The organism is Caballeronia sp. LZ001, from assembly GCF_031450875.1.
Classification (GTDB): Bacteria; Pseudomonadota; Gammaproteobacteria; order Burkholderiales; family Burkholderiaceae; genus Caballeronia.
The window spans coordinates 2,441,220-2,498,261 of sequence record NZ_JARTVX010000004.1 but is presented as its reverse complement, the minus strand read 5'-3'; the positions used below and the strand labels follow the sequence as shown (position 1 = coordinate 2,498,261).

The following is a 57,042-nucleotide window of genomic DNA, read 5'->3' as shown; positions in this document are numbered from 1 at the left end:
TTTTCGAGGATCGCGTTCAGGCGGACCTGCGCGTCGTCGATCTTGGCCGAGAGGGAATCACGTTCGGCTTGCAGCGTGTCGCGCTCTTCGCGCATTTGCACGAGCTCTGCCTGCACGTTCGCGTAGTCGCTACGCAGTTGTTCGATTTGTGCTTCAAGCGCGAGACGCGCCTGATTGTGCCGCTCGCTGATCTGGATCAGCCGGCCGATATTTCCTGACAGTAATTCGAGTTCGTTGAGCATGTGCTGCGTCCTCTAAAGACCTCGCATTCTAGCGCGGTTCAACGGAGCTTCCGATAATTGTCTCGTTTCGAGACGTAACAGCACGCGATCATGCGTGCATCGCGATGCATTCGTGTGTGGAAAGCGCGGGCGCTGCCGATGTGTTGCGACGGCGGGTTCTAGTTGGGTTCGTCGTGAGCCGTGTGTCTTGCGATGATCGGCCAGGGTCGTTTCTTGACGGTCCTGAATCGCGCTCCTACACTTGCCGCACTTTTGGTGCTCGCGTCCGCATTCTTTTGCGGGCGCAGTCAAACGGGAAACAGGAAGCGGCGCCGCCAAGGCCACGCCAACCTGTGCTGCCCCCGCAACGGTAAGCGACCGCAACGCAAGTTGCAAGTCGTCCCTTGCGCGTTTTTCGCCGCGCCGTCGTGTGAGTTTGCTTGCGAGTCTGTCTGATTCGCAAGAATCCGCCGCTCGACGCAGGCAAGGCGAAAAACGTGTCGATGCCACTGCGCTTCATGCGTGGGAAGGCGGGACGGTGTGTCGCCAGCCCGGATACCGGCCAACTGTTCAGCGCGTTCGTCTGTTCGCATTCGAGCGCGCTCGTCGCGCATTGGCCTTGCGGGGAGCGAGGTCGCGCCAGCCTACGCATGGGAACATTTCACGCATGGTATCGCCACTTGCCCGACACGCGGGCAGACGCAAAACGATCGAACGCGCCGCGCTCGTCGCCCTCAACACATGGCTGCTCGCTCATGAAGCGCTCGCGGACGAAGCCTCGCAACCGCCGCTCGCGCCCGTCGTCGTGACCGCGACGCGCACCGTGCAACCTCTCGCCGATACGATCGCGCAGACTTCGCTCTTCGACGCCCAGGATATCGCCGATAGCAATGCCTACGACGCGCTCGGCGTCATCGGTCTTGCGCCCGGCGTGCAGGTGACGCGCAACGGCGGCCCGGGAGCGAATGCAAGCGCGTTCATACGCGGCGCGTCCTCGACGCAATCGCTCGTTTTGATCGACGGCGTGCGTGTGGAGTCCGCATCGCTCGGCTCGGCGCAGCTTGCGCAGATCATGCCGGATCAGATCGACCGCATCGAAGTCGTGAACGGCAACGTGTCGGCGCTGTACGGCTCGGGCGCGATCGGCGGCGTCGTGCAGATCTTCACGAAAGACGGCGAGGCGCATCCGCCGCGCTTCTACTTCGAGACGGAATACGGCAGCTATCACACGCAGCGGCAAGCGGCGGGCGTTTCCGGCGCGCTCGATAGCGAAGGCCGCACGACCTTCAGCTTCAACGTATCGCGCGAGAAGACCGATGGTTTCTCGTCGATCGATCCCGCGCTCGCGCCCAACGCCAATCCGAACGCGAACGGTTATCTGAACGAAAGCGTCGCGGCCACGCTGCGCCACAAGTTCGGCGACAAATGGGACGCGGGCGTGCGCTTCTATCAGTCGAACGGCATCGACAGTTTCGACGATGCCTACGGCTTGCCCGGCGATCTCAACGATTCGCACAGTCGCGTGCGGTCGACATCGGTGTTTGCGAACGGCCGTATCACGGACCAGTGGACCACGCATTTCACGGTCGCGCAGGGACAGGACCGCGCGAACATCGAGCAGAACGGCATCTATACGAGCCGCTTCAATTCCGAGGATCGCCAGTATCTGTGGCAGAACGACTTTCGCCTGACGGAGGCGCACAAGCTCCTGTTCGGTTACGAGCATCTCGACCAGACGCTCGATTCGGATCAGTTCAGCGCGCCGGATCGTCACGTGAATTCGGTGTACGCGGGCTATGTGGGACGCTTCGGTCCGAGCGAAGTGCAGGCCAATCTGCGCCACGACCAGTATTCCGATTTCGGCGGCGCGAACAGCTACTATCTGGGCTATGCGTACAACATCGACACGCACTGGCGCGCGAGCGCGAGTTACGCGGCGTCGTTCCGCGCGCCGAGCTTCGACGATCTCTACTATCCGTTCAGCGGCAATCCGTCCATTCAGCCCGAGCGCAGTCATTCGGTGGAAGCGGCGCTGCAGTACGCATCGGACCAAGTGGGCGTGCTGCGCGTGACGGCGTTTCAGACGCGCTATTCGAATCTGATCGATTACGTATCGGACGGCAGCGGCTTCTATATCGCGCAGAACGTCGGACGCGCGAAGGTGCAGGGCGTCGAGGGATCGTGGGCAGGGCATGTCGGCGCCACTGATTTGCGCGCGGGCGTGACGTTCCAGAATCCCGTCGATGAAACCGGCAATCAGGACCTGACGCGCCGTGCGCGGCGTTTCGCGAGTTTCAGCGCGCATCGCTCGATAGGAAGCTGGCGCGTGGGTGGCGAGTGGATCGTGAGCGGTGCGCGCAGCGATTACGATTCGACGCTCGCGGGCTATGGCGTCGTGAATCTGTCGGCGCGTTATGACATCACGAAGTCGTGGTACGTGAGCGCGCGTGTCGACAACCTCTTCGACCGGAACTATGAACTGGCTTATTCGTACAACACGCCGAGGCGCGGCGCTTATGTCACGCTCGGCTGGCGCCCGTCGTGAGCGACACCGTTGACCTGCGCCGCGCGATGAACGCGAAACGCGCGTTAGGCATCTGGGCTGCGCTCGGGCTTGCCGCGTTGCTTGTGTTCGTGGCGTCGCTCGCGCTCGGCAGCGTCGCGTTGCCCTTGCCGCGCGCCATCGCGGCGTTGCTGCACGCGCATGCGGCCGCGCCCGATATCGCCGATGACATCGTGCTCACCTTGCGTTTGCCGCGCGCGCTTGCGGGTTTTGCTTCGGGCGCCTTGCTCGCGCTTTCCGGCGCGCTGCTGCAAGTGCTGTTGCGCAATCCGCTGGCCGAGCCGTACGTGCTCGGCGTATCCGGCGGAGCGGCGACCTTCGCACTCACGGCGATGCTCGCGTCGCTGCCGTGGTGGGGCATCGATCTGGCGGCGTGCGCGGGCGCGTTCGCATCCATCGTGCTGGTGCTTGGACTCGCGCGACGCGACCTGTGGCACGGCGATCGCGATGCCTCGCCGCGTCTTCTGCTGACAGGCGTCGTGATAGCGGCGGGCTGGGGCGCGCTCATCACGTTGATCCTCAGCATTGCGCCGGAAAATCGCTTGCGCGGGATGATCTTCTGGCTGACGGGCGACCTGAACGGCGCAGCGACGCCGTGGCCCGCGCTGATCGCGCTCGTCGTCGCGATGATCGTCGTCGTGCCGCTCGCGCCGCGACTCAACGTGCTGTTGCGTGGCGATACGGCCGCGCGTTCGCTCGGCGTGCCTGTCTCGCGCGTGCGGCTGTCGGTGTATCTCGTCGCATCGCTTGCGGCAGCGGCGGCTGTCACGACGGCGGGCACCATCGGCTTCGTTGGGCTCGTCGTGCCGCATTTATTGCGGCTCGCGTTCGGCAACGATCAGCGCATGCTCGTGCCGGCGTCGGCGCTGGCGGGCGGCCTCGCGGTAATGAGCGCCGATCTCGTCGCGCGCACGGCGATCGCGCCCGCGCAATTGCCGGTGGGCGTGGTGACCGCGCTCGTCGGCGTGCCGATGTTCCTGTGGATGCTGCTGGCGAGACCGCGATGACCCTGCATATCGAACACGTCAGCTTGCGCGCGGGCGCACGCACGCTCGTGGAAGACCTCACGCAAAGTATCGGCGCGGGCGAGATGTGGTGCATAGCCGGGCCGAACGGCGCGGGCAAGACCACGCTGATTGGCGTGCTCGCGGGTTTGACAAAGCCGGCCGAAGGCGCGATATCGCTCGATGGCCGCGCGCTCGCATCCTGGCGCGCGGCGGATCTCGCACGCGCGCGCTCGCTGATGCCGCAAAGCTCGCACGATGCCTTCAGCGCGACCGTACTCGACACCGTGCTGCTGAACCGCTTTCCGTATGTCACGGGCTGGGGCTGGGAGAGCGCCGAAGACCGCGCTGCCGCGCATGCCGCGCTCGATGCGCTCGGTCTTCTATCGTTCGCCTCGCGCGATGTCCTGACATTGTCGGGCGGCGAACGGCAACGCGTGACGCTCGCCGCCGTGCTGTGCCAAAACACACCGCTCTTGCTGCTCGACGAACCGCTCGCGCATCTGGACCTGCATCATCAAATCGATTGTCTGCACGTACTGGCCGACGCCGCGCGCAAGTCGGGCCGCACGGTGATTTTCTCGTGTCACGATCTCAATCTCGCGCGGCGCTTTTCGACGCACGCGCTTTTGCTCGATGGCAGGGGCGGCGCGCACGCCGGTCTCGTCGCGGACGTGCTCACGCCTGAACGCGCGAGCGCCGCGTCCGGCTATCCGCTAGCCTTGATTCGCGATGGCGAGCACGAAGCGCTCGTGCCGTCCATTCCCGTTGCACGCACCTGAAGGATTGCCGATGTCAAACGCCCACGACTTGCCCACGCCCCGCGCGCCAGACCGTTCGCGCGAAGCCGAACTGCAACGCATCATCGATACGAAAACGAAGCCGCCGGGCAGCCTCGGTCGGCTCGAAACGCTCGCGCTGCAAATGGGCGTGATTCAGCGCACGACGAAGCCGCGCATCGAGCGCCCGGCGATGATCGTGTTTGCGGGCGATCACGGTATCGCGGCTGAGGGCGTGAGTCCGTATCCGCAAGAAGTGACCGCGCAGATGGTCGCGAATTTTCTGGCGGGCGGCGCGGCGATCAACGCGCTGTCGCGTTCGGTCGGCATGACGCTCGAAGTGGTCGATGCGGGCGTGGCGACACCGATTCCCATCGATAGCGGCTACGAGCGTCTGTCGCTCGGCCTCGGCACGCGCAACTTCGCGAAGGAAGCGGCGATGTCGCGCGAGACCGCGCTCGAAGGCATCGCGCGCGGCGCGGCGCGTGTGCGGCATCACGCGGCGCTCGGCACGAACGTGATCGGCTTCGGCGAGATGGGGATTGCGAACACGTCGGCGGCGGCGTGCCTGATGAGCCGTCTGTGCGGTGTGCCCATTGGCGAATGCGTCGGACGCGGCACGGGTCTCGACGATCGCGGCCTTGCGCACAAGCGCGACGTGCTTGGCCGAGCGCTCGCGTTGCATGCGGCCGAAGGCGATGCAATCGACACGCTCGCGACGTTCGGCGGCTTCGAGATCGCGATGATCGCGGGTGCGTGTCTCGCTGCGGCGGACGCGGGCATGACGATTCTCGTCGATGGCTTCATCGCGACTTCCGGCCTGCTCGTCGCGGCGAAGATCGCACCCGAGGTGCTCGACTACTGCGTGTTCGCGCATGCGTCGAACGAGGCGGGGCATCGGGGCATGCTCGCGCATCTGCATGCGGAGCCGCTGTTGCAACTCGACATGCGGCTTGGCGAAGGCACGGGCGCGGCGCTCGCGTTGCCGATCCTGCGCGCGGCCGTGGCGTTCGTCGATGAGATGGCGAGCTTCGAGGCGGCGGGTGTCACGGACAAGCGAGAGTGACGGCGATGAGCATCATCCGCAAGCGCTGCGCGAGGTCGGGGCGCGTCACTGCGTTCAGGCGCGCGGGCGTCTCGACCCGCTTGCCACAATGACCCGTCCGCTCGACGAATTGCGCTACTTCTTCACCGCGCTCGGTTACTTCACGCGCGTGCCGGTGCCGCGTTGGGTTGGCTTCGAGCGCGCTTATTTGAACGCGGCGGCGCGATATTTTTCGCTCGTCGGCGTGATGGTCGGCGGTGTTGCCGCGCTCGTCCTGCTTGCGGCGTTGCGCGTGCTTCCGTTGGGCGTTGCCGTGTTGCTGTCGATGGCCGCCACGCTCGTGCTGACCGGCGCGTTCCACGAAGACGGTCTTGCCGATTGCGCCGATGCCTTCGGCGGCGGCTATACGCGCGATGACGTGTTGCGCATCATGCATGACTCGCGCATCGGGGCGTTCGGCGCGATTGCGCTCGTCATTGCACTGGCGCTCAAGTGGCAGACGCTTGCGAGCACGCCGCCGCTTATTGCCGCATGGTTGCTGATCGCCGCGCACGCCGCGAGCCGCGTTTTCGCCATCAGCTATCTCGTCACGCTCGACTATGTGCGCGCCGAGGGCAAAGCGAAGCCAGTCGCACAGCGCATGAGCGCGGGCTCGTTTCTGATTGCGATGACCTTCGGCGTGCCGTGGCTCTTTGTCATCGACTGGAAATTCGCCTGCCTGACGATCGCGTTGCTCACGGTGCTGCGCTGGGCGATGGGACGTTACTTCGTGAAGCGCATCGGCGGCTATACGGGGGATTGTCTCGGCTTCGCGCAACAGGTGTTCGAACTGGCCATTTATCTCATCGGGCTCGCATGGATCTCGTACTGATCCGGCATCCAGCCGTGCGCGTCGATGCAGGCGTGTGCTACGGCCAGAGCGATGTTCCCTTGCTGCGCGATGCGAATGCATCGGCTTGCGCTCTGAAGGCGCGCATGCTGTCGCTGAACGTGCCCGCGTGTGTCGATGGCTGGCATTCGAGCGGACTCGTGCGATGTGCATCGCTGGCCTCGGCGTTGAGCGGTGGCATCGCGCCTCACGTCGATGCGCGCCTCGCCGAGATGAACTTCGGCGCATGGGAAGGGCGCGCGTGGGATGCGATCGATCGCGCGCTGATCGATGCCTGGGCCGCGGATATCGAACACGCGAGGCCGCATGGCGGGGAGAGTCTCGTGCAGTTCGCCGGGCGCGTGGAGGACTGGTTGCGCGATATCGAGCGTGCCGAACGGCCGGTGCATGTGATCGCGCATGCTGGCGTCATGCGCGTGCTGACAGCGCATATGCTCGGGATGGAGCGCGCGAGCGTGTTGCAATGGCCGATCGAATTCGGCGCGATCGTGCAGTTCAGGCGCGTGAGAGGGAAGTGGCTGCTGGTGCGGTGGAATGCCTGAGGGCAGGGCCGCTTCGGTCACTTACCGCGACGCCCGCGCGCTTGCTCCAGATCCTTGCAAAGCTCGGCCGCGCCCAGCGCGATGCGCGGCGTCGGCCGATTGATCAGATCGCCATCGATACCGAAGAGGTTGCCGCGCGCCACCGCGGTGAGCGAACCCCAACGCTTCCATCGATCGAGTGCGGGTAATGCGCGATTCGGCGTCGTCGCGCCGGGCGTCGCGGTGACGATGGCTTCCGGGTTCGCCGCGAGCACGGCTTCGGTCGAGATGGTCGGCACGCGCGTGTCGTTCGCGGCGAAGACGTTGACGCCGCCGCACAACGCGATCACTTCGCTGAACACGTTGTCGCGGTTGAGCGTCATGAGCGGGTCGTCCCACACCTGATAAAACACGCCGACCGGCGGACGTTGCGCATAACGCGTCCGCAGACTGCCGATATCGCGCGTGAATGCAGCCGACGCCGCGCGTGCGTTCGCTTCCGTGCCGAGCAACGCGCCGAGCCGGTCGATGTTGCTCGCGATATCGTCGAGATGGCGCGGTTCGCTGAAGAAGATCGGAATGCCGAGCGCTTGCAGCCGATCCATCTGCCGCGCCGCATTGCCATGCCGCCATACGACGATCAAGTCCGGATGCAATGCGACGATGCGCTCCAGATCGAGCGCCTTGTTGTCGCCGACGCGCGGGATAGCCTGCGCTTCCTTCGGATAATCGCTATACGTCACCGCGCCGACGATACGCGACCCGCCGCCCGCCGCGAACAGCAATTCGGTGACATGCGGCGCGAGACTCACGACGCGCGTGGCGGGTGTCGCGAGCGTGATGCTGGAGCCGCTGTCGTCGGTGACGGTGATGGCGGCGAAAGAGGGCGATGCGCTCAGCGTCATTATCGTTGCGAGAAGGACATGCGGAACGGCGTGTCGAAGCGAATGCGCGGCGAACGCGCGCAGACCTCGGTTGCTTGCGCGCCGGAACAAGCCGATTTGCGCAGCCAAGGTGCGCAAGACGAGTTCTAAGCCCACGCGCAAACCTCCGGGAGCGAGCGTTCAAGCTGCGCCCGATTGACTTCACCGCCAAGCAAGCCGATCCGCGCAGCCAAGGTGCGCCAGAAAGATTTCGACGTCACGCGCAAACCTCCGCCATCGCTCGTTCAAGCCGCGCCCATTCTCCTTCGCTGCCTGGCAAGCCGATGCGCAAACTCGGCGTCATCCCAGCCGGATCGAAGAGCCGCGTCCAGATACCGCGCGTGGCAAGCGCATGCTGCAAGCCGCTCGCATCCAATGTCTGGAACGACGTAAAAAGCGGCGTCGCACGCGCGTCGAACCCATGACGCGCGATAAGAGCCGCGAGCCGTGCGCCATCGCGCTGCAAGCGTTCGCGGGTTTCCCGTTGCCACGCGCGATCCTCGAAAGCCGCCCGCACCGCGTGACGCGCGGGGCCGCTGACGGTCCATGAACCCAGCGCATCGGCGAGCATGGCGATCACTTCGGGTGCGGCAAGCACGAAGCCCGCGCGAATTCCCGCGAGTCCGAAGAACTTGCCGACCGAGCGCAGGACGACAAGCCCCGCATCCGCGCTGCGACCGGCAAGAGACTCGGCGGGATCGACATCGGCGAATGCTTCATCGACGATCAACGTACCGCCGCGCGATGCCAGCCTCGCATGCCAATGCAGCAAGACGTGGCGCGGGAGACGCTCGGCGGTCGGGTTGTTCGGATTGGCGACGATCACGTGATCGACGGCATTCGGCAACGTGTCGGCATTCACATCGAGCGGCACGACCGAATGGCCCGCGCGCACGAACGCCGGCGCGTACTCGCCATACGTCAACGGTGCGATGGCCACCGTGCGTTTCTTCAAGAGCCACGGCAAGGCGCGAATCGCGGCCTGCGAACCCGCGACGGGCAGCGCGAGCGGCGCGCCGTAATGAGTCGCGGCGAGTTCGGCGAGACCATCGGCGTCTTCGGGCAAACGGCGCCAGGCATCGGGCGGAATGGGCGGGACCGGATAGCCTAAAGGGTTGATGCCCGTCGAAAGATCGAGCCAGTCGTCGAGCGCGATGCCGTATCGACGCGCGGCTTCGCGCAGATTGCCGCCGTGACGGATGGGACGCAGTGGATCAGACATGATGGCGTGTGGAAGGCGCGAAGTGATGGACGCGTCGAATCGAAACAGAAGAATCACCCATGTCCGGACGCGCTCATCAAGGCAAAGACGAGCAGGATGGCAAGCCACAGCAAGATCGAACGCTCGACGAGCCGCAACGCCGCGACCACGTGCCTCGGCGTGGCCTCATGCCCCGCGCCGAGCGTCGGACGCGCTTCGAGCACGCCGTGATAAACCGCCGCGCCGCCAATCAGCACATTGAGGCTGCCCGCGCCCGAGGCCATCACCGGCCCTGCGTTCGGACTGTCCCACGCACGCGCCTGCGTGCGCCAGCAATGCCAGGCCATGCGCGTGTCGCCCGCGAGCGCGTAGCTCGCCGCCGTGAGGCGCGCGGGAATGAAGTTGAGCACATCGTCGATGCGCGCCGCCGCCCAGCCGAAGCGCAAGTAACGCGGCGTGCGATAACCCCACATCGCGTCGAGCGTATTGGCGAGGCGAAACGCGAGCGCGCCCGGCCCGCCCGCGATCACGAACCAGAAGAGCGCCCCGAAGATTGCATCGTTGCCATTTTCGAGCGCGGATTCGACGGCCGCGCGCGAAAGGGCGTTCTCGTCGGCTTGCGAGGTATCGCGCGACACGATCCGCGAGGTGAGCTTGCGCGCGCTTTCGAGGTCGCCGAGCGAGAGGGCGCGGGCAATCGGCGCAATGTGCTGACGCAAGCTCTTGGCGCCGAGCGCGAACCACAGCAAGATCACATGCACGGCCGCGGCATACGCGGGCGGCAGCACGCTCACGAGCGCCCATGCGACCAACACCGGCGGCACGACGGCCGCAAGCCACGCAAGCATGCCCGCCGGCCGCGCCCGATGCCCCGTGTTCATGCGCGCTTCGAGCTTCGTCGCATATCGCCCGAAGGCGACGAGCGGATGCCGCGTGCGCGGCTCGCCGAACATGCGATCGACGATCACGCCGAGCACCGCGAGCAAGGACATCGAGTAAAAGGAAAGCAGGAGCATCGCCGGTCAGCCTTTCAGCGCGATCGGCAGACCCGCGACCATCAGCGTCGTGCGCGTGCTTGCGGCGGCGACGCGTTGATTCAATCGGCCGAGTTCATCGACATAAAGGCGCGTGACGGAACCGAGCGGCACCACGCCCAAGCCGATTTCGTTCGATACCACGATGACCGTGCCGCGCACGGCGGCGAGCGCGCGGTCGAAGGCATCGAAGGCATCGGTGGCCTCGCGCGGCAGTGACGCGTTCCGCGCGTCGGCGTTATCGGTTGTGAAGAGCAGATTGGCGAGCCAGAGCGTCAGGCAGTCGATGAGCACGCACGCGCCCGGCCTGTCCGCGTCGCGCACGGCATCGGCAAGACTGAGCGGCGCTTCGACGAGCGTCCAGTGCGCGGGCCGTCTTTCGCGATGATGCCGCACGCGCTCGGCGAACTCGGCGTCGCTGCCGACGCGCGCAGTCGCGATGTATGTCACGGGCAAACCGCTCTCGTTGGCAAGGCGTTCGGCGTGCGCGCTCTTGCCCGAACGAGCGCCGCCGAGAACGAAGATGAGGTTGCGTGGAGAGTGGGTCGTGGTCATCGCAATATTGTACCGGCGGGCTAAGATGCAGGCTTTCACCCGAGGACCGCATTCCATGTCTTTCACGCCGCGCGGCACGCTGATGATTCAGGGCACGACTTCCGATGCCGGCAAGAGCACGCTCGTCGCGGGCCTGTGCCGGCTCGCGCGGCGCGGCGGCGTGAAGGTCGCGCCGTTCAAGCCGCAGAACATGGCGCTCAACAGCGCGGTCACGGTGGATGGCGGCGAGATTGGCCGGGCGCAGGCGCTGCAGGCAATCGCGGCGGGCGTGCCCGCGCGCATCGACTTCAATCCGGTGCTGCTCAAGCCGACGAGCGATCGAGGCGCGCAAGTGATCATCCACGGTCACGCGCATGCGAATCTGGACGCGCGGGCGTATCACGAATACAAACGCACCGCGTTCGATGCCGTGCTCGCGTCCTACGCGCGGCTCACGGCCGAATTCGACGCGGTGATCGTCGAAGGCGCGGGCAGTCCCGCCGAAATCAATCTGCGCGATCGCGACATCGCCAACATGGGGTTCGCGGAACGAGTCGATTGTCCGGTCGTGCTGGTGGCGGACATCGATCGCGGCGGCGTGTTCGCGCATCTCGTCGGCACGCTCGCGTGTCTTTCGGAAAGTGAGCGGGCACGAGTGCGCGGCTTCGTCATCAACCGGTTTCGCGGCGATCTCGGCTTGCTGACACCGGGGCTCGAATGGCTCGAAACGCAGACCGGCAAGCCGGTTCTCGGCGTCTTGCCGTATCTGCATGGCCTCACGCTCGATGCCGAGGACATGCTGCCGTCGCAGGCGCGGTCGCGCGGCGCGGAATCGACGCTGAAGGTGATCGTGCCGGCGTTGCCGCGCATCAGCAATCACACGGACTTCGATGCGCTGCGGGCGCATCCGCAAGTCGATTTCGAGTACGTTCGGCCGGGCATGGCGCCGCCGCCCGCCGACTTGATCGTGTTGCCTGGGTCGAAAAGCGTGCAGCGCGATCTGGCGTGGCTGCGTTCGAACGGCTGGGAGCGGGCGATCGAGCGGCATCTGCGCTACGGCGGCAAGGTGCTGGGCATCTGCGGCGGCATGCAGATGCTGGGGCGCACGGTCGACGATCCTTCGGGCGTCGAAGGCGCGGCGGGTTGTGTCGATGGCCTGGGGCTGCTCGATCTCGCCACCGTGCTCACGCCCGACAAGCAGCTCGCAAACGTGACGGGGCGGCTTGTCATCGACGGCAAGGAGGCGCCCGTGCGCGGCTACGAGATTCATATGGGACGCACGAGCGGCGCGGCGCTCGCGCGGCCGGCGGTGGCGCTCGACGACGGCCGCTTCGACGGCGCGGTGTCGCAAGACGGGCAGATCGCGGCGACGTATCTGCATGGCATCTTCGATACACCCGAAGCCTGTGCCGCGTTGCTCGCGTGGGCCGGCGTGAACGATGCCGCGCCGCTCGACTATCCGGCGTTGCGGGAGGCGTCGCTCGACCGGCTCGCGGATTCGTTCGAGCAGGCGCTGGATCTGAAGGCGGTGCTGGCGGCGTTCGCTTAAGGACGAGCTGCCGCGGGGCGTGCTTTTCCGCATTCAAGTTTTGCGGCAGCGGTCCGTTATCTGATTGTCGGCACGCCGTGACGAGCGGCGGCCTGTGCTCAATCCGATACCAAGAACACGTTCTCATGAACCTTCGCTCCAAGCTTATGCTGCTCGTATTGCCCGTCCTCGCTGCTTGCGGCGGCGGCGGCGACAAGACCTGCACGACCGACCTCGGTAATCTGCAGAAATCGTGCGTAACGAATCCGTCGCATACGCTTCCTGAAGGCTTCTGGTACGGCTCGGTGAATTCCGGGCAGTCGTTCGCGGCGCAGACCATCGTCCTCGAATCGGGTCAGTACTTCAGCATCTATTCGCGAGATGGCTCGTTCGTCTGGCTGATCGAAGGCATCATGACGGCGACCGATGGCGCGTTCAGCGACGCGTCGACGGTAGGTTTCCACGAAGCAGGCGCGATCCGTGCCGGCTCGCTCAGCGGCAACTTCACGCAGAAGAGCACGCTCACCGCGACCACCTCGCTCTATGTTTCGCCCGATACCGCCGCCACCGCGTACAACGGCAACTACAACGCGACGTACGACACGCCGATCACCATCAACGACGTGGCGCGCACCTGGACGAGCGCATCGGGCGTCTCGCCGATCTCTTCGATCACCTTCGCGGCGGACGGCACGGCCAAGGGCACGCAGAACGCCTGCACGTTCACGGGCAGCTTCAAGCCGCGCTCGACCGGCAAGCATCTGCTCGATGGCACCTTGAACTTCGCGGGCGGCGCGTCTTGCACGCTCAATAACGTGTCGATGCCCGTGGAGGCCACGGTCGTCAACGGACAGCTCACCGTCGTCGGCGTCACGACGCAGCGGGATCAGGCGTTCTATCTGTCGGGACAGTGAGCCTGTTGCTGGTTTCCTAAAATCCCGGTTCTTCTTAGGATTTCAGCCGGCCGCGCGCGGGCTTTTTCTCGTCCAGTGTGCCGTGACGCCTCGTACACGTCGCAGCACGACAACAGTTTCTGATACGACAAATACAATTTTTGTACCGTCCGTTTAATAGACACTTTACAATTGTTAACGATTCGCATTTACGCGCTCAGACGGCTCAATTCACCTTTTTTCGAATATCCACGCCTTATGTCACGATCGGTCACCCAGCAAGAAGTCAGTCGCCGCACTGCGGTATCGAAGGCGGTAGAACGTCTTTTCGTGGGACTGGTCGCCGCCGCAATGCAGGCGAGCGCTTACGCGCAAGGCGCGCCGGCGGCGGACGGCACCTCGGCCGATAGCGCCGGTGCTGCTCAATCGACGACCTTGCCAGCCGTGATGGTCAAGGGATCGGCGGCGCCCGGCGATCTGCCCGCGCCCTATGCAGGCGGACAAGTGGCGCGCGGCGGCAGCATCGGTGTGCTTGGAACGGCGAACGTGATGGACCAGCCTTTCAGCACGACGAATTACACCGAGCAGATGATCCAGGACACGCAGGCGCGGACCATCGGCGACCTCGTCGTCAACAACGCGTCGGTGCGCACGGAGCAAAGCGGCGGCGGATTCGGCGACGTGTTCCAGATTCGCGGCTTCGACGTCCAGCCAACCGATGTCGCGCTCAACGGCCTCTACGGCATGGTCTCGGCGGCGCGCGTGCCGGTCAACCTGCTCGAACGCGTCGAAGTGCTGCAAGGCCCGGGATCGCTCATGTACGGCATGGGACCGGGCGGCAGCGTCGGCGGCGCGATCAACATCGTCACCAAGCGCGCCGACGATACCCCGCTCACGCGTCTCACCGCGCTGTATCAATCGAAGAGCCAGTTCGGATTTGCCGCCGATATCGGCCGCCGCTTCGGCGATGAAGGCCAGTGGGGCGTGCGCTTCAACGGCCAGATCAAGGACGGGCAGACCGGCATTGCGCACGGCAACCAATTGCAGGGCGACAGCGCGATCGGCCTCGACTATCGCGGCAAACAGTTGCGTTGGTCGTTCGACGCCTACAACGTCTCCGAGAACACCGACGAGTACCGCTCGCAGATCGGTTTCGGCACCGCGACCGCCGTGCCCGCCGTGCCTTCGGCATACAACAATCTCTATCCCGGCTCGAAGCTCAAGCTGCGCGATTCGGCCGTCATGACGCGCGCCGAGTACGACATCAACCAGTACGTGACCGTGTACGGCGCGGCGGGAGAGCATTACGGCACGTCGCAGCAGAACTTCCCGTATGCGGCGGGCATGACGGCGGCGGGCGAGTTCAGCGCCTATAACGGCTATTACGACCAGTACACGCGCACCAAGACCGTCGATGCGGGCCTGCGCTTTCACTTCGATACCTTCGGCGTCAAGCACACGCTGGTCACGGGCGTGACGAGCCTGAATCAGGAGATCGGCTACTTCTACGCGCTGGGATCGACCGCGGTGGCGTCCAATCTCTATTCGCCGTCGCCCCTCGCACCCGTCGATACCCCGCGCGGCGACATGCAGCGCAGCAGCCAGACGCGCCTGAACAGTCAGCAGGTCATCGATACGATGTCGTTCTTCAACGACCGCGTGCTGCTGACGGGCGGTTTCCGTCGTCAGACGATCGGCCAGGACAATTACGATCCGACCACGGGCGCGCAGCAAAGCTCGCTCGACCAGCAGGCGATCTCGCCGCTCGCGGGCATCGTGATCAAGCCGCTTTCGAATGTTTCCGTGTACGGAAACTTCACGTCGGGTCTTTCGAATGGCGGCACGGCGCCGGCGGGCACCGCGAACGCGGGCCAGGCGTTTGCGCCGTACAAGTCGAACCAATACGAAGCGGGCGTGAAGGCGGATTGGGGCCGCGTGCTGACATCGGTTTCGGTGTTTCAGATCTCGCAGCCCAACGCCGTCACCGATCCCACCACGAATTTCTACGGCTACAACGGCAAGACGCGCGTACGCGGTCTCGAACTGGCTGCTTACGGCGAAGTGTTCCGCAGTCTGCGCCTGATGGCGAGCGCGACGTTCTACGATCCGAAGGTTTCGGGCACGGCGGGCGGCACGCAGGACGGCAACGATCCGGGCGGCGTGCCCAAGTTCGCCTTCAACCTCGGCGCGGATTACGACTTGCCGTGGGTGCCGGGCCTGAGCGTCAACGGGCGGATCATCCATACGGGTGCGCAGTACTACGATTCCAGCGATACCTTGCGCTTGCCGTCGTGGACGCGTTACGACGTCGGCGTGCGTTACGGAATGCGCATCGCGAAGAAGGACGTCGTGTTTCGCGCCAACGTCGAGAATCTCTTCGGCAGCCGGTACTGGATGCAGCAGGGCACCTACGTGACCAACGCCGCGCCGCGGACCTTGCTGATTTCCGCGCAAGTCGATTTCTGATCGCGACTTGAAAAGCCGGGACAGTCGCGCCGCTGTCCGGCTTTTCCTCAATAAAGAATCATCTGCGTACACCGGAACATGGCGATCAGCTTTCCTTCGCCATTGGTGACGCTTGCATCCCACACCTGCGTGCTTCGCCCGGCATGCACGGCCGTCGCCCGCGCGATGATCTTCCCTTCACGCGCCGTCGACACGTGATTGCTCTTCAATTCGAGCGTCGTGAAATTCTGCGCGTTCTCCGGTAAATGAGCGATGCACGCGTATCCGCAACAGGTATCCGCCAGGCCGACGACCGTTGCCGCATGCAGAAAGCCATTGGGCGCGAGTAACTCCGGCCGGATGACGAGTTCGCCCGTCAACGCGCCTTCTTCGAGTGAAATCAGTTGCACGCCGAGCAACTCGGGCAGACGGCCCTTCTGACGGTTGCGAAGAAAGTCGAGCGTCACATCGGAACGAAGGGGCATGGCGGTCATTTAGAAGAGATGGGAAGAAAAGGAAAGGGTAGTCCGTTCGGCCAGCGCTTCGCGTGAGCGCCGTTTTGCCGATAATATCAACGGCTCGAAATCATGTATCGGTTCCTAAAACGAAACCGCGCGCAGGCGTATCCCGGCGAAGGGCGTCGAAATCAAGCGCGTCGAACAATCTTCTGGACAATTCATGACCGTGATCGTGGTGGCAAATCCGAAGGGCGGCGTCGGGAAAAGCACGCTCGCAACCAATCTGGCCGGGTGTTTCGCGGCAAACGGCGAGTGGGTCGCGCTCGCCGATCTGGACAAGCAGCGCTCCTCGCACGCGTGGCTTTCGCTGCGCCCGGACACGCTGCCAAGAATCGAAGAATGGAATCTCGATGTCGACGCGCCCGCCAAGCCGCCCAAGGGCCTGGAAAAAGCCGTCGTCGATACGCCCGCCGGAGTCCACGGCAACCGGCTCGCGCTCGCGCTGGATATTGCCGACAAGGTGATCGTGCCGCTGCAACCGTCGATGTTCGACATCCTCGCCACGCAAGACTTTCTGTCGAAACTCGCGAAGGAAAAGGCGGTGCGAAAGGGCGCGATTCAGGTCGGCGTCGTCGGCATGCGAGTGGACGCGCGTACGCGCTCGGCGGAACAACTGCATCGTTTCGTGGAAAGTCTCGACTTGCCCGTGCTCGGCTTTTTACGCGACACGCAAAACTACGTGCAACTCGCCGCGCACGGACTCACGATCTGGGACGTCGCCAAAAGCCGCGTGGAGAAGGACCTGGAGCAGTGGCAACCCATTATCGAATGGGTGAGCAAAAAATAAGGCCGGCGGTCCTTGCGGAGCGCCGGCCAAGTCGCGGATGAACCCGGACGATCAGGTCCAGTTCTGCGTCGGCACGTGATCGCGGTTGCCCTTGATGCGGTTCGCTTCATCGACGAAGACGAGGTCCGGCTTCCAGCCCGCCGCGATCTCTTTTTCGTCGACGGCCGCGAAAGCCGCAATGATCACGAGGTCGCCCAACTGCGCGCGCCGCGCCGCCGAGCCGTTCAGCGAGATCATGCCGCTGCCGCGCTCGCCCTTGATGGCATAAGTGGTCAGGCGCTCGCCGTTGTTCACGTTCCAGATGTCGATCTGCTCGTTCTCCAGCAGATTCGCCGCTTCGAGCAGATCTTCGTCGATTGCGCACGAGCCTTCGTAGTGAAGCTCGCAATGCGTGACCGTCGCGCGGTGAATCTTCGATTTGAGCATGGTGCGCTGCATGATGCGTGTGGTTCCTTTACTTCAGATTTCCAGATTGTCGATGAGACGGGTGTTGCCGAGCTTCGCCGCCGCCAGCACGACGAGCGGCGCGCTCGCATCCGCTTCGCCCGGCGCGAGCAGGTCGACGCGCTTGCGCACGCTGATGTAGTCGGGCTTCCAGCCGCGTTCGGCGAGCGCGTTCATGGCCGTGCGTTCGAGCGCGGCCAGATCTTTCTCGCCCGAGAGCACGGCTTCGCGCACGCGATTCAACTGCAGCGCGAGTTGCGGCGCTTCCGCGTGCTCGGCGGCCGACAGAAAGCGATTGCGCGATGACAGCGCGAGACCGTTTTCCTCGCGCACCGTTTCGGCGGCGATGATCTCGGTAGGCAGCGCGAACTGGTGGCACATCTGCCGCACGATCATCAGTTGCTGATAATCCTTCTTGCCGAACACCGCGACGCGCGGCTGCACGCACGACATCAGCTTCATCACGACCGTGCACACGCCGGTGAAGAAGCCGGGGCGGAATTCGCCTTCGAGAATGTCGCCGAGGTTATGCGGCGGATGCACGCGATACTGCTGCGGCTCCGGATACATATCCACTTCGGTCGGCGCGAACAGCACGTAGACGTTCTCCGACTGCAGCTTTTCGATGTCGTCCAGCAGCGTGCGCGGATATTTGTCGAAGTCTTCGTTCGGCCCGAATTGCAGCCGGTTCACGAAGATGCTCGCGACCACCGGATCGCCATGCTGGCGCGCAAGCCGCATGAGCGAAAGATGGCCTTCGTGGAGGTTGCCCATCGTCGGGACGAAGGCGGTGCGGTTCTGACCGCGCAACTGATCGCGCAGTTCGTGAATTGAGCTGATGACTTTCATCGAGCGGGTGTCTCCTGGCGGGCGGCAGCAACAGGCCGCACCGAGGCAAGGGTAGAGAAAATGCTTTTAAGCGGGAGAGTACGCGAGTCTCACGTAAATGGGCGCAAAAGGCTCGGCCTGAGTGATTTCGATCAGCGATTCGCGCGACAACTCCAGCATGGCGATGAAGTTCACCACGACCACCGGTACGCCGCGCGTGGGATCGAATAGCTCGGAGAACTCCATGAAGCGCGCATGCTGCAGGCGCCGCAGGATTACGCTCATATGCTCGCGCACCGAGAGTTCTTCCCGCGAAATCCGGTGATGCTGAACGAGCTTCGCGCGCTTGATGACATCGGCCCAGGCGGAGCGCAGGTCGTTCATGTCGACGTCGGGGAAGCGTTGCGTCGACGCCTGCTCGATATAGACGTCCGCGCGCAGGAAGTCGCGGCCGAGTTGCGGCAACTGGTCGATACGTTGCGCGGCGAGCTTCATCTGCTCGTATTCCAGCAAGCGGCGCACGAGTTCGGCGCGCGGGTCTTCGGCGTCCTCGCCGGTGTCGGCCTTCTTGACCGGCAGCAGCATGCGCGACTTGATCTCGATGAGCATGGCCGCCATCAGCAGATATTCCGACGCGAGTTCGAGATTCGACTCGCGAATCTGATCGACATAGCCGAGATATTGCGCGGTGACATCCGCCATCGGAATGTCGAGCACGTTGAAATTTTGCTTGCGGATGAGGTAGAGCAGCAGGTCGAGCGGGCCTTCGAACGCTTCGAGAAAGATTTCGAGCGCGTCCGGCGGAATGTATAGATCCGTCGGCAGCTTCCAGAGCGGCTCGCCGTAGAGATGCGCGAAAGCGACGCCGTCGATGGTGTCGGGCGTCGAGTCGGTCGCAGGCTTGGCGAGCGCGGCGGCCCGTTCATCTCGCGAGTCGTCCGGGGCCTGACGGCGGGGCGACTGCGGCTCGCGGCCGGCTGTGCTCACGTTCAGAAGTTCTGGTAGTAGACGTATGGCGTCTGGTTCACGCGCGCCTTTTGCTGGCGTTCGCGTTCGTCGAGGTCGACCGGCTGCTTGTCCCACAGGAGCGCGCGGCCGCGACGCTGTTCGTCTTCGAGCGTCGGCTTCTGGCTTTTCAACTGATTGATGAACTGGGTGATGTCCGACTGGTACATGATCGGTTTTCCGTTGGCTCGATGCGGTGAGTAGGGACGACGCGCCCGGCAGCCTTTGCTGGCGCCGATGCCGCGCGGCACTGGGTTCGATCTCCGGGATTTTACAGCAAGCGTGAAGCGGTAACGCATGGGACTTGGGCTGTCACGGAAGCGATTATTGGAACCCGCGGAACCCCGCGAGCGTCTGACCGTCCAAAGCCGCACGACAGCGCGCCCGGCAGCGGTCCGCGGACGGCGCGCGGCAAACCACACCGCCGCAAGCCGCCGTTGCACATCCGTGCTCGGTTCCCATGCGAAGCTGTGGTGAAATAGCGCCTGCGCGCCGTGACCGGCTCATCGCATTGCAGCCGCGCGTTCGAGGTTCATCTTTCAGTCTCATTCATCCAGATGCCGGAGGTCACGTTTGGCGGGGCGTTCGTTTGATCCGCTGCGCGCGTTGCGCGCCTGTCCGCCGAAACGGCCGCACATGGCGATGTCCACGTCGCCCGGAATGAAGCGCTTGCCGGCTGCCCTGCGCAGCTTCGTGGCATGTGCGCTCCTGGCGGCCGCTTGGCCTGCGTTCGCCAAGTACGACATCGACATTGACGCGCCGCGCAGCGTCAAGAAGCTGTTGAAGGACCATCTCGATCTGTCGCGCTTCGCCAAGCGCGACGACGTCAGCGACGACCAGTTCCAGTTCCTCGTCACCGCCGCGCCGAAGGACGTGCGCGACCTCGTCGCGACCGAAGGCTATTTCACGCCGGTCGTGCGCACCGACGTGACGACCGATGGCGACAAGCGCAAGGTGACCGTCAGCGTCGATCCAGGTCCGCAAACGAAGATCGCCTCCGTGCAACTGCATTTCACGGGCGCGGTGACGACCGAAGACCGCAATCAGGAGAACGCCGCGCGTTTCGCGTTTTCAGTGAACGAAGGCGATCCGTTCTCGCAAGGCGCGTGGGACGACGCCAAGAACGCCGCGTTGCGAGCGCTCCAGTCGCGGCGCTATCTCGGCGCGAAAATCGTGCGCTCGCAGGCGCGCATCAATCCGCGCGCGCACCTCGCCGATCTCTCCGTGACCTTCGACAGCGGTCCGACCTTCACATTCGGCAAGCTCGATATCAGCGGCACGAAGCGCTATCCGGAAAAGATCATCGACAACGTGAACCCGATTCATCCGGGCGAGATCTACGACGTCTCGCGCGTGAACGAACTGCAACGCCAGGTGCAGAACACGCCGTATTACGCGAGCGTGGCCATCGACGCGGACAACGACGTCAACAAGCCGCTCGAAACGCCGGTGCATCTGAAGGTGAGCGAGTATCCGTACAACAGCATCCGCTACGGCGTGGGTTATGCGACCGATACCGGCTTTCACGTGCAGGGCGCCTACAGTTATCTGAATACGTTCAACGCGGCCTATCCGTTCACCATTTCCGGCCGGCTCGATCAGACGCAGCAGTACGGCCGCGTGCAACTCGCGATGCCGCCCGATTCGCGCGGCTGGGTGAACGCGGTGTTCGGCTCCTACACCATCACCGACGTATCGAGCACGAAGATTTATAGCGGACGCGTGGGCGTGCAGCGCTCGCGTTCGACGCAGAACATCGACACGACGTATTCGCTCGCTTTCTACGACGACCGCATCACGCAGAACGAGCCGAATCCGTCGACGGCGCGCGCGCTCGTGCCCGCGTGGACGTGGGTGCGCCGCGATGTCGACGATCCGCTGTTCCCGCGTCGCGGCAACATCATTCGCGCGGAAGCAAGCTTCGCGGTGAAAGGCTTGATGACCGATCAGACCTTTGCGCGTCTCTACACCAACGCGCTGCAGTATCTGCCGATCACGAAGAACGATCTCTTCGTGTTTCGCGCGGAATTCGGCGGCGTGTTCACGAGCGGGCCGTCGAGCGGCGTGCCGGCGTCCCTGCTGTTTCGCGCGGGCGGCGCGAATTCGGTGCGCGGGTATAGCTATCTGAGTATCGGCAACAATGTGGCGGGATCGATCTTGCCGACCAAGTACATGGTGACGGGCAGCAGCGAGTATCAGCACTGGTTCACGCACGATTGGGGCGGCGCGGTGTTCTTCGACATCGGCACGGCGACGGATACCTGGAGCGAGCGCGTCTTCCAGCCGGGCGTGGGCGTCGGCGCGCGCTGGCGCAGTCCGGTCGGGCCGGTCAACGTGGACGTGGCCTACGGGCTCAAGAACAAGAGCATCAAGCCGTATCTGACGCTCGGCATTGCGTTCTGAACGGGCGCACGAGCGATGGTGGATATCAAGGGCATGACGGAATCGAGCGCACAAGGAAGCAAGGACGAGCCGCGTTGGGATGAAGCGGGCGGCGTCGTTGCGTCCGATGCTGACGCGGGCGGCGGCAATAACGACGGCAGCGGCGGTTCCGGCGACGATAAAAAGCCGCGCCGCGGCGGCTTCAGGCGTTTCATGCGCTGGTTGGGCGTGCTCGCGCTGGTCATCGTTCTGATCGTCGTGCTTGCCATCGGCACCGTGTTGTTCGCGCTCAACACCGAGCGCGGCACGCGTTACGCGTGGCAGGCGGCGACATCGCTGCTCAAGGGTCAGCTGACCGGCAAGCTCGATGGCGGTGCTATCGCCACCGGCGTGAGTCTGCGCGATGTCCACTGGAAGAGTCCCGACGGCAAGGGCACGGACATAGCGGTCGACAGCGTTTCGGGACGCTGGGCGCTCACGCGCGAGCCGCTGCGCTTTACCATCGATTATCTGCATGTCGGCACCATCGACGCGCGCATCGCGCCTTCGCAAGAAAAGTCGACGAAAACGGAACTGCCGAAGGATTTGCGCCTGCCGATCCAGCTTGCCATCCGCGACCTGAGCGTGGAAAAGCTGCGGTTGCATCAGGGTGCGACGACCACCGAATTCTCGCGCCTGCTCTTTAACGGCGGCAGCGACGGGCAGCATCATCAGGCGACGGTGCAGCGGCTCGACACGCCGTTCGGCGCGGTGACGGCATCCGCGAAACTCGACGGCGGCGCGCGTCCGTTCCCGCTTTCCGGCGATGCCGGCTACACGGGCAAGCTAAACGGCGAAGCGGTGCAGGTGGGCGCGCGGTTATCGGGCTCGCTGGAAGACCTCATTGCCGATATCGACGCCAGCGGCATGAAGCTCAACGGCCGCGCACATGTCGAAGCGCTGCCGTTCGGCGACGTGCCGCTCAAGCTTGCCATCGTCAATGTCGATCACGTCAATCCGCAAGCGTTCAGCCCGGGCGCGCCGTTCGCCGACCTCGCCGTGAGCGCCGAAGTGAAGCCGGTCGAGAACGCGCCGGGCTTCGTGGTGAGCGGGCCGGTGTCGATCGTCAACGCGAAGCCGGGCGCCATCGACAAGAAGCTGCTGCCGCTCATCGACGCGCACGCCAACGTGCGGCTCGATGCCTCCGCGCAAAGCATCACCGATCTAAACGTGCGTCTCGTGAAAGACGCGACCGTGACGGGTGGCGGCTCGCTCAAGGGCGGCGACGGCAAGTTCGACCTCAAGGTGGCGAAGCTCGACCTCAACGCAATCGAAGCGAGCGTGCGTCCGACCGATTTTTCCGGGCCGATCAGCGTCGTGCTTGCGGGCGATACGCAAACCGTCACCGCCAACCTGAACGATCCGAAAGCGGCGATCCGCGCGCAAGCCAAGGTGAAGCTCGACCCGAAGCAGACCGCGCTCGACGAAGTCAAGCTGACCGTCGGCAAGGGTCGCGTCGAAGCGAACGGTGTGCTCAAGAAAGATACGAATTCGAGCTATGACCTGAAGGCGAAATTCATCGACTTCAATCCGCTTCTGCTCACGCAGCAGTTGCTTCAGCCGAAGCCCGCGCCCGTCAGGAAAGGCACGCAGAAGAAGCCCGCGCCCGCGCGCGTGATCGAGGCGCGCGTGAACGGCACGCTGGCCGCATCCGGCAGACTCGCGCCCGAACTCACCACCAAGGCGACCTTCAAACTCGCCGACAGCATGTACGACAACTTGCCGCTCACCGGCGAAGGCACGGTGCAACTGGCGGGCGTGCGGCTCTTGCCAAGCGCGGCCAAGTTGTCTGTCGCGGGCAACGATGTCGATCTGAACGGCAGTTTCGGCGCGCCCGGCGACCGGCTGCGTTTTCGCGTCGATGCGCCGCAACTCGAGCGCCTCGGCTTCGGTCTCGCGGGGACGGTGAAGGCGGACGGCGATCTGACCGGCTCGATTGCGCATCCGAACGTGGCGGCGAATTATCAGGCCGATGGCGTCGTGTTCGGCGCGAACCGCCTCGGTCATGCGGAAGGTCGCGCGGATATTCGCGATGGCTCGAACGGCGCGCTCGTCTTCACGCTGAAAGCGCGCGATGCGAGCACCTCGGGCATCGAAGTCGCCACGCTCGATGCGAACCTCAACGGCACACGCATGCATCACACGCTCGACGTGACCGCGGCCGGCAAGGTTCAGGGGCAGCCGGTGAATCTCGCGCTCGGCGCGAACGGCAAGTTCACCGATGCCGCCGACGGCCCGCATTGGGACGGCACGATCACGAAGCTCACCAACAAGGGCACGCCGTCGGTCAACCTCGAACAGCCGCTGACCGTGAGCTACGGTCCGGCCAGGCTCGTGCTCGGCGCGACGCGGCTCGTCGCGGAAGGCGCGGCGCTCAATCTCAAGTCGTTCGCGCTCGATCACGGCCGCATCCAGTCGGCCGGAACGTTGACGAATCTCTCGGTGCCGCGGCTTCTGGCCGTGCGTCAGGAAATGACGGGCGAGGAGCCGCCGATCCGCACCGACCTCGTCTTCGATGGCGACTGGAACTTCTCGCTCGGCGCCACGGCGACGGGTTATGCGCAGATCAAGCGCCGCAGCGGCGATGTGACCGTGGAAGGCACCCGTGGCGTCTCGGCGCTCGGCATCAACGACATCTCGGCGCGCGCCGATTTCTCCAACGGCAATACGCTCAACGCGACGCTGCGCGCGCAGGCGACGCGCATCGGCGTGATCGAAGCCAACGCGCACACGCCGCTCGCCAATCGCGACGGCATGCTGACCGTGGTCGACGAAGCGCCGCTCTCCGGCGCGATCAACGCGAATATCCCCGAACTGCGCACCACCGGCGGGCTGCTCGGCCCGAGCTATCTGCTGGGCGGCAAGCTTGCTCTCAAGTTGAGCATCGCGGGAATCGTCGCCAAGCCGAATCTGTCGGGGTCGCTGACGGGCGACAATCTTTCGGCGACGGTCGTCGATCAGGGCGTTCAGTTGAAGGACGGCATCATTCGCATTGCGCTGTCGGAGAATCTGGTGGACTTCCAGCAGGTGGAGTTCCACGGCGCGAGCGGCACGTTGCGCGCGACGGGCAAGGTGCGGCTCGATCAGGCACAGCCGGACCTCACCGCGAGCATCATCGCCGACAAGCTGGAACTGTTCGCTTCGCCCGACCGGCAATTGTCGCTTTCGGGCAGCGCGAGTATCGCGAACGCGGGATTGCAGGGCGGCATGGCGATCAACGGCAAGTTCACCGTCGATCACGCGCTGTTCGACTTGCCGGAATCCGGCGCGCCATCGCTCGGCGACGACGTGGTCATCGAACGTCCCGATGGCACCATCAAGGGCGAAAACACGACGAAGCAGACGGTGGCCGCTACGGAAAAACCGGTTGGACCGTTCACGCCGCGCGCGAATATCGACATCGACCTGGGGCAGCGCTTTCGCTTCAAGGGCGCCGGCGCGGATCTCGGGCTTGCCGGCGTCATCAGCGTGACGAGCGCGCCGAACATGCCGCTGCGCGCGGTCGGCAATGTGCGCGTGACGACGCCGGGTTCGAGTTACACGGCGTTCGGGCGCAAGCTCAACATCGAGAACGGCTTCTTCACGTTCAACGGACCGGTGGCGAACCCCGGCATCAATGTCCTCGCGATGCGGCGCAATCAGGAAGTCGAGGCGGGCGTGCAGGTGACGGGCACGGTGCAGGCTCCCGTGGCCAAACTCATTTCCGAACCGAGCGTGCCTGACAACGAAAAGCTCTCGTGGCTCTTGTTCGGTCATGGCACGGATCAGGGCAATAACGTCGGCCAGCAGAGCGCAATGACGAGCGCACTCGCGTTGCTCGGCAGCACGGGCGGCAAGCGTATTGCGCAGACCTTCGGGCTGGATGAATTCACCATCGGTTCGAGCGAAGTGGGCCTGACCGATCCGCAAGTGGTGATGATCGCCAAGGCCATCAACGAGCGGCTGGTGATTGGCTACGAGCAGGGTCTGCAATCGGCCAGCAACGCGATCAAGGCGACACTGAGCCTGTCGCGATTCTGGTCGGTGACGGCGTATGGCGGGACGTTCCAGGGCGTCGATCTGTCTTACACACGGCGCTTCAATTCGTGGATGCGGCTCTTTTCGTCGACGACGCCTACGCGGCCGGAGCGGGCGGCGGCTTCGTCAGCTGCGGCGGCATCCGAGGTGGAGTCGACCACGGAGTAGATCGCTTTGAAGACGTAAGGGGACAGGGGCATGCGAGTCGATCGCGTGCCCCTTTTTGCTTTTGCGCCGCGCCCGTAACCAATTTCTTTCTCTGGTCCCGAGACTTGCCTCCGATCTGAGTCGTTCTCAAGGCGCGCAAAAACCCGCAAGAACATTCTCAATATGATGCGTTACATCAACGATTTATGTAGGAAGTTTGTGGTTTTAAGCGTGTTCCTAATCGTTCGCATGGCCCTAGTCAGCATACTCAGCCTCTCGTCAGGAAGCGAGTATGCATACGCTTGTTCACGACTCGACCTGACGAATTTTCAAATCGGGCTCAGTCACTCAGGTGACGACTAAGGAATACTTATTATGAAGAAGATCATTCTTCCGCTGGTCGCGGTGTCCATGTCTCTGGCAGGCGCTGCCGCGCACGCCGCACCGGCAGGTAACGGTGGCACGCTGACTATCAACGGAGAGCTGACGGCCAACACGTGCACGGTAAGCGGCAATGCCCAGGGCAACAACTTCACCGTGACGCTGCCGGCGCTTGCCGCAGCGGAACTGACGAACGCCCGGCTCTTCCGCGGGCGCCACCGGTTTCAACATTGCGCTGTCCAACTGCACGCCGGCTACGGGCAACGTGCACACGTTCTGGGAATACGGCGCGAACACGCTGGCCGACGGCAACCTGAAGAACAACGGCACGGCGACCAACGTCGAAGTCCAGTTGCTGGACTACAACGGCTCGGGGCAAGCCATCGACGTGAGCAAGGCCGACGGCGCGCAGCAGTCGCAAGACGTTGCGATCACGAGCGGCAGCGCAAGCCTGCAATACGCAGCGCAGTACAACTCGCCAATGGGCGCCGCAACCGCGGGCACGGTGACGAGCCAGGTGACCTACTCGATGGTCTATCAGTAAATCGATTCGCGAACGAGGACGCCCTCGCGGCGTCTTCGTTTAACCCTCGCACGGCGCGGGGTCGAGTCATCGCGTCACCGCAAATTTTGTTGAATGTCATGAGTCTCCGAAAAGTCGTTTTTAGCGCAGTGACAGCGGGTGTGCTCGCTCTCGTTGCGATCCTGCCGTTCGCAGCCAATGCGTCCGTCGTCGTCGCGGGCACGCGCGTGGTGTACAACGCCACGGATAGTGAGGTGACGCTTAAGCTGTCCAACGCGGGAAAATCGCCGGCCTTGACGCAGGTGTGGCTCGACAAGGGCGATCCCAAGGTCGATCCGGCTCAGATCGATCTTCCATTTGTGCTCACGCCGCCGTTTGCGCGTATCGATCCGGGCAAGGCGCAGACCGTCCGTATCGCGTATACCGGCGAAGCGCTGCCGAAAGATCGCGAAACCCTGCTCTGGTTCAACGTGCTTGAAGTGCCGCCGAAGCCAACCGAAGCTCAGGCCGGCGCGAACTACGTCCAGCTCGCATTCCGCTCGCGCCTGAAGTTTTTCTTTCGCCCGCAAGGTCTGCCGGGCAGCGCCGACGACGCACCGGGCAAGCTCACATGGCGGCTGTCGTCGCAAGGTGGCAAGTCCGCGCTCGTGGTTTCGAATCCGACGCCTTATCACGTGACGATCATCGACGCTCATGTGGGCGAAGGCGAACATGCCGCCCGATTCGATGAAGGCGGCATGGTGCCACCGGGTGGCGAGCTCACGCTGCCACTGTCCGGTAAGGCGACCGCGAACGGCCAGGTCTCGTTCACGACCTTGAACGACTACGGCGGTCCCACGAAGCACGAGGCAGCGATCCACTGAGACCCGCTGCATGCGGGCTATCTGACCGATTCACGAGCGACGCGAAGGATGTCGATTCCTTCGCCATCGGTCGGCCACACGCCGGGCGCGAATAGCCTGGCGTTCACGTACACCAAGACTTAATCGTCGCGAGGCAGCGAGCCCCGGATGCCGATGTTTCCCATCGGTGGGGAGCGGTGTTGCCCGCGAATCCGGCTCGATATGAATGAACGCTGCATGGAATCGAATTCGAGGTTCGCTCTCTCGCTGAGTCGGACCAGCGTCGCCGTGATGCTCGCCTTCGCCGCGGCGCATGCCAGGGCCGATGCGAACACGCTGGCTCGCATGGACACTTCGTCATCGTCCGGGGTGCGGCCGGATCGGGCTCAGACCTCGTCCGATGTCAAGGCTGCATCGAGTGGTGCGACGGTTGCATCGACGGCATCGACCTCGACGGCATCGGCCGCATCGGCCGCGCCCGAGGCCGTGGAGTTCGACCCGGGCTTCCTGCGCTTTGCTGGCGCGGCGGTCATGGACGTCAGCCGCTTCGACAAGGGCAACATCGCACTGGCCGGCAATTACCGCGCCGCACTGTACGTGAACGGTGTGTGGCTCGGCATGACCGCCATTACATTGCGCAATGTCGGCGCGCCGGACCATCGCGCGGTGCCGGTCTTCGATCGCGATCTGCTCGCGCGCGCGGGCGTCGATACCATGCGCCTGCCCGATTCCGCGTTAGCGCAACTCGACGCCGCGAACAGCACGGGCGGCGTGGCGCTGCCGGACCTGATCCCGCAGGCGACGGCCACCTTCGACATGGGCGAACAGCGCCTCGACGTGAGCGTGCCGCAAGCGATGATGAGCCGCAACGCGCGCGGCTGGGTCGATCCGAAGCTGTGGGACGAAGGTGTGCCAGCCGCGACCTTGCAGTACAACGCCAACGTGTATCGCTCGAATGGCGGCGGCGTGTCGAACACTCAGGGTTATCTGGGCGTGACGGCGGGTCTCAACTTCGACGCCTGGCGTTTTCGCTACAACGGCAACGTCACGACATCGTCGTTTGGCGGCACGCATGCACAGAGCCTGCAGACGAATGTGCAGCGCTCGCTGATTCCGCTCAAGAGCCAGTTGACGCTCGGCGACTCCTACACCGACGGCTCGATCTTCGATTCGTTCGGCGTGCGCGGCGTGCAGCTCGCAACCGACGACCGCATGTACCCCGAATCGCAGCGCGGCTATGCGCCGATCGTGCGGGGTATCGCCAATACCAACGCGAACGTTCAGGTCAAGCAAAACGGCAATCTCATCTACGAGACGACGGTCGCGCCGGGTCCTTTCGAGATCAACGATCTCTACCCGACCGGCTACGGCGGCGACCTGCAGGTGATCGTCACCGAAGCGGACGGCAGCCAGCACGTTGCATCCGTGCCGTATGCCGCGCCCGTGAATTCGCTGCGCGAGGGGCGCTGGCGCTTGAACGTGGCAGCGGGCCAGTATCGCAATTCGAGCGAATCGGGCCATCCGTATGTCGTGCAGGCTGGTGTGCAGCACGGCGTGAACAACCTGGTCACGCTGTATGGCGGCTCGATCGTCGCCGAAGACTACATTTCGGCGGCGCTCGGCGCGTCGCTCAACACGTCGGTCGGTGCATTCGCCTTCGACGCGACGCAAGCCAATGCGAATCTGCCGAAATCCGGCAGCCGGAGCGGACAGAGCCTTCGCCTTTCGTTCTCGCGCAGCTTCACGCCGACGAACACCGACGTCACGCTCGCGGCGTACCGCTATTCGACGAGCGGCTTCCTCGGGTTCCGCGACGCCATGAACCTGCGCGACCTCGAGTCGAAGGGCACCGCGTTCATGAGCAACGGCATCCAGAAAGGTCGCCTGCAGCTCACGCTCAACCAAAACCTCGACAAGTGGGGCTCCATTTACGCATCGGGCTACACGCAGAACTACTGGAACAAGCATGGCAACGATACCGCGTTCCAGGTCGGCTACAACACGAACGTCGGGCGCGTCGGCGTGGGGGTTTCGGCTTCGCGCGAACTCGACACGTCAACCGCGAACTGGGACAACCGCGTGATGCTCACGCTGAGCGTTCCCCTCGATCTGGGCACGAACATCGCCAATTCGACGACGAGCTTCTCGCACGACTCGCGCGACAACACGAACCAGATTCAGGAAACCTTCACGGGCACGCTCGGCAAGGACTATGAGATGAACTACGGCGTGAGCGCGGGCCACACATCGGGTGATTCCGGCAGCCACAGCGACAGCCTTAGCGCCAATGTCGGCTATTTCTCGCCTGTGGCGCAGTTGCGCGCGAATGTTGGCCGCGCCAACGGATACACGCAGGCAGGCGCGGGTGCGTCCGGTTCCGTGGTCGCATACGGGGGTGGTCTGGTGTTGTCACCGCAAAGCGGCGACACGTTGGCGATTGTCGAGGCGAACGATGCCGCCGGAGCGCGCATTGCCAGTTCGCCCGGCGTGCGGCTGAACGGCGCCGGCCGCGCGGCCGTGGCGGGCATGCAGCCGTATTCGCAGAACGCGGTGGAGATCGACACCAAGGGCTTGCCGATGGGCGTGCAGCTCAAGACCACCGAGCAGCACTTTGCACCAACGGCCGGCGCGGTGTCGCTCGTGAAGTTCGATACCGAAGACCGAGGCCGCGCAATCGTCATGCGCTTGCGTCGTCTGAACGGCGAGCCGGTACCGTTCGGCGCGGACGTGCTGGATGCGAGCGGCGAATCCGTTGGCGCCGTGACGCAGGGCAGCCGCGCGATGTTGTATAGCAAGGCCGCGAGTGGCGATCTGATCGCCCGTTGGGGCTCGGCGGCCGATCAGAGTTGCAAGGTGCATTACGCGTTGCCCGAAGCCGACGGGAGCCGGGCGGCATCGACTGCCTTCACGGATGCAGCCTGCAACTAAGCCGATATCTCCACGACATGAATCTGCAATCGACAAAGACCCGCACGAGCGGCGGCAACATGAACACGTTTGAATGACTATGCGCACACTTGGATCACTTCTGGCTAATCTCGCCGTCACCATCGCCGTCACCGCGACCGGTTCGGCATTCGGAGCGGATGCCACGCTCAACTTCACCGGCACCATCGTGCCCCCGTCCTGCACGGTGGACACCGCTTCGGCGAATCAGACGATCAATCTGGGCAGCGCCAATATCCTCGACTTTCCGAGCGTGGGATCGACGATGAATCCCACGGCGTTCAGCCTGAAGCTGACCAACTGCACGCCGGGCACCACGGTATCGATGGCCGTATCGGGCCAGTCCGACACCGTTCCGAGCGTGCTCAAGAACACCGGCACCGCGACGCAGACCGGCGTGCAACTGCTGCAGGCGAGCAGTGCGGGCGGGACCACCGGTACGGTCGTCACGCTTGGCAACACCTCCAATCGCGGCCAAGTGGACGCGACCAACGCCATGACCATTCCGATGGTGGCGCAGTTCTATCGTCTTGGAACGATGACAGCCGGCACGGTGACGACCTCGGCGACGGTCAACTTCACCTACAACTGACGCGCGCGTGACTTCGACACCCTTTGACGGAATAGCGATATGAAAGGCATCGGATTTGCCCGGCTGCGACGATATGCTTGGATCATCTTGTCGAGCGCGCTGGTTCTGATAGGCGGCATGCAGGACGCATGGGCCGACGCTTGCACGGGCGGAGGTCAGAGTGTGCAGGCCATTCTCCCTGCGACGATTTCGGTGCCGCGCGACTTGCCGGTGGGCGCCATTCTGGCGCCCTGGAGCATCACGTCGATGGTCAACTACGTGTGCACCATGTCGACGACATCCGGTTCCGGCATGTATTCGAAGTTGAATGTCGCATGGCCGAAAAGCAGCGTGACGATTGCGAGCACACCGGGCCCAGGTCTCGCGTCCTATACGGTCTTGCAGACCAATGTGCCCGGCGTTGGCATGGCCATCGCGTTCGACGGCGAGCCGAGTTCGTGTGGCGGCGCCGATTGGCTCGACGTGGTGTCGCCCTCCGTGCGGCCGCCCTACGTGGGCTGGACCTGTACCGCCGTTGGTTCCAACCTCAAAAACTATGGGCGTTGGGCAGTTGCGCTCGTGAAGACAGGCGTTGTGAGCGCGGCGGGTGTGCTGGGCGCGCAGACGCTGGCGAGCTCAAGCTCCATGATCAATTTTGTCCCGGACAGCCCGGGCACCACGCCTTTTTATCTGATCGTCCCGGCGGTGACGGTCGTCCCGCTTACCTGCCAGACCCCCGATGTGCCGGTGCCGCTCGGCACCCATTTTCCGGTGGAGATGGCGTCTGTCGGTGCGACTACCGCGGCGGTCCCGTTCAACATCAGCCTCAACAATTGTCCCTCGGGGATGAATGGCGTCCTGTATGAAATCGATCCCACGACCAGTGTGCTTAACAGTTCGCAATCCGTCGTGGCGCTCAATGGCTCGTCGTCGGCCACGGGCGTGGGCGTGCAGCTACTGGATGGCTCCGGCTCCGTGTTTCCGCTGAGCACGACCAAGGCATTCTCCGGCTATAACAGTTCCACGGGTGGCAGCTATGTGATCCCGATGAAGGCGCGTTACTACCGAACCGGTACCGTGACGCCCGGTCCGGCGAACACGTCGATGATCCTCACCATGACCTATCAATAGGCATCGCCGGGCAGCGCTGCTCAGGTTGCTTGCCACGGACAGACGTCCGAAAAAAAACGCCCCTCAAGAGGGGCGTTCCTGTTTCGAGCGTCGCGGTTGTCGTTCAGCGCACCCGCATTCCCGGCGTGGCCCCGCCATGCGGTTCGAGAATATAGAGCCCCGGCTCCTTCTTCTCGTCGGCGGCGGACGCCGCCAGCACCATGCCTTCCGACAGGCCGAACTTCATCTTGCGCGGCGCGAGATTGGCGACCATCACGGTCAGCTTGCCGATCAGATCCTGCGGCTGATAAGCCGAACGAATACCCGAAAACACATTGCGCGTTTTCTCTTCGCCGATATCGAGCGTCAGTTGCAAGAGCTTGTCGGAGCCTTCGACCGTTTTGCAATCGACGATCTTCGCGATACGCAGATCGATTTTCGAGAAGTCGTCGATGGAGATGACGCCCGGCGTCTCTTCGTTCGCTTGCTTTTTGGCGGGCGCCGCGCTCTTAGCCGCACTCGCACTTGTAGCAGCGGCAGAAGCAGCGGCCGCTTCCGGCGCCGCCTGCAACGACTCGCGATTCGCCGCGAGCAAGGCCTCGATCTGCTTCGGGTCGACGCGCGTGGTCAGATGCTTGTACGCGTTCACGGCATTGGCCGACGACAGCGGCTTGTGCGCGTCCGCCCAGACGAGCGGCGCGATGCCGAGGAACGCCTCGACCGCTTCGATCAGCTTCGGCAACACCGGCTTCAGCGCAAGCGACAACAGGCGGAACGCCTCCAGACTCACGCTGCAAGTCTCGTGCAACGCGACCGAGTTGGCCGGGTCCTTCGCCTGTTCCCAGGGCTTCGCGGTATCGACGTAGCCGTTGACGGTATCGGCGAGATCCATGGTCGTGCGCAGCGCGCGGCCGTATTCGCGTGACTCGTAGAAGCCCGCAATCTGCGGAATCGCGGCGCGCAGTTGTGCAAGCAGCGGATGCTGCATCGCGCTGTCCTGCACGCGGCCGTCGAAGCGCTTCAGAAGAAAGCCCGCCGCGCGGCTCGCGATATTCACGTATTTGCCGACGAGATCGCTGTTCACGCGCGCCTGGAAGTCTTCCAGGTTGAGGTCGATGTCTTCCATCGTGCTGTTCAGCTTGGCCGCGAAGTAGTAGCGCAGCCATTCCGGATTGATGCCGGTATCGATCACGCTTTGCGCCGTGATGAACGTGCCACGCGACTTCGACATCTTCGCGCCGTCGACGGTCAGAAAGCCGTGCGCGAACACGTTCGTCGGCGTGCGATGACCGGAGTATTCGAGCATCGCGGGCCAGAAGAGCGTGTGGAAATACAGAATGTCCTTGCCGATGAAGTGGTACTGCTCGGTCTTCGAACCGGGCTTCACCCATTCATCGAAATTCAGGCCGATACGGTCCGCGAGATTCTTGAAGCTTGCGTAATAGCCGACCGGGGCGTCGACCCAGACGTAGAAGTACTTGCCCGGCGCACCGGGGATTTCAAAGCCGAAGTAGGGCGCGTCGCGCGAGATGTCCCAGTCGGCGAGCTTGGCCTCGCCCTTGTCGCCGAGCCATTCGCGCATCTTGTTCGTGGCTTCGGGCTGCGCGAGTCCGCCGACCCAGCCGCGCAGGAAGTCTTCGCAACGCGGGTCCGACAGGCGGAAGAAATAATGCGTGGAAATCTTGCGGATGGGCGTCGCGCCCGACACCACCGAATACGGGTTGATGAGTTCGGTGGGCTGATAAGTCGAGCCGCAAACCTCGCAATTGTCGCCGTACTGGTCCTTCGCGCCGCACTTCGGGCACTGGCCCTTGATGAAGCGGTCCGGCAGGAACATTTCCTTGACCGGATCGTAGGCCTGTTCGATGTCGCGCGCGTCGATCAATCCCGCTTCCTGGAGCGCGGCGTAGATGGTGTTGCAAAGGACGCGGTTTTCCTCGGCATCGGTCGAATAATAGTTGTCGAAGGAAATGCCGAAGCTGTCGAAGTCGCGCTTGTGCTCTTTCCAAACGCGTTCGATCAGCGCTTTCGGCGTGATGCCTTCTTTTTCGGCGCGCAGCATGATGGGCGTGCCGTGGGTATCGTCGGCGCCGACGTAGTAGACCTCGTGACCATGCATGCGCAGCGTCCGAACCCAGATGTCCGTCTGAATGTATTCGACCATATGGCCGATATGAATCTGACCGTTCGCATACGGCAACGCGGACGTGACGAGGATCTGGCGAGCGCCGTTCTTGACGGCGGGCGCGGCGGTGGCGATGGCTGAAATCGGTGCTGACATAAGGCGCGGCCCGGAGGAAATGCAGAAGTTGATCGAAGAACGCAAAAAAAGCGATTTTCGATTTTAGCAGGGAGGGGAAGGAAGACGGGGAGGTGGGGAGACGGGGAGACATGGGCGCGGCAGCCGAAAACCATCGCACCAAAAAAAACCGGGGTCCAAAACCGGGCCCCGGAGCAACAACGACAAGAGGAGAATGGCAGGTGGCGGCCTCGCCGCGCGCCTACCGTAAAGACAGACACGCGCCGTGCGCCCAAGTTTCAAATTTTTTTCAGGCGGCTTCGCGCGCTTTGCCACGCTGCGCCGGCATCTGCCGATTCTCCTTATAAATCAGAAATTTATTGCACTTGGCCCGGCTGTGCCGTCGCGCGCAGGTAAATTTCCACGCGACGATTTTGTGCGCGGCCTGCTTCGGTCGAGTTGTCGGCGATCGGCTGGTTCTGTCCCATGCCCTGCGACGACAAACGCTGACCGGCGACACCGTGCGTAGCGATATAGGAAGCCACGCTTTGCGCGCGATTCTGCGACAGCGTCTGGTTGTAAGCCGCCGTGCCGGTGTTATCCGTATGGCCGATCACGTTGGCGATCAACTCCGGATGCTGCTGCAACGTTTGCGTGACGGAGTTCAGAACCGGATCGAACGTCGGCTTGATCGCGTAGCTGTTGGTGTCGAAAGAGATCGAGTTCGGGATGTTGACCTTGAGCGATCCGTCTTGCTGCTCGGTCACCTGCGTGCCGGTGCCCTTTGAGTCGCCGGAAATCTTGTTGCGAATGGCTTGCCAGTTGTAGCCGGTCACACCGCCGACAGCCGCGCCTGCAGCCGCGCCGATTGCCGCGCCCTTGCCGCCGCCGAAAATCGCACCGAGGCCAGCGCCGGTCGCGGCGCCGACGCCTGTGCCGACCGCCGCATTGTTACCCTGCTCCGTCGCGCAGCCCGCGACCAGTGCGCCAGCAACGACGAAAACCGACAAACGGGTCATCAACTTCAACTTCATGTTTGATCTCCTTGAATCAACGAGCGATTCGGCGCGCCGCGCCGACAGTACGTAAGGGTCTTCGGACGTGCGTCCGGACGAACCTCTACAATTATGAGAAATGAGAGCGCGTCAGTCGCCAGTGGCGATGCATCCCCGGAAACAATTACCGCGCGCAATAGTGCAATGCGCGGGGACGCGGCGCAACGGCTCTAACAATTACTTTCACTTTCCTCAGTTTGTTGCAATGCGCCGTCGCATCAGCACAAACCATTCCATGGAGTTGCAATGAGTATCGACCGCGCGAAGATCGACGCCGCACTAGCCACACTGACCGATCCGAACACCAGCCGCAAGTTCGTCGATACCAAAAGTATCCGCAACGTTTCGCTACAAAACGGCACGGTCTCGGTGAGCGTCGTACTGGGCTATCCGGCGCGTACGCAGTTCGCGGCCACGGCCAAACTGTTCGAGGATGCGTTGCGTGCGGTGCCCGGCGTGGAAGACGTCGTCGTCGATGTGTCCTCGCAAGTCGTCGCGCACGCGGTACAGCGCGGCGTAAAGCTGCTGCCGAACGTCAAGAACATCATCGCGGTGGCGTCGGGCAAGGGCGGCGTCGGCAAGAGCACGACAGCCGCGAACCTCGCGCTCGCACTGGCGGCGGAAGGCGCCAATGTCGGCATGCTCGACGCGGACATCTATGGCCCGTCCTTGCCGATGATGCTCGGCATCTCCGGCCGGCCGGAGTCGCCCGACAATCAGTCGATGAATCCGCTGATCGGTCATGGCATTCAGGCGAATTCCATCGGCTTTCTGATCGAGCAGGACAACCCGATGGTCTGGCGCGGCCCGATGGTCACCTCCGCGCTCGAACAACTGCTGCGTCAGACCAACTGGAAAGACCTGGATTATCTCGTCGTCGACATGCCGCCGGGCACGGGCGACATTCAGTTGACGCTCTCGCAGAAAGTGCCGGTGACGGGCGCGGTGATCGTCACCACGCCGCAGGACATCGCGCTGCTCGACGCCAAGAAGGGCCTCAAGATGTTCGAGAAGGTCGGCATTCCCATTCTCGGTATCGTCGAAAACATGAGCACGCATATCTGCTCGAATTGCGGGCACGAGGAGCATATCTTCGGCGCGGGCGGCGGCGAGCGCATGGCGAAGGAATACGGCGTCGAGATTCTCGGCCAGTTGCCGCTCGATATTGCGATTCGAGAACGCACCGATGCCGGTCAGCCGACAGTCGTTTCGCAGCCGGAAAGCCGGATTGCCGAGACGTATCGCGCGATTGCGCGGCGCGTGGCGATTGCCATTGCCGATCGTCAGCGCGACATGACGTCGAAGTTTCCGAGCATCGTCGTGCAGAACACTTGATGTGGCGCGCTTGGACGCGTTTCGCCGAAGCCTTGTGCGGTGCGGCTCGCGGTATCATGTCGCCTGCTATGGGCGGCCGCGCGGATGCACCGGGTATCGGCGGGCCGCCGAGAGGATCGCATGAGACATAGATTCGACGGAAGGGCGGCCCACGCCGGACTTGCTTCGGCGCTCGTCGCCTGTAGTGTTCTCGTGAGCGGCTGCGGCATCATCTTCCAGAATCACGAGAAACGCGCCGACGCGGTGCTTCAGCCGACGCCTGGCAACGCGGCGCGCGGCACCATCACGCTGATCGAGCGCGCGGACGGCGTTCAGGTGTCGTATAGCCTGATCGACATGCCGCCCGACAGCGATCACGCGCTGCAGGTTCACGAGCGCGGCGACTGCATCGCCATGGACGATCAGGACGCAAGCCCGGTCTTCGCGCTGCCGGCGGAGCGCAAGCGCGCCACCGCGCGTCTCGAAGGCGAACTCGGCAACATTCACGCGGATTCCACCGGATCGGCCACGGGCTTTTTCGTGGCGACGGACGTGTCGCTCGACGGCGTGCGCTCGGTCATCTCGCGCGCGATCGTGCTGCATCGCGAAGCCACCGATCCCTACGCCGCCAGTCCGCACAACGTGGGACCGGCGCTCGCATGCGGCGTCATCCGGCGCTGATCGATGAAGACGCCGCGAGTATCATCCGAATGGTCGATCACGATCGAGCGTCGCCGATACGACCCGTCGTTCGCGTAAAATACGCGCTTTCCGTTTGGCCGCAGCGCGCGACAAAATCGCTGCCGCCATGCCCCGTTTCACCGCAGGCGTCCGGTCGCATGACCGCGAGCCGCAACGCTGGGTAGCGTCCCTATGAGCATCAAGTCCGACAAGTGGATCCGGCGCATGGCCGAAGAGCACAAGATGATCGAGCCGTTCGTGCGCGATCAGGTGCGCGTGACCGAAGACGGCCGCAAGATCGTGTCGTACGGAACGTCGAGCTACGGCTACGACATCCGCGTGGCCGACGAATTCAAGATCTTCACGAACATCAATTCCACCATCGTCGATCCGAAAAACTTCGATGAGAAATCGTTCGTCGACTTCAAGGGCGATGTCTGCATCATCCCGCCGAATTCCTTCGCGCTTGCCCGCACGGTCGAATATTTTCGTATTCCGCGCTCGTGCCTGACCGTATGTCTCGGCAAGTCCACCTACGCGCGTTGCGGGATCATCGTGAACGTGACGCCGTTCGAGCCGGAATGGGAAGGCTACGTCACGCTCGAATTCTCGAATACGACACCTTTGCCTGCCAAAATCTACGCGAACGAAGGCGTCGCGCAGGTTCTGTTTTTCGAAAGCGACGAGATTTGCGAGACGTCGTATGCGGATCGCGGCGGCAAGTATCAGGGGCAGCACGGCGTTACCCTGCCGAAAACCTGATTCCTTCGCTTCTCAAAGAAACGCACACCGCATACGCTTGTCGAAAGACCGCTGTCGTCGAGCTTCCAGTCTCGGGCAGCGGTCGTTCCATTTGGAGATTCGCACGATGAAGTTCCGCTTTCCCGTCGTCATCATCGACGAAGACTTTCGCTCCGAGAATATCTCGGGTTCCGGCATTCGCGCGCTTGCCGAAGCGATCGAGCGCGAAGGCGCCGAAGTGCTCGGCCTGACGAGCTACGGCGACCTCGCGGCCTTCGCGCAGCAGTCGAGCCGCGCGTCGTGCTTCATTCTGTCGATCGACGACGACGAACTCCTGCCATACGCCGATAACGTCGTCGTGGAAGGCGACACGCCGGAACTGGCTTCGGCTATCGTCGCGTTGCGCGCGTTCATCAACGCCGTGCGCCGCCGCAACGCGGACATCCCTATCTTCCTGTACGGCGAGACGCGCACCTCGCGCCACTTGCCGAACGACATCCTGCGCGAGCTGCACGGCTTCATCCACATGTTCGAGGACACGCCGGAGTTCGTTGCACGGCACGTCATTCGCGAAGCCAAGGTGTATCTGGATTCGCTCGCGCCGCCGTTCTTCAAGGAACTGGTGCAGTACGCAGAAGAAGGTTCGTATTCGTGGCATTGTCCGGGACACTCGGGCGGCGTCGCGTTTCTGAAGAATCCGCTCGGACAGATGTTCCACCAGTTCTTCGGCGAGAACATGTTGCGCGCGGACGTCTGCAACGCCGTCGAGGAACTCGGCCAGTTGCTCGATCACACCGGGCCGGTCGCGGCGTCCGAGCGTAACGCGGCGCGCATCTTCAGCGCGGATCATCTCTTCTTCGTGACCAACGGCACGTCCACCTCGAACAAGATCGTGTGGCACGCGACCGTGGCGCCGGGCGATATCGTGCTCGTGGACCGCAACTGTCACAAGTCGATCCTGCACGCCATCACCATGACGGGCGCGATCCCCGTGTTCCTCACGCCGACGCGCAACCAGTTCGGCATCATCGGACCGATTCCGCGCGACGAGTTCAAGCCCGAAAACATTCGCAAGAAGATCGAGGCGAATCCGTTCGCGCGCGAGGCGCTCGCGAAGAACCCGAAGATCAAGCCGCGCATTCTGACGATCACGCAAAGCACGTATGACGGCGTGATCTACAACGTCGAGATGATCAAGGACCTGCTCGGCGACCTGCTCGATACGCTGCACTTCGACGAAGCCTGGCTGCCGCACGCCGAGTTCCATTCGTTCTATCAGGACATGCACGCAATCGGCGCGGGCCGGCCGCGTACCGGCGCGCTCGTGTTCGCCACGCACTCCACGCACAAGCTGCTCGCGGGCATCTCGCAGGCGTCGCAGATTCTCGTGCAGGACAGCGAGAACAGCACCTTCGACCGGCATCGTTTCAACGAGGCGTACCTCATGCATACGTCGACGAGCCCGCAATACGCGATCATCGCGTCATGCGACGTGGCCGCGGCGATGATGGAAGCGCCGGGCGGCACGGCGCTCGTCGAGGAATCGATTGCGGAAGCGCTCGATTTCCGCCGCGCCATGCGCAAGGTCGACGACGAATACGGCGACGACTGGTTCTTCAAGGTCTGGGGCCCGGAGGCGCTGGCCGAAGAGGGTATAGGCGACCGCGAAGACTGGATGCTGAAGCCGAACGACCGCTGGCACGGCTTCGGCGCGCTCGCGGAAAACTTCAACATGCTCGACCCGATCAAGGCGACCATCATCACGCCGGGACTCGACGTGGACGGCAGCTTCGGCGACACGGGCATTCCGGCCGGCATCGTCACGCGCTATCTGGCCGAGCACGGCATTATCGTGGAGAAGACCGGGCTCTACTCGTTCTTCATCATGTTTACCATCGGCATCACGAAGGGCCGCTGGAACTCGATGGTCACCGAACTCCAGCAGTTCAAGGACGACTACGACAACAACCAGCCGCTATGGCGCGTGCTGCCGGAATTCATCGCGCAGCATCCATCGTATGAGCGCATCGGCCTGCGCGATCTGTGCGAGCAGATTCACAGTGTTTATCGCGCGAACGACATCGCGCGTCTGACTACCGAGATGTATCTGTCGAGCATGGAGCCGGCCATGAAGCCGTCCGAAGCGTTCGCCAAGCTCGCGCACCGCGAAATCGACCGCGTGCCTATCGACGAACTCGAAGGGCGCGTGACGAGCATTCTGCTCACGCCGTATCCGCCGGGCATTCCGTTGCTGATTCCGGGCGAGCGCTTCAATCGCACGATCGTCGATTACCTGCGTTTCGCGCGCGAATTCAACGAACGCTTCCCAGGCTTCCATACCGACATCCACGGGCTCGTGGGCGAGGTGATCAACGGGCGTATCGAATACTTCGTCGATTGCGTGCGCGACTGAGTTGCGCCCAGCTGCGCGCTGATCGTTGCTAGAAGACGATCAGCGCCATGATGGTGTCGCGATACCTTCCAGGCGGTTTCGATTCCTGCGCCGGGACCTGGCCATAGACCACGAGCGTTTGCGGCTGGCCGGTTCCGGTATTGAAGGCCATCGTCGTGCCATTCGTGCCATCGGCCCAAGGCACCTTGTGCGTCGGGTCGATGTATAGCTGATAGTCGATGGTCTCTGTCCCACCCTGGCGAGCGAGCTTGCGGTTGGTGGTCGTCGCGCCGGGCGTCATGCCGCGGTCCAGCGCCACCGAAAAGGGCATGCCCGAGACGCACGTCACCCGCAACGAACTCGTCGCCTCGATCGGTTGATCGAGCAGGCTCGCCTCCCGGAAGACGAGGGGCGACGCGTCTATCGTGCAAGTCGGGCCGACCGTCGCCGTAACCGTGAACGGACCGCTCGTATAGGGCGCCGTTGCCGTCTTGCAATCGGGTGGCGTGCCGGTGTATCCCACATAGACGAAGTAGGTGTCCGAGGCGCTGAACGGCATGGTGTACGTGCCGTTCGGTACGGGCTGGTTAGGCGGAATGCGTCCATAGAACGGCTCATGTTCCCAGACCTTGCCGCCCGGATGAACGGGAAGATCGAGCGTCAGCGGCACGGTGTCGGGCGCCGTGACCGATCCCCATACACCTTGATGGTCCGGATCGACGTAGAGGTTGTAGTTCAACGTTGCGCCGCTTGGGCCAATGAGCGTGCGCGAGTCGGTGTGGCCGATGTTCAGGCACATGCGAACCATCGCCGTCGAATAGCCGCTGCACAAAATGTGAATGCCGCCGACGATATCGGCGGGCTCGGTGTCCGTCACATCGATGGAGCCGAAATCCGTATAGCCCACCGAAAACGTGCAGGTTTGCGAGCGCGCCGCGCCAGAGAGCGCGCAGAGCACGAGAAACACGAACGCGTATCTGACGGGACGAAACGAGCCGTGCGTGCGGCGAAGGGGTGCGTGCATGTCATTTCTCCTTTTGGCTCTTGCCCTTGTCCGGCTGGCAGGTGATCGGCCCGAGCTGTGGCAGGTCTCCAGCCTTCGGCGGGTCGAGCCTGAAAACGGCTGAACAGTCGCCTTTCGCCTCGTGAATCGTCACGTGGTTGTCTGAATCGAGACGGCGGAAAAATGCAACGCCGTCGTAGCCGACGATCGCCGCTTCGCCCGTACTCGTGAGCGTCGCCACGGCGCCGGCGGGCAAGGGCGCGCCCGTGGTATCGACGAAACTCACCGACGCGCCCTGATAGCGCGACATGCCGAAGTGCGCGAGCGCACCCGAGCGCCGCTGCGGCGCGATGTCCAGTTTCGTTCTGTCGATGGATGCGTCTGGCGGCAGCGCGAGCGGGTCGATCGCGAGTTGATTGCGCTGATAGGAAGTCAGATTCGGCACGAGCAGATAGCCCTTCGAGTTCGTCACGCCGACAAAGCGGTTCTCCTGCGTGACAGGAACATTGGGGACGCCATCGGTCGAAACGAGCGCGAACGCGTCGGTGACCGTGCGCGTCGGCAAGATGGCGCCGTCCATGATCGCGATGCCGCCCGCCATGTCCGTGCTGAGCGCCGTCGTGCCGTTGAAGCGCTGCGCGGTCGCCTCGAAATCGCCGAACTTCGAGCGATAAGTCGTTCCGGCGAAGGCATGACGATAATCGGCACCGGCGCCGCCTTGAACCGACCAACCCCAGCCGCCACCGTAGTCGGCGGGACGCGATGCGGTGACGTCGGCGGTCGTGTGTCCACCCGACTGCGCCACCGTCGTGCTGACCGACGTATTGCCGCCGAGCGCGATGGTTATGCCAATCGAACCGCCCCATACTCCGCGCTGCAGAAAGTCGCGATACGTGCTTGCGAAAAGCGACCAGCGGCTGCCGATCTGGGCGTTGTAGGCAAGCGTGACGACGCGCGCGTGTCCCGAGAACGTGTCTTCGGAATCGACGTAGCTCACTGTTGCCGATTGCGACCGCATCAACGCGACCGATACGGTCGCCTGGTAAATATGCTGAAACACCGAGGTGCCGTCGAGGGCCGCGATATCGCGATAGTTGTTGGTCGCGTGCGTGGTCTGCAGCGTCAGCGAAGCCGCAGGACTGATGTACTGGTAGCCAAGACTGAAAAGCGCGCCGGTCGCGCCATTCAGCTTGCTGCCCGCGGCCGCCGCATTGAAGACGCCGAATTGGCCTGCGCGCACGATCGCGCCCGTGCCGGCGTTGCTCAAACCTTGCCCGCCTTCCGCGTGGGCTTGCAGTGTGAGCCAGTCGGTGATGCCATACGCGGCGGTTCCGCTGAAGACGGGCGATGCCTCGTACGACCAGGAGCGCAGCGTGTAATCGTCGCGCAGAAAGCCGAATTCCGCCGAATAGCTCGACAGGCCTTTTGACAGCAGATGCGTGTCGATATAAAGCGGCACGCTCGTCGTGACGCGACGGCCGAGCGCATCGGTCACGACCACTTGCGCCGTGCCCGCGCCTGTCAGACTGGGCGCCTGCGCGATCTGGAACGGACCCGGCGCGACGTTGCCGTTGTACTGGCGCAGACCGTTGATATACAAGTCGACGGCAGAGGGCACCGCGGCCGATCCGCTGAACATCGGCAGGGGAAACGTCACGAGATCCGGGCGCAGGCTGAAATCGCGCTGTATCTGGAAGCCGCCGAATCGCACCGAGCGCGTCCACGCGAGCGAGCCGGAGATGGCGTCGCCGAACGTCATCGTCATGAGTTTGGCCGGATTCGAATAGACCCAGTTCGTGTCCAGCCGCGTGTAGCCGTTGGTTCCGGCGCCGTTGAGGTAAGTGCCGGTGTTGTCGAATACGCCCGCCGGACTGAAGAGCCGCTGTTCGTTCCAGACGCCGAACTGACCGGCCGCCATTTCGCCCAGTTGGCGCGTGTACGTCACGTCGTAGTTGAGCGCGAAGCCGGTGCCGGGCGTTGCCTTCGGTGTAACCGGAAGCCGGTTGCCGAGGCGCTGCGCGATCTGACGCGACCGGTCGACGTCAAGAAGCGCCTGCTGACGCGCGGACGAATAAGTGGCGCGCACGCCTGGAATCGATGAAACGGCGATCCATCCGTCTGCATCGGCATGTAAGTCGTCGACACGGATGCCCGCATTTTCGAGCGTGGCGCGCTCGGCATAGAGCTGGCCGTGACGCAACTCGAAGTTGGACGGCTCGCCCAGGTTCGTGCCGTTGACGACGATCTCGAGCACGAGCGACTGCGTTTCTTGCGATTGCATGTCGAGCAAGGCCGTGCGCGGCGAGCCCGCGATATTCGGAACCTGGCTGGGCGAGCCGCCGGTGATATCGACTTGAGCAACAGCCGCTTGGGAAAACACGCCCAGTGAAATCAGGAGAGGAACACCGCGCGTCACGAGCCTTGGGCGAGTCGATCCATCCATGACGATGCACGCCGTTCCCGTGGCAACCCCGAACGATCAGGGCGCGGCCGGATTGCTTAACGATCCGTTCATGCTGGCGCCGTTCACCGTGGCGCTGACTTCGCCCGTCTTGCCGTGCATGGCGCTGGCCGCGTCGGGGAGTATCCATGAGCGCACCCGGCCTGGCAGCACGTAGCCGAGCAAACCGCCGGACACGCGCACATCCTTGTCCGATGTCTTGAGTGAAACGGTGCTCAGTTGCGCGTGAATGTCGCCATCGTTTTGCACTCGCAGATACGCCTTGCCGTTTCTTTCGACGACGGACCATTGCAGCTTCGGCGTGCTCGCCTCACCGCGCGGCGAAATGAATAGGGGTACGGAATATCGAAAGCGAAACTGAACCGCCGATTGCTTGTCGCCGCCGTCGGGCGGCAACTCGTCGATGATCAGGCGGTATGCGCGTTCCTGTGCAACGGGTGCGGCGTTGGCGCGAATGACGCGGATGACTTGCTGACCGCCGGCGGGCACTTCGGCGATAGGCGGACTGGCGATCAGATCGCGGGTAGGCGTGAGTTTGTCTTCTTCGTCGGACTGATCCCAGACGAAGGTTCGCACCTGAGCGTGAATCGGTTCATCGCCATCGTTGCGTAACGTGACGACCTTGCCGTTTTCCGGGCCAGCGAGCTGGATTGAAACCGGAGATATCTGCAATGACGCGGCGAGCGAGGCAGCGCATTCCAAAAGCAGAAAGGCTGCCCATGCTGGTTGTGTAAAGCGTGGCATCGTCGGTCTCCCGAATTACTTCCGACGATGCCAGTGATATAGCTTTATTCGAGCTCTGGCAAGCTTTGCACATGAAGCGAAGCGAGTTGCCTCAGAACACGACCGTGGCGGTAACAGTCGAGCTATAGGTGCCTGCGGCCGGTGTGGTTTGCGACGGTACGCGGCCGTACACGACGAGGCTCTGACTGTCGCCATTACCTACACCCGAAGCCGTGTCGATGCCGGTCTGCTGGCCCCAGAGCTTGGTGCGGGCTGCATCGCGATACAGGTTGAAATTGACCGAGGCGTCGCCGGTGGCGTTGGCGAGCTTGCGCTTTGCGATGAGCGAACCGGCTGCCGTGCCGGCATCGAGCGCGACGTTGTAGGGCGTTCCGGACGTGCAAGTCACCGCGAGGTTGCTGGACTGATCGACGTTGTCGGTAAGCGCGCCGGTGTCGCCGAAATTCAAGGGGTTCGCCGAGATCGAGCAATCGTCTTGAACGTTGAGCGTCACGTCGAACGTCGCGGTCTTGTTGCCGGCGAAGGCGCTGGGCGTGGCGACGGCAACGGTGCTTGCAACGATAGCGATGATGGCGACATTCTTGATCAGGTTACGCATGCTTGAGACTCTCCGGTACGAATTTAAGCGGGAAGCTTTTGATTCGGCGCTGCGTTTTTCTGCATCGCCGCGACATGTATGAATCATAGGGACGGGCGCTTTAAGACTGAATGAGACGAATCTCATTTGAGATAGCGTTGTGCTGCCTTTCCCTTACTGCATCAGGAGACGCGGCTTTATTGCGATAGATTCGTTGCGCCGTCAGATGCAAAAACGGCCTCCCGAAGGGGGCCGTTCCGTCTGCTTATCTACTCGCTTCAGAACACGACCGTTGCGGTGACAGTCGAGCTATAAGTGCCTGCGGCCGGTGTGGTTTGCGACGGTACGCGGCCGTACACGACGAGACTCTGACTTTTGCCATTACCTACGCCCGCTGTCGTGTCGGTGCCGGTCGTCTGGCCCCAGAGCTGCGTGCGGGCTGCATCGCGATACAAGTTGAAGTCGACCGTCGCGGTGCCGCCGGCATTGGCGAGCTTGCGTGTCGCGACTTGCGAACCGGTTGCCGTGCCGGCATCGAGCGCGACGTTGTACGGCGTGCCCGTGGTGCAGGTCACGGCGAGGTTGCTGGACTGATCGACGTTGTCGGTAAGCGCGCCGGTGTCGCCGAAGTTCAAGGGGTTCGCCGAGATCGAGCAATCGTCTTGAATGTTGAGCGTCACGTCGAACGTTGCGGTCTTGCTGCCGGCGAAGGCGCTGGGCGTAGCGACGGCAACGGTGCTTGCAACGATAGCGATGATGGCGACATTCTTGATCAGGTTACGCATGCTTGAGACTCTCCAGTACAAATTTAAGCGGGAAGCTTTTGATTCGGCGCTGCGTTTTTCTGCATCGCCGCGACATGTATGAATCATAGAGGCGAGCGCTTTAAGACTGAATGAGACGAATCTCAATTGAGATAGCGTTATGCTGCGTTTCCCTTGCTGCATCAAAGGCTGCGGATTTATTAAGATAGAAGCGCTGCGCGGTCAGATATAGAAACGGCCTCCCGAAGGAGGCCGCTGTCTGCTGCGATCAGGCCGCGCGGTGCGCTCAGATCAACCCTTCGGCCTTCAGCGCCGCCTGCACGCCGGCGCGCTCACCCACGCGCGACCGATACGCCACGAGCACCGGCCACTTGCCGAGATCCAGATCGATGAACTTGGCCCAACCGAGCACCGTGAACAGATAGGCGTCGCCAATGCTGAATTCGTCGCCAAGCAAGTACGGCTTGTCTTCGAGTTGTTGCGCGGTGTAGGCGAGGCGGCGTTCGAGATTGCTCATTGCCGCCGCTTTCCAGTCGCTGCTTGCGGACGGATTGAAGAACGGAGAGAAGTTCTTGTGCAACTCGGTGCCGATGAACGTCAGCCAGCCTTGCAGACGATAACGCGCCATGGCGTCGTTCAGCGGCGCGAGATGCTTTGCGGGCGCCTGGTCGGCGATGTATTGCATGATCGCGGGACCTTCGGTCAGCACATCGCCATTGTCGAGGACGAGTGCGGGAACGTAACCCTTTGCATTGATCTTCGTGAAATCCGCGCCGCTGGCAGTGACTTTCGCCTTCAGATCGACCGCTTCGATATCGAACGGAAGGCCGGATTCAACAAGCGCGATATGCGAGGCCAACGAGCAGGCCCCGGCTTTGTAGAACAGTTTCAAAGCGAATCTCCATTAATAAGGCTCGAAAGATTATGAAGGAGAGCGCTTGCGCCAGGCACGATCCACAATGAAATTAAGTGTCTCAATCCAGTATGTAGAGCCGCGACGAAGAAGAAGCCTTGGGCGCGCGTTCGAAGGCGGGATCGGCCGACATGTCGTGCAGAACGGCTTCGAGCGTATTGCACATTGCGTTCAGGGCGAGGTCGTTTTCTTCGAGGCCGAACGGATCTTCGATCTGTGCGGCGATTGCTTCGAGCGCCATGAACGCATAGGCGACGAGCAGCGCGAACAGTGGCGTGAGCATACCGGCACCATCGACGAGACCGAATGGCAGCAGCACGCAAAACAGATAGATGGTGCGGTGAATCATCACCGAATAGGAGAAAGGCAGAGGTGTGTTCGCGAGCCGCTCGCAGCCGCCGATGACGTCCGACAGCGCGTTGAGGTTACGGTCGATCGCGATGAGCGCGTAGCCGTCGATCGTGCCGTCACGCTGGCGTTGTGCGAGCCATTCGCCGAACCATAGCAGGATGATGCCCGGCTTGAATTGCGCGGTCGAGACGCGAGCGTGCAGTTCGGGCGTCAGCCGTGATGCGAGATCGGCGAGCGCATCGGTGCCGCGCAACTGATGCCGCAACGCATGCGCAAAGCCGCCGATTGCCGCGAGGAAGTGCCGCTTTTGTAGAGGATCGAGCGAATCGGGCATCGACAGAATCTGGCGTGCGAGCGAGCGCGCCGTGATGAAGAGTTCGCCCCACAGTTTTCGGCCTTCCCACCAGCGCTCGTAACTTGCGCTGTTACGAAAGCCGAGAAACACGGCCAGCGCGATGCCCACGAGCGCAAACGGCGGCGTGCCCAGGTTCACCGGATAGTTGCGAATGTGATCGTGCATGAACATCGCCGAGATCGACAGCACGAAGATGAGCGCGAGCCTCGGCAGCAGTTGGGGCAGCACGGAGCCGCGCCAGACGAACAGCAACCGGAACCAGTTCAGTTTTGGGCGAATGATCATGAATGACTACCTTGTGCGAAGCGTGGTCGCTGTCGTTGTCGATTGATGCAGAAACAATCAGCATGATAAGCGGGCCGTAGAAAGCGGCAGCGAAACGACGCGCGCACTGCGGTGCATGCGCGTCCTGATGGCGAACATCGGCTACGCTGACAACATCCGGGATGTCGGTCCGCGTGTGCTACCGCATATCGTTTGAAGCGTCTAGAATGAAACCCAAACGAAGGGCAAGTAGATTCCGTTTAAGTTAGTAAAGCGAACTATTTCAGATGGCGTAAGCGAAACATGCGTCGAAGCCAGATGCGAAAACAGTCCGTGTGAATCCGCGATACCAGACCCCTCTCCAGTTGCCTGTTTCATTTCTTCTATGCCGGGAGTGCGCACGTATCGATACGCGTGATCTTGCATAGCCGATCGAGGAGAAGCAAACAACAAGCTCGGGCACCAATGCCGTTCGAAACTGGAACGAGGCATCGAGTGACTCGACGTTCTGAAAATGAGTCCGCTTGCCGACGTGTTTCGAATCTTTATCGAGGCAATTCGGCTCGTCGTACACAAAGCGGACGCTGGCTATTGAACGAGCGTAGGAGTGTCTCTCATGTTGCGTCACAAGAAGAAGGTTTTGGCAATGCTGGTTCCGCTGGCCGTTCCATGCCTTGCGTGGAGTCACGGCACGATGGAAACGCCGATCAGCCGGGTCTACGCCTGCTACAAGGAAGGGCCGGAAAGTCCGACGTCCGCGGCGTGCAAGGCTGCGGTGGCCGTCGCCGGGCCAGCGTTTCTTTATGACTGGGCGGGCGTCAACCAGCTTCCCAATGGCGATCACAAATCGTTCGTACCCGACGGGCATCTGTGCAGCGCCAACAAGTCGAATTATTACGGTCTGGATCTGGGTCGCAACGACTGGCCCACGACGACGATCTCGCCCGACCTGAGCGGCAACTACGAGTTCGTCTGGAACGCGACGGCGCCGCACGTGACGCGCTACTTCCAGATATTCATGTCGGCGGATGGTTACGACTTCAATCAACCGTTGAAATGGTCCGATCTCGACAGCAAGCCGTTCTGCGAGATAACCAGCGTCACGCTCGACAACGGCCGCTACAAGTTGAAATGCAAATTGCCCGCAGGCAAGACAGGCAAACGCATCCTTTATGCGATCTGGCAACGCAACGATAGTGCGGAAGCGTTCTATGCGTGTATGGACGTGGTCATCAACTCGACTAAAACGAGCTGGCGCGAAGTTCGTCCAATCCCGACCACCGCGGTGGATCAGCCGGTCGGCACGAAGATCACCTTGCGGGTATTCGATAACGACGGTCACGATCTCGAATCGCTCAGTTACACGGTGACGCAGCAAACGACCGCCGCGGCCGACTGGGTGTATGCAATGGCCACGAAGATCAACACGGACTCCGGGCGCGTGCATCTCGGTCTCGTGGATAACAACGGGAACATCGTGCCGCAGAAGGTCATGTCGGCGAACCGCATCTACGTCGATAGCGCGCAAGACTACAACTTCGCGATGGACTACACCGGAGCGCCCGCGCCAACGCCTGCTCCGTCGCCGACGCCCACGCCCGCACCGACACCGACTCCCACGCCGGCCCCGACGCCCACGCCCACGCCAACCCCTGCGCCTTCACCGAAGCCGCCATCGCCGGCCCCGGCGCCAACACCAACACCAACGCCGAGCCCGACGCCAACCCCTGCCCCGTCGCCAAGCGCGGGCGGATCGACCTGCTCGGTTGCCTGGCAAGCCGGCACGCTTTATAAGGCGAAGGAAACGGTATCGGATAGCGGCCACAACTACAGCGCGCGCTGGGAGAACTCCGATCAGCCATCGCGCAACGCGGGTAACGGCAAGTCGTGGCAGGACATGGGGACGTGCTCCGGACAGACCGCGTTGACATGCGCGCCGGCCTGGAGTTCGAGCAAGACTTACTCGACAGCCGGAACGAGTGTCAGCGTGAGCGGCATGAACTATCGCAACAAGTGGTGGAGTTCGGGCGTCGACCCGGCAACCAACTCCGACGGTGCATGGGAAAAAGTAGGAGCGTGCAAGTAGCAGTGCCAGCGTGTCGCGCCGGAGCGATTGTTCCGGCGCACACGCGGCGTGGATCGCTCTTTGAATGCGTCAGGCTTCGGCGCGAAACCTGCCCTGACGAATCCACTTGGTGGCAATCCACTTCTCGCCTTTTTCGACAGGCGTTCCGGCATGCAGCGTGCGCGCGTCGGTTTGACCGAGGTCATTGACATACTCGAAATACAACGCGCTGCCGCGACGCGGATGAATGCGCAAGCCGACGTCCGGAAAGGTCGTATCGCCGCCTCGTTCGACTTCGTTGAGATAAAGAATGACGGTTGCAATACGCTGTCCGCCGCGCAGCATGTGGTGCCGGCTGCCGGCTTGCTCTTCGGGAAAGTAGTCGAAATGCGGACGATATTCGCCACCTATGCCGTAGCGCAGAATATGCAGGTCCTCGCCGTTCTCGATTGGTTGCCGCACGAGTTCGGCGAGCCTGCGATCGATCCTGGTGACGAGTGCATCGGTCGATGCGTTGACGAACGCGCCTTCGCTCTTGCGTTCCTCGATAGTGATCTCGTTGCCCGAGTCGGGATCGACGACCGATGACTGCTGCACGCGCGCGCGGCCGATATCGATCAACCTCGCGCATTCGTCATCGGTCAAGACGTCGGCCAACAACGCGACTACCGGCGTCTCGCATGTGAATACCTTTAGCGCTTCGCAATCGCTCGCGCTCAGCACGCGACCGTCGGGAAGCATGGGCTTGCCGTATCGATACACGCCGGGCGAATCATCGCCGTCATCCGATGTATCGCCTGCAATGTGACGCGCGATGATGGAGCGCGCGGCGTTCGGATGGAACGCGCTGGCGACCATTGCGTCGATGAGCGATTGATGCGTGCAGCCACGGCGGATATTCTCGTCGAGCCAGTTCTTCCATGTAGCGTCGAAGCGCGGATTCGTGCTCATCGTGACGTCATCAAAAAGCGAGAGTTTCGATTCGTCCCGAGCGGTGCGTGACAAGCCGACGCTCGGTTGAACGCTGGGGAAATCAGCTTTCATGGAAGCACAAATGCTGGCGTAAAACAACGGCATCCTTGGACAATCCGTCATTGAAGATCGTGCTAAAGAAGTGAATCGGCCAATGAATCGAAACGCTGACTGCATGGCGGTTTGGTTCGTTGGCTCGGTTCGTCGATTAAGCGTGGCGGAAGGCCCGAAGCACACTATCCTTGTTGAATGTCCGCACGTTCAACTGTAGCGCTCGTCTTGCGAGCCGGCACGCGTCATTCCATATCGACGCTGCTGGCCTGCGCGCTCGTGATGTCGATGAGGCAGGCGAACGCAGCTTCCATGTTGAGATGCGAGGCCGCGGATAATTCCGTCCGCTATGCGAGCGAGAATCTCGACAACGCGAAATGCAGTCGCGTGAATCTGATCTGGCAAGCCGCCTATCCGCCGGTGGCGTCGAGCGTTGCGCCAGCCCGTGCCGCCGCATCGGGCGATCCGGGCGCGCTGGCATCGAGCGTGGCGTTACCGCGTCGTGCAAGTCTTGCAAGGCGCGAAGCCGTCACGCCTGTCTATACCTACGTGGAAGACGGCGTCAGGCATTACCTCACGAAGATGCCGCTGGGCGTGGCGCAAAACGTCGAAGTCATCAAATTGCACTTCATGGAGACGTGCAGCTTGTGCGCGCCCGAAGAGAGCATCGGCATCCCCGCCTTGAAGCTCGACTTGCGTTCATATCAACGTGAAATCGATGCGGCTGCTTCGACCTTCGGCGTCGATAGCGCATTGGTTCGTGCCGTGATTCATGCGGAATCGGCGTACCGCACGAACGCGATATCACGCGCGGGCGCACAAGGGCTCATGCAACTCATGCCCGCGACGGCGCTGCGCTTCAACGTCAACGATCCCTTCGATGCCGCGCAGAATATTCGCGGTGGCGTGAGTTATCTGGCGTGGCTGCAAACGCGCTTCAACGGCAACGTCGATCTCATGTTGGCGGCTTATAACAGCGGCGAATCGAGCGTCGACAAATACAACGGCGTGCCGCCCTACAGCGAGACGAAGATCTACGTCTCGCGCGTCAAGGCGTTAACCGAGCGTTACAAGAGCGGCAAATGAAGATGGCACGGTCTTCGGAATCGGACGCACGATACCGTCGTTCGCAGGCCGCGCGTTCAACCAGAACGAACCGTTGAACGCGTGCCCGTGGACGTTGCTATTGCGTGTTGTCTATCACGATCTGCCCGTTGTATTGAACCTTGCCGCGGAAGAAGTAGTCGGTGCAGGCCTTGTAGTCGCCGGGCGTGAGAAGCGAGAACGGCATCTGATAATCGACGAGCTTGCATCCGGTGACGGGCTTGCCGTTGGCCCACGCATAGTCCTTGTCCAGATACGCCTTGATTGCCGCGGCCGAGCCTTCCGTGAAACCGCGCATGTTCGCGCAGCCTAGCGGTTCGTCGGCGGGAATGGTGACGCCGAGTTCGCGCGCGAACTCCTTGTACGCGTTGATGCGATTGGTGACTTGCGAGCGTTCCGCGCCGCCCTGACCGCACTCTATGCCGCCGTTGATGATGTAGATCGTCGCGCCGAAGCCAGGCTTCATGTTGTTGCCGACGTCGACGCTATTAGGCTTCCAGGTGCCGTCGATCGCCCAGGTCATCGGCGGCTTGGGCGTCTGCGGGGTCACGGCGAACCATACCGCCGAGGCGAAGTTCAGCCATGTATCCGCGACGCGGCCGGGGTCGTCGAGCAGCACGTTGGGGTCGCCGTATAGCGCCTGCGAGAACGGGCCGAAGTTGTAGTTCCAGGATAATTGCTTGGCGCCGCGCCCGAAGTAGTCGAGGTACTTGCCTGCCGCGTTCTTCGCGCACGGAAAGAAGATCCAGTTGGTCGCATGCGAGCCCGGCGCGCATTGTTGATACGCACCAACGGCCGAGCCTTCCTCGTAGCCCGACTCGCGAAGGAACCATAAAGCCTGCTGCCAGAGCGAGATGGCCGTGTCTTGCGGCATTTTTGCGAGCACGGCGTTGTTGTGGTCCGCATAGCCCGAGCGCACTTGCGCCGGCGTGAGCGACGGCCAGTTGGCGGCCGTCTCCTGAACGAAGTGCGCGAAGGACGTGGCGAGCAACTTGCGGCAGATGGCGGCGGCGTCGCGTCCGTCCGTGTAATCGCCGCAGTACGCCGGAAACTTGGCGATCCCGCGCAAGAAGCTGACGTAGGAGTATTTGATGTTGCGCACCGGGAAGAGCTGGTCGAACTTCGCTTCGCTTACGATCGACTCGACTCGCTTTACATTCGATGGATTCGCCGCGCGTCCGGGCGTGACGGCATCGACGTCGGTATCGGGCAGCACGCGCAGCGCGTCGCGGATCAAGCCGATCTGGCCGTTGGTCTGATCGACGAGTGTCTTCTCGGTCGCGTTGAACTGGGCGACGGTCGGATAGCCGGTGGGTTCGGGGATGTAGGTGATCTTCGGCTTGTAGGATGCGATTGGAGTCGGCGCCGGTGTTGGCGTCGGCGCTGGTGTTGGCGTTGGTACGGGCGCGGGAGCCGGCGTTGGTGTCGGTACGGGTGTTGGCGTCGGCGCTGGTACAGGCGCGGGCGTCGGCGTTGGCGTCGGAGTTGGTGTGGGCGCGGGCGTAGGCGTTGGCGTTGGCGTTGGCGTTGGCGCGGGCATGGGCGTAGGCGAAGGTGAGCCGCCAGAACACGCACCGAGATCTTCCCACGCACCATAGGCGCCCGATTGCGCCGGGTTGTCTCCCTGGGTCCACCACTTATTTCGATAGTTGCGGCCGTTATAAGTTATGCGCGTACCCGGTGTTGCATAAGCTTGGGTAGCAGACCACGCTGCAAAGCACGATGAAGTTGGCGTTGGCGTTGGCGTTGGCGTTGGCGTTGGGGCGGGTGTTGGTGATGGCTTTGGAGCTGGCGCAGGCACAGGAGCCGGAACTGGCGCAGGAGCAGGAGCAGGAGCAGGAGCAGGAGCAGGAGCAGGAGCCCCCGCCGCCCCCACATCCTTCCAAAGCGTCGGCGTAGTCGCAGGAAACCATCCCGCGCCCGGATACGCCGTATGCGCCTGCTGCGCCTGATAAACGCGACCGCTATAAGTCACCGTGGCGCCAGCCGCATAGGTCGCGCCTTCGCGCCATGCTTCCTGCGCGGACACGATGCCGGCATGCAATAGCAACGCGGCTGGAAGCATCGCCAACTTTCTACGAACGGTCAACATCTCAGCACCTCTTTTGGAACGCGACGGCCAGCAGCTGCACATGCCGGCCCGATATGAAAACTACCTTCGATTCATGCTCATTTCCGGGTAGCTCGTGAACTTCCAGTCCTCGTAGCTCGTCTTCAACGCGAAGCTCGCGTCCTCGTCGGAGAAGCCATCCGTTTTCAGCGGCGTTTGCTTCGATGAGCTGTACACGCCGTACAGCTCGCCGTTGGGGCCGCGCACCGTTTGCCATTCGCCGTTGGTCATCGGGTCGGTGTATGCATCGCGCAGGTATCGGCGCACGAAGGACGCGCGCGAGTCGCGCAACAGGTCATCGAAGCTCTTCGGAAAAGCGCCGCCAGGGTCGGCCTTGACGTACTCACGAATCGCGTTGCGGATCGCATCGCCCTTTTTCAGCAGTTCGAATTCGCGGTTGCGCTGAATCTGCGTGCTCCATACGGTGCCGATCTGCATCAGATAGATGCCGATGAGCGCCACGCACATCAGCGCCCACAACATGCCGAAACCATGCTGCCGCTTGCGCGATGCAAACGCTCGACGCGCTCGATCCGAATGCCGCCCGCGCGCGCTACCAGCTGCCGTAGTCGGTGCCATCCCTGGCCTTGCCTTTTGCGCCGCTGCGCACGTTATAGACGCCGGGCGTGCCGTCGTTGGGCGGCTCGGTCGTCCAGGTCGTGCGGCTTTGCGCGACCGGGTCCATCGGCACTTCACGCAGATAGCGGCGCTCGACCAGTTCGTTGAGCGATTGCGGATAGCGCCCCTGATCGCCGCGAAAGCGGTCGATGGAATCACGCATGGCGGCGAGATTCTCCTGCAGCACGGTTTCCTTGGCTTTCTCCGCCTGCCCGAAGTAGCGCGGCACGACGAGCGTGAGCAAGGTCGCGATGATCGCCAGAACGACCAGCAATTCGATTAGCGTGAAAGCGCGCAGCATTCGTTTGTTCATGACGCTCACCACTTGCGGTAAGGGACGCCGTTGAGGCCGGTTCCTTCCGAAAGCGAGTAGACGTCGTAGACGTCGTTGCCTTCGCTCGGTGAATCGGCGGAACTCGAATAAGCGCGCTTGCCCCAGGTCTGTTCATCCGAACGGCTCGGGCAATCGCACATCGGATCGCGCGGAACACGCCGCAGGAAGAAGATGCGCGCGTGAGTCGGATTGGTCTTGTCGACTTCGCCGTCCACCAGTACGTCGAGCTTGGCGGGATAGCCCGTTTCGCCGAGCGGACGATCGAACTTGCCGGCATCGCCGGCGGCTTTGTAAGCATCGATGGCATCGCGAATACTCCATAGGGCGCGCCGCAATTCGTCTTCGCGGTTGCGTTGCGCGGTCACCTGCACGAGCGGCGCCGCGACCATCGCCAGCACCGCGATGATCGCGAGCGTGATGAGCAACTCGATGATCGTGAAGCCCTTGTCCATGGTCGCGGCTGGTTGCACGTGTCTAGGGTTGGGTCGGCGGCGGCGAGGTCGCGGCGGGTGGCTGTGGCGGCGGCGTGGGTGCGGGCAGCGCCATCACGGGCGGCGGCGCGGAAGGCGTCGGCACGGGCGGAGGCAGGGCAGGCGCGCTGCCCGCGCCGCTTGGCGGAACGCGCACGCTTGCGTTCGGTCCGATCTGGTCGCGCTCCGTCGAAATGCGCGTCTCCGTGCCCGAATCGAAGGACACGACATTGCCCGCCGGCATGGCCTGATTGCGCACGATGCGCGGCGTCAGCATCAGCACGAGCTCCGTCTGATGCTGGTCGTTCGCGCGTGTGCCGAAGATCCGGTCCAGCAGCGGAATGCGGCTCAGGCCTGGCAAACCGGAGCCGGACGCGCGCTCGTTGCGCTGCAGGAGACCCGCGAGCAGCTGCGTTTCGTTGTTGCGCACGCTCATCACCGTTTCGGCCGTGCGAGTGCCGATCTGATAGGCGACCAGTCCCGTCGTCGTCGTGATCGTGTCGGTAACGTTCGACACTTCCATGCGCAACTTCACCTGCACTTCGTCCGAGTTGACGATCACGGGCGCAACTTCCAGCGTGAGGCCCACGTCCTGATAGTTGATGCTCTCGGAGCTGAAGTTGCTGGAGAGCGTCGTCGTGACCACGCGCAGACGGTCGCCGATCAGCACCTTCGCCTTCTCGCGGTTTCTCACGCGGATGCTCGGGTTCGCAAGCGTCTTGGTTTTGCCCTGGTTCTGCAGCATGTCGATACCGACCGGCCCGATCCTCACGAGCACGTCGCTGCTGTTCAGGTTGCGCAGTTGCTGCAAGGTGAGCGTGCCCGGCGCGCGGGTCGAGGCATCGGAATTGGTCCCGTCCGGCATGAGCGCGAACTCGATACGATTCGGATACGAAATGCCCATCTGCAGCAGATCGGATGACGATACTTCGAGAATCTGCGCGTCGATGACGACTTCCGCGGGCGTCACGTCGAGCGCGCGGATGATCCGCTCCGCGACCTTGATGGTGTCCGGCGCGTCGCGCATGATGATCGCGTTGGTGCGTTCGTCGAGCACGGCATCGCGCGTCTTGACCATCTGCTTGACCGCCGCGAGCACCTGCGCCGCCTGCGAGTTCTGCAGATAGAACGTGCGCACGACGAGGTCCTTGTATTCCGTTTCCTTGTCGGGCCGCTTCGGGTAGATCAGGATCGAGTTACCGCTCACCACCTTGCTCGCGAGCTGGTTCGCCTGCAGGACCATCGTCATCACTTGCTTGACGGGCGTGTTGCTCGCGAAGATGGTCGTCGGCGCGGCGGCCTGCACTTCGCGGTCGAAGGTGAAGTTCAGTCCGGTAATGTTCG

At 62.9% G+C, this 57,042-nt stretch carries 50 protein-coding genes, 1 pseudogene and 1 riboswitch (2 of these 52 running past the window's edge); of the genes and pseudogenes, 24 read left to right on the top strand and 27 right to left on the bottom strand.

Annotated features, from left to right (window positions below; translation table 11 throughout):
• A protein-coding gene (locus P9292_RS22615; protein ID WP_309961339.1) for an ATPase crosses the window boundary here: on the bottom strand, positions 1–242 show its 5' portion. The gene continues 145 nt to the left of window position 1, outside the view; 242 of the gene's 387 nt are visible here — the first part of the coding sequence; its start codon is at positions 240–242; the stop codon falls past the left edge of the window.
• 236 nt (positions 243–478) lie between these two features.
• A riboswitch (cobalamin riboswitch) is annotated at positions 479–803 on the top strand.
• Between the two features lie 85 nt (positions 804–888).
• On the opposite strand from P9292_RS22615, the gene P9292_RS22610 reads away from it, so the two are divergent.
• From P9292_RS22610 to cobC, 6 genes are all read left to right on the top strand, one after another.
• Entirely contained in the window at positions 889–2,766 is a 1,878-nt protein-coding gene (locus P9292_RS22610; RefSeq protein WP_309961337.1) for a TonB-dependent receptor domain-containing protein, read from the top strand.
• Positions 2,767–2,792: 26 nt separating this feature from the next.
• Positions 2,793–3,791, top strand: coding sequence for an iron ABC transporter permease (locus P9292_RS22605; RefSeq protein ID WP_309964138.1), 999 nt, complete (start codon positions 2,793–2,795; stop codon positions 3,789–3,791).
• Entirely contained in the window at positions 3,788–4,570 is a 783-nt protein-coding gene (locus P9292_RS22600) for an ABC transporter ATP-binding protein (RefSeq protein WP_309961335.1), read from the top strand. The genes P9292_RS22605 and P9292_RS22600 overlap by 4 nt, the downstream gene beginning before the upstream one ends.
• A gap of 10 nt (positions 4,571–4,580) precedes the next feature.
• Positions 4,581–5,633 (top strand): nicotinate-nucleotide--dimethylbenzimidazole phosphoribosyltransferase, encoded by a 1,053-nt coding sequence (gene cobT, locus P9292_RS22595; protein ID WP_250508662.1) that lies wholly within the window; start codon positions 4,581–4,583, stop codon positions 5,631–5,633.
• Between the two features lie 88 nt (positions 5,634–5,721).
• Positions 5,722–6,483 (top strand): adenosylcobinamide-GDP ribazoletransferase, encoded by a 762-nt coding sequence (locus tag P9292_RS22590; RefSeq protein ID WP_309964135.1) that lies wholly within the window; start codon positions 5,722–5,724, stop codon positions 6,481–6,483.
• Positions 6,468–7,043: an alpha-ribazole phosphatase family protein gene (gene cobC, locus P9292_RS22585; protein ID WP_309961332.1), complete on the top strand. Its 576-nt coding sequence runs from the start codon at positions 6,468–6,470 to the stop codon at positions 7,041–7,043. Before P9292_RS22590 ends, cobC begins: the two co-directional genes overlap by 16 nt.
• Before the next feature lie 17 nt (positions 7,044–7,060).
• On the opposite strand, the gene P9292_RS22580 is transcribed toward cobC, so the two are convergent.
• From P9292_RS22580 to cobU, 4 genes are all read right to left on the bottom strand, one after another.
• A complete protein-coding gene (locus P9292_RS22580; protein WP_309964133.1) occupies positions 7,061–7,927 on the bottom strand; it encodes a cobalamin-binding protein in 867 nt (288 codons plus the stop codon).
• 235 nt (positions 7,928–8,162) lie between these two features.
• On the bottom strand, positions 8,163–9,167 hold the full coding sequence (gene cobD / locus P9292_RS22575) for a threonine-phosphate decarboxylase CobD (RefSeq protein WP_309961330.1): 1,005 nt from the start codon (positions 9,165–9,167) through the stop codon (positions 8,163–8,165).
• Positions 9,168–9,220: 53 nt separating this feature from the next.
• Positions 9,221–10,162, bottom strand: coding sequence for an adenosylcobinamide-phosphate synthase CbiB (gene cbiB / locus P9292_RS22570; RefSeq protein ID WP_250463543.1), 942 nt, complete (start codon positions 10,160–10,162; stop codon positions 9,221–9,223).
• 6 nt (positions 10,163–10,168) lie between these two features.
• The gene (gene cobU / locus P9292_RS22565; RefSeq protein WP_309961328.1) at positions 10,169–10,735 is read right to left on the bottom strand and encodes a bifunctional adenosylcobinamide kinase/adenosylcobinamide-phosphate guanylyltransferase; all 567 of its coding nucleotides are present in this window, start codon (positions 10,733–10,735) and stop codon (positions 10,169–10,171) included.
• A gap of 55 nt (positions 10,736–10,790) precedes the next feature.
• On the opposite strand from cobU, the gene P9292_RS22560 reads away from it, so the two are divergent.
• From P9292_RS22560 to P9292_RS22550, 3 genes are all read left to right on the top strand, one after another.
• Positions 10,791–12,263, top strand: a complete 1,473-nt coding sequence (locus tag P9292_RS22560; protein ID WP_309961326.1) for a cobyric acid synthase — start codon at positions 10,791–10,793, stop codon at positions 12,261–12,263.
• A 125-nt stretch (positions 12,264–12,388) separates the two neighbouring features.
• The gene (locus P9292_RS22555; protein WP_309961324.1) at positions 12,389–13,156 is read left to right on the top strand and encodes a hypothetical protein; all 768 of its coding nucleotides are present in this window, start codon (positions 12,389–12,391) and stop codon (positions 13,154–13,156) included.
• Between the two features lie 237 nt (positions 13,157–13,393).
• Complete coding sequence (locus P9292_RS22550) at positions 13,394–15,601, top strand: TonB-dependent siderophore receptor (protein WP_309961322.1); 2,208 nt, start codon at positions 13,394–13,396, stop codon at positions 15,599–15,601.
• Between the two features lie 47 nt (positions 15,602–15,648).
• Here P9292_RS22550 and P9292_RS22545 read toward each other — a convergent pair whose 3' ends face one another.
• Positions 15,649–16,074, bottom strand: coding sequence for a PaaI family thioesterase (locus P9292_RS22545; protein ID WP_309961320.1), 426 nt, complete (start codon positions 16,072–16,074; stop codon positions 15,649–15,651).
• A gap of 184 nt (positions 16,075–16,258) precedes the next feature.
• Between P9292_RS22545 and P9292_RS22540 the strand changes: the two genes are divergently transcribed.
• The gene (locus P9292_RS22540) at positions 16,259–16,885 is read left to right on the top strand and encodes a ParA family protein (RefSeq protein WP_244827276.1); all 627 of its coding nucleotides are present in this window, start codon (positions 16,259–16,261) and stop codon (positions 16,883–16,885) included.
• Between the two features lie 51 nt (positions 16,886–16,936).
• On the opposite strand, the gene panD is transcribed toward P9292_RS22540, so the two are convergent.
• The 4 genes from panD to P9292_RS22520 form a co-directional block, all read right to left on the bottom strand.
• On the bottom strand, positions 16,937–17,323 hold the full coding sequence (gene panD / locus P9292_RS22535; RefSeq protein WP_244827277.1) for an aspartate 1-decarboxylase: 387 nt from the start codon (positions 17,321–17,323) through the stop codon (positions 16,937–16,939).
• A gap of 21 nt (positions 17,324–17,344) precedes the next feature.
• Positions 17,345–18,178, bottom strand: coding sequence for a pantoate--beta-alanine ligase (panC, locus tag P9292_RS22530; RefSeq protein ID WP_244827278.1), 834 nt, complete (start codon positions 18,176–18,178; stop codon positions 17,345–17,347).
• A gap of 66 nt (positions 18,179–18,244) precedes the next feature.
• Positions 18,245–19,030, bottom strand: coding sequence for a ScpA family protein (locus P9292_RS22525; protein WP_244827977.1), 786 nt, complete (start codon positions 19,028–19,030; stop codon positions 18,245–18,247).
• Between the two features lie 116 nt (positions 19,031–19,146).
• Positions 19,147–19,335, bottom strand: a complete 189-nt coding sequence (locus tag P9292_RS22520; RefSeq protein WP_244827978.1) for a DUF3460 family protein — start codon at positions 19,333–19,335, stop codon at positions 19,147–19,149.
• 487 nt (positions 19,336–19,822) lie between these two features.
• On the opposite strand from P9292_RS22520, the gene P9292_RS22515 reads away from it, so the two are divergent.
• Positions 19,823–21,565 (top strand): autotransporter assembly complex family protein, encoded by a 1,743-nt coding sequence (locus P9292_RS22515; protein ID WP_244827979.1) that lies wholly within the window; start codon positions 19,823–19,825, stop codon positions 21,563–21,565.
• Between the two features lie 15 nt (positions 21,566–21,580).
• A complete protein-coding gene (locus P9292_RS22510) occupies positions 21,581–25,768 on the top strand; it encodes a translocation/assembly module TamB domain-containing protein (protein ID WP_309961318.1) in 4,188 nt (1,395 codons plus the stop codon).
• Positions 25,769–26,095: 327 nt separating this feature from the next.
• On the opposite strand, the gene P9292_RS22505 is transcribed toward P9292_RS22510, so the two are convergent.
• The gene (locus P9292_RS22505; RefSeq protein ID WP_309961316.1) at positions 26,096–26,359 is read right to left on the bottom strand and encodes a hypothetical protein; all 264 of its coding nucleotides are present in this window, start codon (positions 26,357–26,359) and stop codon (positions 26,096–26,098) included.
• On the opposite strand from P9292_RS22505, the gene P9292_RS22500 reads away from it, so the two are divergent.
• The 5 genes from P9292_RS22500 to P9292_RS22480 all read left to right on the top strand — a co-directional run bounded on the left by P9292_RS22500 (position 26,358) and on the right by P9292_RS22480 (position 32,141).
• The gene (locus tag P9292_RS22500; protein ID WP_309964131.1) at positions 26,358–26,672 is read left to right on the top strand and encodes a hypothetical protein; all 315 of its coding nucleotides are present in this window, start codon (positions 26,358–26,360) and stop codon (positions 26,670–26,672) included. The two genes, P9292_RS22505 and P9292_RS22500, sit on opposite strands and share 2 nt — an antisense overlap.
• Positions 26,673–26,812: 140 nt before the next feature.
• Positions 26,813–27,514 (top strand): fimbria/pilus periplasmic chaperone, encoded by a 702-nt coding sequence (locus P9292_RS22495; RefSeq protein WP_309961314.1) that lies wholly within the window; start codon positions 26,813–26,815, stop codon positions 27,512–27,514.
• A gap of 216 nt (positions 27,515–27,730) precedes the next feature.
• Positions 27,731–30,421, top strand: a complete 2,691-nt coding sequence (locus P9292_RS22490; RefSeq protein WP_309961312.1) for a fimbria/pilus outer membrane usher protein — start codon at positions 27,731–27,733, stop codon at positions 30,419–30,421.
• Positions 30,422–30,494: 73 nt separating this feature from the next.
• A complete protein-coding gene (locus tag P9292_RS22485; protein WP_250491926.1) occupies positions 30,495–31,031 on the top strand; it encodes a fimbrial protein in 537 nt (178 codons plus the stop codon).
• Positions 31,032–31,070: 39 nt separating this feature from the next.
• Complete coding sequence (locus tag P9292_RS22480; protein WP_309961311.1) at positions 31,071–32,141, top strand: fimbrial protein; 1,071 nt, start codon at positions 31,071–31,073, stop codon at positions 32,139–32,141.
• 103 nt (positions 32,142–32,244) lie between these two features.
• Here the strand turns inward: P9292_RS22480 and metG are convergent, their stop codons facing one another.
• Complete coding sequence (metG, locus tag P9292_RS22475) at positions 32,245–34,401, bottom strand: methionine--tRNA ligase (RefSeq protein WP_309961308.1); 2,157 nt, start codon at positions 34,399–34,401, stop codon at positions 32,245–32,247.
• 335 nt (positions 34,402–34,736) lie between these two features.
• The gene (locus P9292_RS22470) at positions 34,737–35,393 is read right to left on the bottom strand and encodes an OmpA family protein (protein ID WP_244827286.1); all 657 of its coding nucleotides are present in this window, start codon (positions 35,391–35,393) and stop codon (positions 34,737–34,739) included.
• Between the two features lie 267 nt (positions 35,394–35,660).
• Here P9292_RS22470 and apbC point away from each other — a divergent pair, with 267 nt between their 5' ends.
• The 4 genes from apbC to P9292_RS22450 all read left to right on the top strand — a co-directional run bounded on the left by apbC (position 35,661) and on the right by P9292_RS22450 (position 40,563).
• Positions 35,661–36,749: an iron-sulfur cluster carrier protein ApbC gene (gene apbC, locus P9292_RS22465; protein ID WP_309841791.1), complete on the top strand. Its 1,089-nt coding sequence runs from the start codon at positions 35,661–35,663 to the stop codon at positions 36,747–36,749.
• 120 nt (positions 36,750–36,869) lie between these two features.
• The gene (locus P9292_RS22460) at positions 36,870–37,409 is read left to right on the top strand and encodes a superoxide dismutase family protein (RefSeq protein ID WP_250491930.1); all 540 of its coding nucleotides are present in this window, start codon (positions 36,870–36,872) and stop codon (positions 37,407–37,409) included.
• A gap of 192 nt (positions 37,410–37,601) precedes the next feature.
• A complete protein-coding gene (dcd, locus tag P9292_RS22455) occupies positions 37,602–38,171 on the top strand; it encodes a dCTP deaminase (RefSeq protein ID WP_086972352.1) in 570 nt (189 codons plus the stop codon).
• A gap of 106 nt (positions 38,172–38,277) precedes the next feature.
• A complete protein-coding gene (locus P9292_RS22450; protein ID WP_244827289.1) occupies positions 38,278–40,563 on the top strand; it encodes an arginine/lysine/ornithine decarboxylase in 2,286 nt (761 codons plus the stop codon).
• A 28-nt stretch (positions 40,564–40,591) separates the two neighbouring features.
• Here P9292_RS22450 and P9292_RS22445 read toward each other — a convergent pair whose 3' ends face one another.
• The 7 genes from P9292_RS22445 to P9292_RS22415 all read right to left on the bottom strand — a co-directional run bounded on the left by P9292_RS22445 (position 40,592) and on the right by P9292_RS22415 (position 47,995).
• On the bottom strand, positions 40,592–41,566 hold the full coding sequence (locus P9292_RS22445) for a spore coat protein U domain-containing protein (protein ID WP_309961305.1): 975 nt from the start codon (positions 41,564–41,566) through the stop codon (positions 40,592–40,594).
• 1 nt (position 41,567) lies between these two features.
• A complete protein-coding gene (locus P9292_RS22440) occupies positions 41,568–43,988 on the bottom strand; it encodes a fimbria/pilus outer membrane usher protein (RefSeq protein WP_309961303.1) in 2,421 nt (806 codons plus the stop codon).
• Between the two features lie 36 nt (positions 43,989–44,024).
• On the bottom strand, positions 44,025–44,750 hold the full coding sequence (locus P9292_RS22435) for a molecular chaperone (protein WP_309961301.1): 726 nt from the start codon (positions 44,748–44,750) through the stop codon (positions 44,025–44,027).
• Positions 44,751–44,841: 91 nt separating this feature from the next.
• Entirely contained in the window at positions 44,842–45,348 is a 507-nt protein-coding gene (locus P9292_RS22430) for a spore coat U domain-containing protein (RefSeq protein WP_250463592.1), read from the bottom strand.
• 257 nt (positions 45,349–45,605) lie between these two features.
• Entirely contained in the window at positions 45,606–46,112 is a 507-nt protein-coding gene (locus P9292_RS22425; RefSeq protein WP_244827295.1) for a spore coat U domain-containing protein, read from the bottom strand.
• 265 nt (positions 46,113–46,377) lie between these two features.
• Positions 46,378–46,983 carry a glutathione transferase GstA gene (gene gstA / locus P9292_RS22420; RefSeq protein ID WP_250463595.1) on the bottom strand — a complete coding sequence of 202 codons (606 nt, stop codon included), beginning with the start codon at positions 46,981–46,983 and terminating at the stop codon, positions 46,378–46,380.
• Between the two features lie 82 nt (positions 46,984–47,065).
• Positions 47,066–47,995, bottom strand: a complete 930-nt coding sequence (locus tag P9292_RS22415) for a bestrophin family protein (RefSeq protein ID WP_250463598.1) — start codon at positions 47,993–47,995, stop codon at positions 47,066–47,068.
• A gap of 595 nt (positions 47,996–48,590) precedes the next feature.
• Between P9292_RS22415 and P9292_RS22410 the strand changes: the two genes are divergently transcribed.
• Positions 48,591–50,060 carry a lytic polysaccharide monooxygenase gene (locus P9292_RS22410; protein WP_309961296.1) on the top strand — a complete coding sequence of 490 codons (1,470 nt, stop codon included), beginning with the start codon at positions 48,591–48,593 and terminating at the stop codon, positions 50,058–50,060.
• Positions 50,061–50,129: 69 nt separating this feature from the next.
• Here the strand turns inward: P9292_RS22410 and P9292_RS22405 are convergent, their stop codons facing one another.
• Entirely contained in the window at positions 50,130–50,990 is an 861-nt protein-coding gene (locus tag P9292_RS22405) for a 2OG-Fe(II) oxygenase (protein ID WP_309841807.1), read from the bottom strand.
• 270 nt (positions 50,991–51,260) lie between these two features.
• Between P9292_RS22405 and P9292_RS22400 the strand changes: the two genes are divergently transcribed.
• The gene (locus tag P9292_RS22400; protein WP_309961294.1) at positions 51,261–52,148 is read left to right on the top strand and encodes a lytic transglycosylase domain-containing protein; all 888 of its coding nucleotides are present in this window, start codon (positions 51,261–51,263) and stop codon (positions 52,146–52,148) included.
• 97 nt (positions 52,149–52,245) lie between these two features.
• On the opposite strand, the gene P9292_RS22395 is transcribed toward P9292_RS22400, so the two are convergent.
• A complete protein-coding gene (locus tag P9292_RS22395; protein ID WP_409015405.1) occupies positions 52,246–53,967 on the bottom strand; it encodes a glycoside hydrolase family 19 protein in 1,722 nt (573 codons plus the stop codon).
• Between P9292_RS22395 and P9292_RS22390 the strand changes: the two genes are divergently transcribed.
• On the top strand, positions 53,889–54,065 hold the full coding sequence (locus P9292_RS22390; RefSeq protein ID WP_309961290.1) for a hypothetical protein: 177 nt from the start codon (positions 53,889–53,891) through the stop codon (positions 54,063–54,065). The two genes, P9292_RS22395 and P9292_RS22390, sit on opposite strands and share 79 nt — an antisense overlap.
• Positions 54,066–54,105: 40 nt before the next feature.
• Here the strand turns inward: P9292_RS22390 and P9292_RS43245 are convergent.
• The 5 genes and pseudogenes from P9292_RS43245 to P9292_RS22370 form a co-directional block, all read right to left on the bottom strand.
• Positions 54,106–54,231, bottom strand: a pseudogene (locus P9292_RS43245) (carbohydrate-binding protein); the annotation flags it as partial.
• Positions 54,232–54,318: 87 nt separating this feature from the next.
• Entirely contained in the window at positions 54,319–54,855 is a 537-nt protein-coding gene (locus tag P9292_RS22385) for a type II secretion system protein (protein WP_309841814.1), read from the bottom strand.
• Complete coding sequence (locus P9292_RS22380; protein ID WP_244827303.1) at positions 54,830–55,207, bottom strand: type II secretion system protein; 378 nt, start codon at positions 55,205–55,207, stop codon at positions 54,830–54,832. The genes P9292_RS22385 and P9292_RS22380 overlap by 26 nt, the downstream gene beginning before the upstream one ends.
• Positions 55,208–55,212: 5 nt before the next feature.
• The gene (locus P9292_RS22375; RefSeq protein ID WP_244827304.1) at positions 55,213–55,680 is read right to left on the bottom strand and encodes a type II secretion system protein; all 468 of its coding nucleotides are present in this window, start codon (positions 55,678–55,680) and stop codon (positions 55,213–55,215) included.
• Positions 55,681–55,702: 22 nt separating this feature from the next.
• Positions 55,703–57,042, bottom strand: partial view of a secretin N-terminal domain-containing protein gene (locus P9292_RS22370; RefSeq protein WP_309961288.1) — the 3' portion only. Its footprint extends 589 nt past the window's final position; 1,340 of the gene's 1,929 nt are visible here — the last part of the coding sequence; its start codon lies off the right edge, out of view — the gene reads right to left on this strand; the stop codon is at positions 55,703–55,705.

Coding starts and splice junctions, on each gene's coding strand:
- P9292_RS22610 (WP_309961337.1), top strand. CDS start 889: ATGGTATCGCCACTTGCCCGACACGCGGGCAGACGCAAAACGATCGAA.
- P9292_RS22560 (WP_309961326.1), top strand. CDS start 10,791: ATGTCTTTCACGCCGCGCGGCACGCTGATGATTCAGGGCACGACTTCC.
- P9292_RS22415 (WP_250463598.1), bottom strand. CDS start 47,995: ATGATCATTCGCCCAAAACTGAACTGGTTCCGGTTGCTGTTCGTCTGG.
- P9292_RS22550 (WP_309961322.1), top strand. CDS start 13,394: ATGTCACGATCGGTCACCCAGCAAGAAGTCAGTCGCCGCACTGCGGTA.
- P9292_RS22440 (WP_309961303.1), bottom strand. CDS start 43,988: ATGGATGGATCGACTCGCCCAAGGCTCGTGACGCGCGGTGTTCCTCTC.
- P9292_RS22460 (WP_250491930.1), top strand. CDS start 36,870: ATGAGACATAGATTCGACGGAAGGGCGGCCCACGCCGGACTTGCTTCG.
- apbC (WP_309841791.1), top strand. CDS start 35,661: ATGAGTATCGACCGCGCGAAGATCGACGCCGCACTAGCCACACTGACC.
- cobD (WP_309961330.1), bottom strand. CDS start 9,167: ATGTCTGATCCACTGCGTCCCATCCGTCACGGCGGCAATCTGCGCGAA.
- cobU (WP_309961328.1), bottom strand. CDS start 10,735: ATGACCACGACCCACTCTCCACGCAACCTCATCTTCGTTCTCGGCGGC.
- P9292_RS22600 (WP_309961335.1), top strand. CDS start 3,788: ATGACCCTGCATATCGAACACGTCAGCTTGCGCGCGGGCGCACGCACG.
- P9292_RS22505 (WP_309961316.1), bottom strand. CDS start 26,359: ATGTTGAAACCGGTGGCGCCCGCGGAAGAGCCGGGCGTTCGTCAGTTC.
- P9292_RS22480 (WP_309961311.1), top strand. CDS start 31,071: ATGAAAGGCATCGGATTTGCCCGGCTGCGACGATATGCTTGGATCATC.
- P9292_RS22590 (WP_309964135.1), top strand. CDS start 5,722: ATGACCCGTCCGCTCGACGAATTGCGCTACTTCTTCACCGCGCTCGGT.
- P9292_RS22405 (WP_309841807.1), bottom strand. CDS start 50,990: ATGAGCACGAATCCGCGCTTCGACGCTACATGGAAGAACTGGCTCGAC.
- panD (WP_244827277.1), bottom strand. CDS start 17,323: ATGCAGCGCACCATGCTCAAATCGAAGATTCACCGCGCGACGGTCACG.
- P9292_RS22400 (WP_309961294.1), top strand. CDS start 51,261: ATGTCCGCACGTTCAACTGTAGCGCTCGTCTTGCGAGCCGGCACGCGT.
- cobC (WP_309961332.1), top strand. CDS start 6,468: ATGGATCTCGTACTGATCCGGCATCCAGCCGTGCGCGTCGATGCAGGC.
- P9292_RS22375 (WP_244827304.1), bottom strand. CDS start 55,680: ATGGACAAGGGCTTCACGATCATCGAGTTGCTCATCACGCTCGCGATC.
- P9292_RS22430 (WP_250463592.1), bottom strand. CDS start 45,348: ATGCGTAACCTGATCAAGAATGTCGCCATCATCGCTATCGTTGCAAGC.
- P9292_RS22490 (WP_309961312.1), top strand. CDS start 27,731: ATGGAATCGAATTCGAGGTTCGCTCTCTCGCTGAGTCGGACCAGCGTC.
- P9292_RS22390 (WP_309961290.1), top strand. CDS start 53,889: ATGAAGTTGGCGTTGGCGTTGGCGTTGGCGTTGGCGTTGGGGCGGGTG.
- P9292_RS22385 (WP_309841814.1), bottom strand. CDS start 54,855: ATGGCACCGACTACGGCAGCTGGTAGCGCGCGCGGGCGGCATTCGGAT.
- P9292_RS22380 (WP_244827303.1), bottom strand. CDS start 55,207: ATGAACAAACGAATGCTGCGCGCTTTCACGCTAATCGAATTGCTGGTC.
- P9292_RS22540 (WP_244827276.1), top strand. CDS start 16,259: ATGACCGTGATCGTGGTGGCAAATCCGAAGGGCGGCGTCGGGAAAAGC.
- P9292_RS22435 (WP_309961301.1), bottom strand. CDS start 44,750: ATGCCACGCTTTACACAACCAGCATGGGCAGCCTTTCTGCTTTTGGAA.
- P9292_RS22510 (WP_309961318.1), top strand. CDS start 21,581: ATGGTGGATATCAAGGGCATGACGGAATCGAGCGCACAAGGAAGCAAG.
- metG (WP_309961308.1), bottom strand. CDS start 34,401: ATGTCAGCACCGATTTCAGCCATCGCCACCGCCGCGCCCGCCGTCAAG.
- dcd (WP_086972352.1), top strand. CDS start 37,602: ATGAGCATCAAGTCCGACAAGTGGATCCGGCGCATGGCCGAAGAGCAC.
- P9292_RS22515 (WP_244827979.1), top strand. CDS start 19,823: ATGAAGCGCTTGCCGGCTGCCCTGCGCAGCTTCGTGGCATGTGCGCTC.
- P9292_RS22450 (WP_244827289.1), top strand. CDS start 38,278: ATGAAGTTCCGCTTTCCCGTCGTCATCATCGACGAAGACTTTCGCTCC.
- P9292_RS22410 (WP_309961296.1), top strand. CDS start 48,591: ATGTTGCGTCACAAGAAGAAGGTTTTGGCAATGCTGGTTCCGCTGGCC.
- panC (WP_244827278.1), bottom strand. CDS start 18,178: ATGAAAGTCATCAGCTCAATTCACGAACTGCGCGATCAGTTGCGCGGT.
- P9292_RS22470 (WP_244827286.1), bottom strand. CDS start 35,393: ATGAAGTTGAAGTTGATGACCCGTTTGTCGGTTTTCGTCGTTGCTGGC.
- cbiB (WP_250463543.1), bottom strand. CDS start 10,162: ATGCTCCTGCTTTCCTTTTACTCGATGTCCTTGCTCGCGGTGCTCGGC.
- cobT (WP_250508662.1), top strand. CDS start 4,581: ATGTCAAACGCCCACGACTTGCCCACGCCCCGCGCGCCAGACCGTTCG.
- P9292_RS22580 (WP_309964133.1), bottom strand. CDS start 7,927: ATGACGCTGAGCGCATCGCCCTCTTTCGCCGCCATCACCGTCACCGAC.
- P9292_RS22545 (WP_309961320.1), bottom strand. CDS start 16,074: ATGACCGCCATGCCCCTTCGTTCCGATGTGACGCTCGACTTTCTTCGC.
- P9292_RS22555 (WP_309961324.1), top strand. CDS start 12,389: ATGAACCTTCGCTCCAAGCTTATGCTGCTCGTATTGCCCGTCCTCGCT.
- P9292_RS22485 (WP_250491926.1), top strand. CDS start 30,495: ATGACTATGCGCACACTTGGATCACTTCTGGCTAATCTCGCCGTCACC.
- P9292_RS22605 (WP_309964138.1), top strand. CDS start 2,793: ATGAACGCGAAACGCGCGTTAGGCATCTGGGCTGCGCTCGGGCTTGCC.
- P9292_RS22425 (WP_244827295.1), bottom strand. CDS start 46,112: ATGCGTAACCTGATCAAGAATGTCGCCATCATCGCTATCGTTGCAAGC.
- P9292_RS22445 (WP_309961305.1), bottom strand. CDS start 41,566: ATGCACGCACCCCTTCGCCGCACGCACGGCTCGTTTCGTCCCGTCAGA.